Annotated in this window: 47 protein-coding genes, 1 tRNA gene and 1 pseudogene (1 of these 49 running past the window's edge); 37 read left to right on the top strand and 12 right to left on the bottom strand. The window is 73.2% G+C overall.

Annotated features, from left to right (window positions below; translation table 11 throughout):
* From AB0M39_RS23585 to AB0M39_RS23530, 12 genes are all read left to right on the top strand, one after another.
* Positions 1-982: the 3' portion of a Gfo/Idh/MocA family oxidoreductase gene (locus AB0M39_RS23585; protein ID WP_365367449.1), read on the top strand. It extends 230 nt beyond the left edge of the window; only the last 982 of its 1212 coding nucleotides appear in the window; the start codon falls outside the window, past its left edge; its stop codon occupies positions 980-982.
* Complete coding sequence (locus tag AB0M39_RS23580) at positions 982-1986, top strand: sugar phosphate isomerase/epimerase family protein (RefSeq protein ID WP_365367447.1); 1005 nt, start codon at positions 982-984, stop codon at positions 1984-1986. Before AB0M39_RS23585 ends, AB0M39_RS23580 begins: the two co-directional genes overlap by 1 nt.
* 309 nt (positions 1987-2295) lie before the next feature.
* A complete protein-coding gene (locus tag AB0M39_RS23575; RefSeq protein WP_365367445.1) occupies positions 2296-5985 on the top strand; it encodes a ThuA domain-containing protein in 3690 nt (1229 codons plus the stop codon).
* A 197-nt stretch (positions 5986-6182) separates the two neighbouring features.
* The gene (locus tag AB0M39_RS23570) at positions 6183-7265 is read left to right on the top strand and encodes an inositol-3-phosphate synthase (protein WP_365367469.1); all 1083 of its coding nucleotides are present in this window, start codon (positions 6183-6185) and stop codon (positions 7263-7265) included.
* Complete coding sequence (locus tag AB0M39_RS23565) at positions 7262-8428, top strand: SCO3242 family prenyltransferase (RefSeq protein ID WP_365367443.1); 1167 nt, start codon at positions 7262-7264, stop codon at positions 8426-8428. Before AB0M39_RS23570 ends, AB0M39_RS23565 begins: the two co-directional genes overlap by 4 nt.
* Complete coding sequence (locus AB0M39_RS23560; RefSeq protein ID WP_365367441.1) at positions 8425-9285, top strand: sugar phosphate isomerase/epimerase family protein; 861 nt, start codon at positions 8425-8427, stop codon at positions 9283-9285. The genes AB0M39_RS23565 and AB0M39_RS23560 overlap by 4 nt, the downstream gene beginning before the upstream one ends.
* Positions 9279-9899, top strand: coding sequence for an EboA domain-containing protein (locus tag AB0M39_RS23555; protein WP_365367439.1), 621 nt, complete (start codon positions 9279-9281; stop codon positions 9897-9899). The genes AB0M39_RS23560 and AB0M39_RS23555 overlap by 7 nt, the downstream gene beginning before the upstream one ends.
* A complete protein-coding gene (locus AB0M39_RS23550) occupies positions 9899-10747 on the top strand; it encodes a TatD family hydrolase (RefSeq protein WP_365367437.1) in 849 nt (282 codons plus the stop codon). The genes AB0M39_RS23555 and AB0M39_RS23550 overlap by 1 nt, the downstream gene beginning before the upstream one ends.
* A 12-nt stretch (positions 10748-10759) precedes the next feature.
* Positions 10760-11935, top strand: coding sequence for a metabolite traffic protein EboE (gene eboE, locus AB0M39_RS23545; protein ID WP_365367435.1), 1176 nt, complete (start codon positions 10760-10762; stop codon positions 11933-11935).
* Positions 11932-13356, top strand: a complete 1425-nt coding sequence (locus AB0M39_RS23540; RefSeq protein WP_365367433.1) for a nucleotide pyrophosphatase/phosphodiesterase family protein — start codon at positions 11932-11934, stop codon at positions 13354-13356. Before eboE ends, AB0M39_RS23540 begins: the two co-directional genes overlap by 4 nt.
* A 34-nt stretch (positions 13357-13390) precedes the next feature.
* Positions 13391-14446 carry a sugar phosphate isomerase/epimerase gene (locus tag AB0M39_RS23535; RefSeq protein ID WP_365367431.1) on the top strand — a complete coding sequence of 352 codons (1056 nt, stop codon included), beginning with the start codon at positions 13391-13393 and terminating at the stop codon, positions 14444-14446.
* A gap of 317 nt (positions 14447-14763) precedes the next feature.
* Positions 14764-15390 (top strand): HAD family acid phosphatase, encoded by a 627-nt coding sequence (locus AB0M39_RS23530; RefSeq protein ID WP_365367429.1) that lies wholly within the window; start codon positions 14764-14766, stop codon positions 15388-15390.
* 582 nt (positions 15391-15972) lie between these two features.
* Here AB0M39_RS23530 and AB0M39_RS23525 read toward each other — a convergent pair.
* The gene (locus AB0M39_RS23525) at positions 15973-17283 is read right to left on the bottom strand and encodes a DUF2254 domain-containing protein (RefSeq protein ID WP_365367427.1); all 1311 of its coding nucleotides are present in this window, start codon (positions 17281-17283) and stop codon (positions 15973-15975) included.
* 189 nt (positions 17284-17472) lie between these two features.
* On the opposite strand from AB0M39_RS23525, the gene AB0M39_RS23520 reads away from it, so the two are divergent.
* The 10 genes from AB0M39_RS23520 to AB0M39_RS23475 all read left to right on the top strand — a co-directional run bounded on the left by AB0M39_RS23520 (position 17473) and on the right by AB0M39_RS23475 (position 28028).
* A tRNA-Leu gene (locus AB0M39_RS23520) sits at positions 17473-17560 on the top strand.
* Between the two features lie 391 nt (positions 17561-17951).
* Positions 17952-18293: a helix-turn-helix transcriptional regulator gene (locus AB0M39_RS23515; RefSeq protein ID WP_365367425.1), complete on the top strand. Its 342-nt coding sequence runs from the start codon at positions 17952-17954 to the stop codon at positions 18291-18293.
* Positions 18290-19297: a hypothetical protein gene (locus AB0M39_RS23510; protein ID WP_365367423.1), complete on the top strand. Its 1008-nt coding sequence runs from the start codon at positions 18290-18292 to the stop codon at positions 19295-19297. Before AB0M39_RS23515 ends, AB0M39_RS23510 begins: the two co-directional genes overlap by 4 nt.
* A gap of 390 nt (positions 19298-19687) precedes the next feature.
* Positions 19688-20929, top strand: coding sequence for a cytochrome P450, cyclodipeptide synthase-associated (locus tag AB0M39_RS23505; protein ID WP_365367421.1), 1242 nt, complete (start codon positions 19688-19690; stop codon positions 20927-20929).
* A gap of 49 nt (positions 20930-20978) precedes the next feature.
* Positions 20979-21371 carry a nuclear transport factor 2 family protein gene (locus AB0M39_RS23500; RefSeq protein WP_365367419.1) on the top strand — a complete coding sequence of 131 codons (393 nt, stop codon included), beginning with the start codon at positions 20979-20981 and terminating at the stop codon, positions 21369-21371.
* Between the two features lie 118 nt (positions 21372-21489).
* A complete protein-coding gene (locus AB0M39_RS23495) occupies positions 21490-23547 on the top strand; it encodes an ATP-binding protein (RefSeq protein ID WP_365367417.1) in 2058 nt (685 codons plus the stop codon).
* Positions 23548-23668: 121 nt separating this feature from the next.
* Complete coding sequence (locus AB0M39_RS23490; RefSeq protein WP_365367415.1) at positions 23669-25171, top strand: MFS transporter; 1503 nt, start codon at positions 23669-23671, stop codon at positions 25169-25171.
* Positions 25172-25284: 113 nt separating this feature from the next.
* The gene (locus AB0M39_RS23485; RefSeq protein WP_365367413.1) at positions 25285-25725 is read left to right on the top strand and encodes an SRPBCC family protein; all 441 of its coding nucleotides are present in this window, start codon (positions 25285-25287) and stop codon (positions 25723-25725) included.
* Positions 25726-25818: 93 nt separating this feature from the next.
* A complete protein-coding gene (locus AB0M39_RS23480) occupies positions 25819-27180 on the top strand; it encodes a carotenoid oxygenase family protein (protein WP_365367411.1) in 1362 nt (453 codons plus the stop codon).
* Between the two features lie 224 nt (positions 27181-27404).
* Positions 27405-28028 carry an ABC transporter permease gene (locus AB0M39_RS23475; protein WP_365367409.1) on the top strand — a complete coding sequence of 208 codons (624 nt, stop codon included), beginning with the start codon at positions 27405-27407 and terminating at the stop codon, positions 28026-28028.
* 166 nt (positions 28029-28194) lie between these two features.
* On the opposite strand, the gene AB0M39_RS23470 is transcribed toward AB0M39_RS23475, so the two are convergent.
* Positions 28195-28707, bottom strand: coding sequence for a tetratricopeptide repeat protein (locus AB0M39_RS23470; protein ID WP_365367407.1), 513 nt, complete (start codon positions 28705-28707; stop codon positions 28195-28197).
* 67 nt (positions 28708-28774) lie between these two features.
* Here AB0M39_RS23470 and AB0M39_RS23465 point away from each other — a divergent pair, with 67 nt between their 5' ends.
* Together AB0M39_RS23465 and AB0M39_RS23460 are read left to right on the top strand one after the other, a co-directional pair.
* Positions 28775-30049: a VWA domain-containing protein gene (locus AB0M39_RS23465; RefSeq protein WP_365367405.1), complete on the top strand. Its 1275-nt coding sequence runs from the start codon at positions 28775-28777 to the stop codon at positions 30047-30049.
* Positions 30049-30858 carry a hypothetical protein gene (locus AB0M39_RS23460; RefSeq protein ID WP_365367403.1) on the top strand — a complete coding sequence of 270 codons (810 nt, stop codon included), beginning with the start codon at positions 30049-30051 and terminating at the stop codon, positions 30856-30858. Before AB0M39_RS23465 ends, AB0M39_RS23460 begins: the two co-directional genes overlap by 1 nt.
* A gap of 79 nt (positions 30859-30937) precedes the next feature.
* On the opposite strand, the gene AB0M39_RS23455 is transcribed toward AB0M39_RS23460, so the two are convergent.
* Both AB0M39_RS23455 and AB0M39_RS23450 read right to left on the bottom strand, forming a co-directional pair.
* Positions 30938-31957, bottom strand: coding sequence for an alpha/beta hydrolase (locus tag AB0M39_RS23455; RefSeq protein ID WP_365367401.1), 1020 nt, complete (start codon positions 31955-31957; stop codon positions 30938-30940).
* A 424-nt stretch (positions 31958-32381) separates the two neighbouring features.
* Positions 32382-32942: a TetR/AcrR family transcriptional regulator gene (locus AB0M39_RS23450; protein WP_365367399.1), complete on the bottom strand. Its 561-nt coding sequence runs from the start codon at positions 32940-32942 to the stop codon at positions 32382-32384.
* A 95-nt stretch (positions 32943-33037) separates the two neighbouring features.
* On the opposite strand from AB0M39_RS23450, the gene AB0M39_RS23445 reads away from it, so the two are divergent.
* Positions 33038-33460, top strand: a complete 423-nt coding sequence (locus AB0M39_RS23445; protein ID WP_365367397.1) for a nuclear transport factor 2 family protein — start codon at positions 33038-33040, stop codon at positions 33458-33460.
* Positions 33461-33655: 195 nt separating this feature from the next.
* Entirely contained in the window at positions 33656-34534 is an 879-nt protein-coding gene (locus AB0M39_RS23440) for a LysR family transcriptional regulator (protein ID WP_365367395.1), read from the top strand.
* On the opposite strand, the gene AB0M39_RS23435 is transcribed toward AB0M39_RS23440, so the two are convergent.
* The 3 genes and pseudogenes from AB0M39_RS23435 to AB0M39_RS23425 form a co-directional block, all read right to left on the bottom strand.
* Positions 34525-36360 (bottom strand): amidohydrolase, encoded by a 1836-nt coding sequence (locus AB0M39_RS23435; protein WP_365367393.1) that lies wholly within the window; start codon positions 36358-36360, stop codon positions 34525-34527. The genes AB0M39_RS23440 and AB0M39_RS23435 overlap by 10 nt on opposite strands.
* Positions 36361-36726: 366 nt before the next feature.
* Positions 36727-37002 (bottom strand): annotated as a pseudogene (locus AB0M39_RS23430) (cation:proton antiporter); the annotation flags it as partial.
* Positions 37003-37037: 35 nt separating this feature from the next.
* Positions 37038-38366 carry an SGNH/GDSL hydrolase family protein gene (locus tag AB0M39_RS23425; RefSeq protein ID WP_365367391.1) on the bottom strand — a complete coding sequence of 443 codons (1329 nt, stop codon included), beginning with the start codon at positions 38364-38366 and terminating at the stop codon, positions 37038-37040.
* A gap of 880 nt (positions 38367-39246) precedes the next feature.
* Here AB0M39_RS23425 and AB0M39_RS23420 point away from each other — a divergent pair.
* From AB0M39_RS23420 to AB0M39_RS23390, 7 genes are all read left to right on the top strand, one after another.
* Positions 39247-40059, top strand: coding sequence for an SAM-dependent methyltransferase (locus AB0M39_RS23420; protein WP_365367389.1), 813 nt, complete (start codon positions 39247-39249; stop codon positions 40057-40059).
* A gap of 30 nt (positions 40060-40089) precedes the next feature.
* Entirely contained in the window at positions 40090-40995 is a 906-nt protein-coding gene (locus AB0M39_RS23415; RefSeq protein ID WP_365367387.1) for a LysR family transcriptional regulator, read from the top strand.
* Between the two features lie 178 nt (positions 40996-41173).
* Complete coding sequence (locus tag AB0M39_RS23410) at positions 41174-41752, top strand: cysteine dioxygenase family protein (RefSeq protein WP_365367385.1); 579 nt, start codon at positions 41174-41176, stop codon at positions 41750-41752.
* Entirely contained in the window at positions 41752-42807 is a 1056-nt protein-coding gene (locus AB0M39_RS23405; RefSeq protein ID WP_365367383.1) for a putative sulfate exporter family transporter, read from the top strand. Before AB0M39_RS23410 ends, AB0M39_RS23405 begins: the two co-directional genes overlap by 1 nt.
* A gap of 476 nt (positions 42808-43283) precedes the next feature.
* Complete coding sequence (locus AB0M39_RS23400) at positions 43284-43919, top strand: ABC transporter ATP-binding protein (protein ID WP_365367380.1); 636 nt, start codon at positions 43284-43286, stop codon at positions 43917-43919.
* Between the two features lie 8 nt (positions 43920-43927).
* Positions 43928-44806, top strand: a complete 879-nt coding sequence (locus tag AB0M39_RS23395; RefSeq protein WP_365367467.1) for a metal ABC transporter permease — start codon at positions 43928-43930, stop codon at positions 44804-44806.
* Positions 44764-45573, top strand: a complete 810-nt coding sequence (locus AB0M39_RS23390) for a zinc ABC transporter substrate-binding protein (protein ID WP_365367378.1) — start codon at positions 44764-44766, stop codon at positions 45571-45573. The genes AB0M39_RS23395 and AB0M39_RS23390 overlap by 43 nt, the downstream gene beginning before the upstream one ends.
* A gap of 95 nt (positions 45574-45668) precedes the next feature.
* Here the strand turns inward: AB0M39_RS23390 and AB0M39_RS23385 are convergent, their stop codons facing one another.
* Together AB0M39_RS23385 and AB0M39_RS23380 are read right to left on the bottom strand one after the other, a co-directional pair.
* Positions 45669-47312, bottom strand: a complete 1644-nt coding sequence (locus AB0M39_RS23385; protein ID WP_365367376.1) for a class I adenylate-forming enzyme family protein — start codon at positions 47310-47312, stop codon at positions 45669-45671.
* Positions 47309-49162 carry a CoA transferase gene (locus AB0M39_RS23380; RefSeq protein ID WP_365367374.1) on the bottom strand — a complete coding sequence of 618 codons (1854 nt, stop codon included), beginning with the start codon at positions 49160-49162 and terminating at the stop codon, positions 47309-47311. Before AB0M39_RS23380 ends, AB0M39_RS23385 begins: the two co-directional genes overlap by 4 nt.
* A gap of 135 nt (positions 49163-49297) precedes the next feature.
* Between AB0M39_RS23380 and AB0M39_RS23375 the strand changes: the two genes are divergently transcribed.
* The gene (locus tag AB0M39_RS23375) at positions 49298-50470 is read left to right on the top strand and encodes an acyl-CoA dehydrogenase family protein (protein ID WP_365367465.1); all 1173 of its coding nucleotides are present in this window, start codon (positions 49298-49300) and stop codon (positions 50468-50470) included.
* 75 nt (positions 50471-50545) lie between these two features.
* On the opposite strand, the gene AB0M39_RS23370 is transcribed toward AB0M39_RS23375, so the two are convergent.
* Entirely contained in the window at positions 50546-51532 is a 987-nt protein-coding gene (locus tag AB0M39_RS23370) for a sugar ABC transporter permease (RefSeq protein WP_365367372.1), read from the bottom strand.
* Entirely contained in the window at positions 51529-52650 is a 1122-nt protein-coding gene (locus tag AB0M39_RS23365) for an MFS transporter (protein WP_365367463.1), read from the bottom strand. The genes AB0M39_RS23370 and AB0M39_RS23365 overlap by 4 nt, the downstream gene beginning before the upstream one ends.
* A 280-nt stretch (positions 52651-52930) precedes the next feature.
* On the opposite strand from AB0M39_RS23365, the gene AB0M39_RS23360 reads away from it, so the two are divergent.
* Both AB0M39_RS23360 and AB0M39_RS23355 read left to right on the top strand, forming a co-directional pair.
* A complete protein-coding gene (locus AB0M39_RS23360) occupies positions 52931-53629 on the top strand; it encodes a hypothetical protein (protein ID WP_365367370.1) in 699 nt (232 codons plus the stop codon).
* A gap of 144 nt (positions 53630-53773) precedes the next feature.
* Complete coding sequence (locus tag AB0M39_RS23355) at positions 53774-54544, top strand: sigma-70 family RNA polymerase sigma factor (RefSeq protein ID WP_365367368.1); 771 nt, start codon at positions 53774-53776, stop codon at positions 54542-54544.
* Between the two features lie 69 nt (positions 54545-54613).
* On the opposite strand, the gene xylB is transcribed toward AB0M39_RS23355, so the two are convergent.
* Entirely contained in the window at positions 54614-56089 is a 1476-nt protein-coding gene (gene xylB, locus AB0M39_RS23350; RefSeq protein WP_365367461.1) for a xylulokinase, read from the bottom strand.
* 157 nt (positions 56090-56246) lie between these two features.
* Here xylB and xylA point away from each other — a divergent pair, with 157 nt between their 5' ends.
* Positions 56247-57416 (top strand): xylose isomerase, encoded by a 1170-nt coding sequence (xylA, locus tag AB0M39_RS23345; protein WP_365367366.1) that lies wholly within the window; start codon positions 56247-56249, stop codon positions 57414-57416.
* The last annotated feature ends 255 nt before the right edge of the window (positions 57417-57671 follow it).

Raw genomic sequence — 57671 nt, 5'->3', positions numbered from 1 at the left:
CGCCCGCGACGACGTGCAGCTCGTCGACGTCTGCACCCCGGGGGACAGCCATGCGGAGATCTCCATCGCGGCCCTGGAGGCGGGCAAGCACGTGCTGTGCGAGAAGCCGCTCGCCAACACGGTCGCCGAGGCAGAGGCCATGGCCGCGGCGGCCGAACGGGCCAGGGCCCGGGGCCAGCTGGCGATGGTCGGCTTCAACTACCGGCGCGTCCCCGCCATCGCCTACGCCCGACGGCTGATCGCCGAGGGCCGGCTCGGCACACTGCGGCACGTGCGCCTGACCTACCTCCAGGACTGGCTGGTGGACCCCTCGTTCCCGCTCACCTGGCGGCTGAAGCGCGAGCACGCCGGCTCGGGCGCGCTCGGGGACCTCGGCGCGCACATCGTCGACCTCGCGCAGCACCTGGCGGGCGAGCCGCTGGTGGGGGTCTCGGCGCTGGCGGAGACGTTCGTGCGCGAGCGGCCCGTCCTCCAGGGCGCGTCCGCAGGACTCACCGCCGCCGGGGGAGCACGCAGGGAGGCGGTCACCGTCGACGACGCCGCGCTGTTCACCGGCCGGCTCGCGTCGGGGGCGCTCGCCTCCTTCGAGGCGACCCGTATGGCGGCCGGCCGCAAGAACGCCTTGCGGCTGGAGGTCAACGGGGAGCTCGGTTCGCTCGCCTTCGACCTGGAGCGGCTCAACGAGCTGTCCTTCCACGACCACACCGAGCCCGCCGCCTCCGCCGGCTTCAAGCGGATCCTGGTCACCGAGCCCGAGCATCCCTACCTCAAGGCGTGGTGGCCGCCCGGCCACGCCCTGGGCTACGAGCACACCTTCGTCCACCAGGCCCGCGACCTGGTGGAGGCGATCGCCGCCGGAGCGGACCCCGCACCCTCGTTCGCGGACGGGCTCCAGGTGCAGCGGGTCCTCGCGGCGGTCGAGGAGAGCGCGGAGAAGAACGCCGTCTACACGCCCGTACCGCAGCTTCAGGAGGCACCCTGATGCCCCGACCCTTCACCCTGTTCACCGGCCAGTGGGCCGACCTCCCCCTCGAGGAGGTCTGCCGCCTCGCCCGCGACTTCGGCTACGACGGCCTCGAACTCGCCTGCTGGGGCGACCACTTCGAGGTCGACAAGGCCCTCGCCGACCCCGCCTACCTCCCGGGGCGCCACGCGCTGCTGGAGAAGTACCAGCTCGCCTGCTTCGCCGTCTCCAACCACCTCGTCGGACAGGCCGTCTGCGACGCCATCATCGACGAGCGCCACCAGGCGATCCTGCCCGCCCGGATCTGGGGCGACGGAGAGGCCGAGGGCGTACGGCGGCGGGCGGCCGCCGAGATCGAGGACACCGCCCGGGCGGCCGCCGCCTTCGGAGTGCAGACCGTCGTCGGCTTCACCGGGTCCGCCATCTGGCATCTGGTGGCCATGTTCCCGCCGGCGCCCGAGCGGATGATCGAGCGCGGATACGAGGACTTCGCCGAGCGCTGGAACCCGATCCTCGACGTCTTCGACGCCCAGGGCGTGCGCTTCGCCCACGAAGTGCACCCCAGCGAGATCGCCTACGACTACTGGACCACCCAGCGGGCCCTGGAAGCCGTGGACCGCAGGCCCGCCTTCGGGCTCAACTTCGACCCCAGCCACTTCGTATGGCAGGACCTCGACCCCGTCGGCTTCCTCTACGACTTCCGCGACCGGATCTACCACGTCGACTGCAAGGAGGCACGCACCCGCCTGGACGGACGCAACGGCCGGCTCGGCTCCCATCTGCCGTGGGGCGACCCGCGGCGCGGCTGGGACTTCGTCTCCGCCGGCCATGGCGATGTCCCCTGGGAGGACGTCTTTCGGATGCTGCGCTCGATCGGCTACGACGGACCCGTCTCGGTGGAGTGGGAGGACGCCGGAATGGACCGCCTGGCCGGCGCGCCGGAAGCGCTTGCCAGCCTGAAGCGTTTCGACTTCGACCCGCCCACCGCCTCCTTCGACGCGGCCTTCTCGGGCGGCGACTAGGGCATCGTGCCAGGTCCGAGCCCGACGGCAGAGCTGTCGCCGGGCCGGTCCGGGCTGCCCGGGCCCGCCTTTGTCCTGTGCCGGGAAGAAGTCGAACTTCCCTACCCCACAAGGCCTTTCCGTCCCGGACGAACCCCGCTACCGTCCCTGATGTGTACAGGACATAGGTGGTCCCCGGTGTGACGGCGCACTCCGGATCCCACGGTGAACAGCCCGGCGCACGGTGCGGGACGAGCACCGCCAAAGGAGCGCGACCCCCGCGCCCCACGGCAAACCGCCCGTTCGACCGGCCACTCCCGGAGGACATTCGTGCACAGAAGAAGGCACCCAGCCCGCACAGCACTCGCCCTGATCACCGGCAGCCTCCTCGCCGCGACATCCCTCGCCCTCACCGCGCCCCACACCGCGGCCGCCGCCGACCCCGACCCCGCGCCCGCAGCCGAGGACTTCCAGCAAGTCACCCTCGCCAAAGGCGCCGCCGAGACCGGCGAGCCCATGTCGCTCGCCGTCCTCCCCGACCGCAGCGTGCTGCACACCTCCCGCAACGGCGAACTGCGCATGACCGACGCCGCCGGCAACACCCGCGTCGTCGGCACGATCCCCGTCTACACCCACGACGAGGAAGGCCTCCAAGGCATCGCCCTGGACCCGAAGTTCGCACAGAACCGCGCCCTCTACCTCTACTACGCGCCCCCGCTGAACACCCCCGCGGGCGACGCCCCGAGCGAGGGAACCCCCGCGGACTTCGCGAAGTACGACGGCGTCAACCGCCTCTCCCGCTTCGTCCTCAAAGCCGACGGCACCCTCGACAACGCCAGCGAGAAGAAGATCCTCGACATCCCCGCCACCCGCGGCATCTGCTGCCACGTCGGCGGCGACATCGACTTCGACGCCCAGGGCAATCTGTACCTGTCGACCGGCGACGACTCCAACCCCTTCGCCTCCGACGGCTACACCCCCATCGACGAACGCCCCGGCCGCAACCCCGCCTACGACGCCCGCCGCACCTCAGGCAACACCAACGACCTCCGCGGCAAGATCCTGCGGATCAAAGTCGACGACGACGCGACGTACACCATCCCCCAAGGCAACCTCTTCGCCCCCGGCACCGCCAAGACCCGCCCCGAGATCTACGCCATGGGCTTCCGCAACCCCTTCCGCTTCAGCGTCGACAAGAAGACCGGCATCGTCTACGTAGGCGACTACGGCCCCGACGCCGCAGCCGCCGACCCGCAACGCGGCCCGGCGGGACAAGTCGAGTTCGCCCGCGTCACCGGCCCCGGCAACTACGGCTGGCCCTACTGCGCCGGCGACAACGACGCCTACATCGACTACGACTTCGCCACCAAGACCTCCGGCGCCGCCTTCGACTGCGCCGCCCCCAAGAACGACTCCCCGTACAACACCGGACTCGCCGACCTGCCGCCCGCCCAGAAGGCATGGCTCCCCTACAACGGCAACTCCGTCCCCGAACTCGGCGACGGCTCCGAATCGCCCATGGGCGGACCCGTCTACCGCTACGACGCCTCCAACCCCTCCCCGGTGAAATTCCCCGAGGCCTACGACGGAGACTTCTTCGCCGGCGAATTCGGCCGACGCTGGATCAAGCGCATCGAACAACGCGAAGACGGCGCCGTCCAGAGCATCAACCCCGTCCCCTGGACCGGCACCCAGGTCATGGACATGGCCTTCGGCCCCGACGGCGCCCTGTACGTACTCGACTACGGCACCGCCTGGTTCGGCGGCGACGAGAACTCCGGCCTCTACCGCATCGAGAACGCCACCGGCGGACGCTCCCCCGTCGCCGAAGCCGCAGCTGACAAGACCTCCGGCACCGCACCCCTGCGCGTCGCCTTCTCCTCCGCCGGCACCAGCGACGCCGACGGCGACGCCCTCTCCTACGCCTGGGACTTCGGCGACGGCACTGCCTCCACCCAGGCCAACCCCACCCACACCTACAAGAAGAACGGCACATACACCGCCACCGTCACCGCCAAGGACCCCACCGGCCGCACCGGCTCCGCCGGCGTCCACGTCGTCGTCGGCAACACCGCCCCCAAAGTGACCCTCGAACTCCCCGCCGAAGGAGCGCTGTTCAGCTTCGGCGACGACATACCCTTCAAGGTCAAGGTCACCGACCCCGAAGACGGAACCATCGACTGCGCCAAGGTCAAAGTCACCTACATCCTCGGCCACGACAGCCACGGCCACCCCGTCACCTCCGCCAACGGCTGCACCGGCGCCATCAAGACCTCCTCCGACGGCGGCCACGACCCCAACGCCAACATCTTCGGAGTCTTCGACGCCGAGTACACCGACGGCGGAGGCGGCGGCCAAGCCGCACTGACCAGCCACGACCAGGCCCAGCTCCAGCCCCGCCACCGACAGGCCGAGCACTACACCGGCTCCGCCGGCGTCAAGACCTACAACAAGCCCACAGCCAACGGCGGCAAGACCGTCGGCGACATCCACAACGGCGACTGGATCTCCTTCAAGCCCTACAACCTCACCGGAACCACCAAGCTCACCGCCCGCATATCCTCCGGCGGCGCCGGCGGCTTCCTCGAAGTACGCACCGGCTCCGCCGCCGGCCCCCTCCTCGGCTCCGCGCCCGTCCCCGTCACCGGCGGCTGGGAGACCTTCCAGGACATCGACGTACCCCTGCGAGCCGTGCCCAAGAAGACCACCGAACTCTTCCTCGTCTTCAAGGGAGGCGCCGGCGCCCTCTACGACGTCGACGACTTCGAACTCTCCAACACCCCCGTCGACCGCACCGCCAAACGCGTCCTCGTCTTCTCCAAGACCGCAGGCTTCCGCCACGACTCCATCCCCGCCGGCGTCGCCGCCCTCAAGGAACTCGGCAAGGACAGCGACATCACCGTCGACGCCACCGAGACCGCGGCCCAGTTCACCACCGGCAACCTCGCCCGCTACGACGCCGTCGTCTTCCTCTCCACCACCGGCGACGTGCTCAACGCCGACCAGCAGAAGGCATTCGAGAACTACGTCGCCACCGGCGGCGGCTACCTCGGCGTCCACGCCGCAGCAGACACCGAGTACGACTGGCCCTTCTACGGCGGGCTCGTCGGCGCCTACTTCCAGTCCCACCCGCACATCCAGCCCGCCACCGTACGCGTCGAAGACCCCGCCCACCCCGCCACCGCCCACCTCGACACGGCATGGCAGCGCACCGACGAGTGGTACAACTACCGCACCAACCCACGTGCCCAGGCCCGCGTCCTCGCCACCCTCGACGAGACCACCTACGAGGGCGGCGCCATGAAGGGCGACCACCCCATCGCCTGGTGCCAGACCTACCAAGGCGGCCGCGCCTTCTACACCGGCGGCGGCCACACCAAGGAGTCCTACGCCGAGCCCGCCTTCCGCGCACACCTCCTCGGCGGACTGCGCTACGCCTCCGGACAGGTCACAGCCGACTGCAGGCCCAAGACCGGCTACCGCGACCTGTTCAACGGACACACCCTCGAAGGCTGGAAGCAGGCCGGACCCGGCGGCTTCGACGTCGTCGACGGCGAGCTGCGCTCCCAAGGCGGCATGGGCATGCTCTGGTACCAGGCCAAGGAGCTCAACGCCTACTCCCTCAAGCTCGACTGGAAGATGCAGGGCGACGACAACTCCGGCGTCTTCGTCGGATTCCCCGCCTCCGACGACCCCTGGTCCGCCGTGAACAAGGGCTACGAGATCCAGATCGACGCCACCGACGCACCCGACCGCACCACCGGCGCCGTCTACGGCTTCAAATCAGCCGACCTGAAAGCCCGCGACCGCGTCCTGCGGCCGCCCGGCCAGTGGAACAGCTACGAGATCAAGGTCCAGGGCGAACGCCTCCAGATCTTCCTCAACGGTGCCAAGATCAACGACTTCACCAACGCCGACCCCGCACGCAGCCTGAAGGACGGCTACATCGGCATCCAGAACCACGGCGCCGACGACCATGTGTCCTTCCGCAACATCCAGCTCAAGGAGCTCCCCTCCTAGGGCCCGCAAGCCGGCGGCGGGCGGGGCGGCGCCGTACCCCCCGCCCGCCGTCTCCACCCCACCCCACGGCAGGGAGGCAGCCCGTGTCCGCCGACAGAACGACCACCCGCACCGGACCCAGCGAAGACACCGAACGGACCGAACGGACCGAACGGACCGAACGGACCGAACGGACCGAACGGACCGGAGTCTGGCTCATCGGAGCACGCGGCTCCGTAGCCACCACCGCCGTCGCCGGCTGCGCGGCCGTCACCGCCGGACTCCACCCGCCCACCGGCATGGTCACCGAGACCCAGCCCTTCGCCCGCACCCCGCTGCCCGCCCTGCCCTCACTCGTCTTCGGCGGCCACGACACCGACTGCTGCCCCCTGCCCAAACGCGCCGAAGAGCTCACCGCCCAAGGCGTCCTCCCGCACACCCTCGCAGCCGCCGTACGCGGCGAACTCACCGCCGCCGACCACGACATACGCCCCGGCGGACCCCAGTCCGGCGACACCCGCACCGACGAAGAGCTCATCGCCGCCTTCGCCCACGACATCGACGACTTCCGCAGGCGCCGCCGACTCGCCCGCGTCGTCGTCCTCAACGTCGCCTCCACCGAGGCCCCGCCCGCACCCGACGCCGAACGACTCGCCCCCAGCTCCCTGTACGCCGCCGCGGCCCTGCGCACCCACAGCCCCTACATCAACTTCACCCCCTCCACCGGGCTGCACACCCCAGCCCTCGCCGACGCCGCCGCGGCCAGCGGACTTCCCCACGCGGGCCGGGACGGCAAGACAGGCCAGACGCTGCTCCGCTCCGTGCTCGCCCCGATGTTCGTGCACCGCGCCCTGTCCGTACGGGCCTGGTCCGGCGCCAACCTCCTGGGCGGCGGAGACGGAGCAGCGCTGGCCGACCCGGCGGCAGCCGCCGCCAAGAACGCAGGCAAAGAACGCGTCCTCGCCGATGTGCTGGGCGCCGTGCCCGAAGGCCGGGTCCACATCGACGACGTCCCCGCGCTCGGCGACTGGAAGACCGCCTGGGACCACATCGCCTTCGACGGCTTCCTCGGCTCCCGCATGATCCTCCAGACCATCTGGCAGGGCTGCGACTCCGCGCTCGCCGCGCCCCTCGTCCTCGACCTCGCCCGGCTCGTCGCCCGCGCCCACCAAGCCGGCCTCTCCGGGCCGCTGCCCGAGCTCGGCTTCTACTTCAAGGACCCCGACGGGGGACCGGCAGGGCTGTCCGAGCAGTACGCACGGCTGCTCGCCTTCGCCGACCGGCTGCGGGAGGCGGCATGACCCGCGTGAACCGGACGACTCGTACGACCCTGCGGGCCTGGGCGGAACTGCTGCGGGTGTCCGCCCTCCTCACCGTCCCCGGCGACGCGCTCGCGGGCGCGGCGACCACCGGCCGCACCGCCAACCGAGGCACCGCCTACGCGCTGGGCGCCTCCCTCTGCCTCTACGAAGCGGGCATGGCCCTCAACGACTGGGCCGACCGCGACGAAGACGCCGCGGAACGCCCCCACCGCCCCATCCCCTCCGGCCGCATCGCTCCGCCCGCCGCCCTCGCGGCGTCCGCAGCCCTGACGGCGGCCGGCCTGACCCTGGCGGCCCGCGCGGGCCGCGCACCCCTCGCGGTCGCCACGACCCTGGCCGCCACCGTCTGGTCCTACGACCTGCGCCTGAAGCACACAAAGGCCGCCGCGGCCACGATGGCCGCCGCCCGAGCCCTGGACCTCCTGCTGGGCGCGACGGCGACGACCGCCACGGCGACCGCGAGTGCGGGGGCGGGGGCCGGGGCGGCCGCGAGGGTGGCCGCGACGGCGGGTGCGGGTGCGGGTGCGGGGGCGGGCGTGGCGGCGCGTGGAGCGCTCGGTGCTCCGAGGCGCGGGGGATCCCTGCGCACAGCGCTCCCCTCGGCCGCGCTCCTCGGCGCTCACACCTACGCGGTGACATCGGTGTCACGCCACGAGACCCAGGGCGGATCGACCCTGACGCCCCTGGCGGCGCTCGCATCGACGGCACTCCTCGGGGCGATGGCCTCGCGGGCCGGAGGGCGCCTCGGGTCGCAGGCTGGAGGGGACCTCGGGTCGCGGGCTGGAGGGGACCTCGGGTCGCGGGCTGGAGGGGACCTCGGGGGGACGGGATCGAGGAGGGGTCGGGGTCTTGGGGGACCTGGGGGGCCTCCCCCCTCCCCCCGCCCCGCCCCCACCCCCGCCCGCCTCCTCGCCCCCCTCCTGGCCGCCGCCTACGTCCGCACCGCGGGCACGCCCTTCCTCCACGCGGCCCTCAACCCGTCGCCGCCCCTCACCCAGCGCGCCGTCGGCGGCGGCATCCGCGCCATGATCCCGCTCCAGGCGGCCCTCGCCGCCCGGACCGGCGCGGGCGTCACCGGCCTCGCGGTGGTGGGCCTCGTCCCGATCGCCCGCCGCCTCGCACGGAAGGTGAGCCCCACATGAGCCCCCACGGCAGCCTGAACCTCGGCTACGGCACCAACGGCCTCACCGACCTCCGGCTCGACGACGCCCTCGCCCTGCTCGCCGACCTCGGCTACGACGGCGTGGGGCTCACCCTCGACCACATGCACCTCGACCCCCTCGCCCCCGGCCTCGCCGCACGCACCCGCCAGGTCGCCGCACGGCTGGGCGAGTTGGGCCTCCAGGTCACCGTGGAGACCGGCGCCCGCTATGTGCTCGACCCGCGCCGCAAGCACGGCCCCTCCCTCCTCGACCTCGACGCGGCAGGCCGCGCCGCCCGCACCGGTCTGCTGATCCAAGCCGTCAAGGTCGCCGCCGACCTCGGCGCCCACGCGGTGCACTGCTTCAGCGGAGTCACCCCCGCCGGCGCCCCGTCCGACACCGCCTGGAAACTCCTCGAAGAGTCGCTCACCCCCGTACTCGCCGCGGCCGCCGACGTCGGCATCCCGCTCGCCGTCGAACCCGAACCCGGTCACCTCCTCGCCACCCTCGCCGACTTCCACCTCCTACGCGGCCGGCTCGGCGACCCCGAGCCCCTCGGACTCACCCTCGACATCGGCCACTGCCAGTGCCTGGAGCCCGCGCCGCCCGCCGACTGCGTCCGCGACGCCGCGCCCTGGCTACGGCACGTCCAGATCGAGGACATGCGCCGCGGCGTCCATGAACACCTCCCCTTCGGGGACGGGGAGATCGACTTCCCGCCCGTGCTCCAAGCCCTCGCCGCCACCGGCTACCAGGGCCTCACCGTCGTCGAACTGCCCCGCCACTCCCACGCGGGCCCCGAACTCGCCCGCGCCTCCCTAGAGTTCCTGCGCGCGAAGGGAGCGCCCGCATGCTGACCTCCCGCACCGAGCTCGCGGCCCAGCTCGACGCGGCAGCCCGCGACTGGCTCGACCAAGCCCTCGCCGAAGCCGCCCGCGCCGCCCAGACGACCGCCGCACCGTCGCCGAACGCCGTCCCGGCCTGGGAGCTGCGATTCGCAGCCGCCGGCCGCGCCTGCGGACAGGAGCACGCCGACTCCGTACGCGTCCTGCTCCTCATCGGCGCCCGACCCGGCCCCGCCGACCTCGCCCGCATCTACCACCAGGGCGCCGCCGCCGAACGCCGTGCCGTGCTCCTCGCCCTGCACCCCCTCTCCGACGGCCCCGCCGCGCTGCCCCTCGTCGAGGACGCGCTGCGCACCCACGACACCCGTCTCCTCGCCGCGGCCGTCGGCCCCTACGCCGCCGCCCACCTCGACCCGCACGCCTGGCGGCACGCCGTCCTCAAATGCCTGTTCACCGGGGTCCCCGTCGACGCGGTGGCCGACCTGAGCCGACGTGCCCGGGGCGATGGAGAGCTGGCCAGAATGCTCGCCGACTACGCCGCCGAGCGCACCGCCGCCGGCCGCGACGTGCCCCCTGACCTCCACCGCGTGCTGACCCTGACCGGCGAGCAGTCCGAGGAGTCCTGATGCGCATCTTCGACCCGCACATCCATATGAGCTCCCGCACCACCGACGACTATCAGGCGATGTACGCGGCGGGCGTCCGCGCCCTCGTCGAACCGTCCTTCTGGCTCGGCCAGCCCCGCACCTCCCCGCACAGCTTCTTCGACTACTTCGACTCCCTGCTCGGCTGGGAGCCCTTCCGTGCCGCCCAGTACGGCATCGCCCACCACTGCACGATCGCCCTCAACCCCAAGGAGGCGAACGACCCCCGCTGCACCCCCGTCCTGGACGCCCTGCCCCGCTATCTCGTCAAGGACGCCGTCGTCGCTGTCGGGGAGATCGGCTACGACTCCATGACCCCCGCGGAGGACACGGCGCTGGCCGCCCAGCTCCAGCTCGCCGCCGACCACGGCCTGCCCGCGCTCGTCCACACCCCGCACCGCGACAAGCTCGCGGGCCTGCACCGCACCGTCGACGTCATCCGCGAGTCCGCGCTGCCGGCGGACCGCGTGCTGCTCGACCACCTCAACGAGACGACCGTCGAGCACGCGGCCGACAGCGGCTGCTGGCTGGGCTTCTCGATCTATCCCGACACCAAGATGGACGAAGAGCGCATGGTCGCCGTCCTCAAGAACCACGGAACCGACAGGGTCCTGGTCAACTCGGCCGCGGACTGGGGGAAGAGCGATCCGCTCAAGACCCGCAAGGTCGCCGACGCGATGCTCGCCGCCGGCTTCGGCGACGACGACGTGGACCAGGTGCTGTGGCGCAACCCCGTCGCCTTCTACGGCCTCAGCGGCCGCCTCCAGCTCGACGTCCCCGAGCCGGAGTCCCTGCACGAGGGCAACTCCCTCCTCCGCGGCGGGGAATAGGGAGGCGGCCCCATGCGCTTCCGCCACCCCGACGGGACGACGGTCCACCTGTCGTACTGCACCAACGTCCACCCCGCCGAGACCCTCGACGGCGTGCTCGCGCAACTGCGCGACCACTGCGAGCCGGTCCGCCGGCGCCTGGGCAGGGACCGCCTCGGCATCGGTCTCTGGCTCGCCAAGGACGCCGCGCACGCCCTGGTCAACGACCCGGCGGCGCTGCGCGGACTGCGCGCCGAACTCGACCGCCGCGGCCTCGAGGTCGTCACCCTCAACGGCTTCCCCTATGAGGGATTCGGCGCCGAAGAGGTCAAGTACCGCGTGTACAGGCCGGACTGGACCGATCCTGAGCGCCTCGCCCACACCTGCGACCTGGCCCGGCTCCTCGCCGCCCTGCTGCCCGACGACGTCGCCGATGGCTCCGTCTCCACCCTCCCGCTCGCCTGGCGCACCCCCTTCGACACCGACCCGCAGGCCGCCGCGACCGCCCGGTCCTCTCTCGTCGCGCTCGCCGAACGGCTCGACGCCCTCGAAGAGCTCACCGGGAAGTCCATCCGGATCGCCCTGGAGCCCGAGCCGGGCTGCACCGTCGAGACCACCGCCGACGCGATCGGCCCGCTCGCCGACATCGGTCACAGCCGCATCGGCGTCTGCATCGACACCTGCCATCTCGCCACCTCCTTCGAAGATCCTCAGACTGCTCTGACCGCACTCGCCGACGCCCGCATCACCATCCCCAAAGTCCAGCTGTCCGCCGCCCTGCACGCCGAACACCCCCACCTCCCTGAGGTCCGCGCCGCCCTGTCCGCCTTCGCCGAGCCCCGCTTCCTCCACCAGACGCGGACCCGTACCGCGGACGGCCTGCTCGGTACCGACGACCTCGACGAAGCCCTCGGCGGGGGCACGCTGCCCGACAGCGCTCCCTGGCGCTCCCACTTCCACGTCCCCCTGCACGCACCGCCCGCCCCGCCGCTCGCCTCCACCCTCCCGGTGCTCCAGGACGCCCTGACCCAGCTCGTCGGCGGACCCGCCCCGCGCACCCGCCATCTCGAGGTCGAGACCTACACCTGGCAGGCCCTCCCGCCCGAGCTGCGCCCGCGCAACCGCACCCAGCTCGCCGACGGGATCGCCGCCGAACTCACCCTCGCCCGCGACCTGCTGGTCGACATCGGCCTCAAGGAGCTCCCATGACCGCACCCTCCGGGCCCGCTCCCGCCACGCCTCCCACTCCTGCCACCCCTCCCACCCCTCTCCTCGTACTGGACGTCGTCGGCCTCACCCCCCGCCTCCTCGCGCACATGCCGCACCTCGCATCCCTCGCCCGCGCCGGCTCGCAGGCCCCCCTGTCGACGGTGCTGCCCGCCGTCACCTGCGCGGCCCAGTCCACCTTCCTCACCGGCACGCTGCCCGCCGAGCACGGCATCGTCGCCAACGGCTGGTACTTCCGCGAGCTCGGCGACGTGCTCCTATGGCGTCAGCACAACGGTCTCGTCGCCGGAGACAAGATCTGGGACGCCGCCCGCCGCGCCCACCCCGGCTACACCGTCGCCAACGTCTGCTGGTGGTACGCCATGGGCGCCGACACCGACTTCACCGTCACCCCCCGTCCGGTCTACTACGCCGACGGCCGCAAGGAGCCCGACTGCTACACACGCCCGCCCGCGCTCCACGACGAACTCACCGCCAAGCTCGGCACGTTCCCCCTGTTCCACTTCTGGGGCCCGGGCGCGGACATCGTCTCCAGCCAGTGGATCGCCGACGCGACCCGCCACATCATGCGCACCCGCAGCCCCGATCTGACGCTGTGCTACCTCCCTCACCTCGACTACGACCTCCAGCGCTACGGCCCCGACGACCCGCGCTCCCACCGCGCGGCCGCCGACCTGGACGCCGTGATCGCCCCGCTCCTCAACGACGCCCAGCGGCAGGGCCGCACCGTCGTCGCCCTGTCCGAGTACGGCATCACCCCGGTCAGCCGCCCCGTCGACGTCAACCGGGCACTGCGCCGCGCCGGTCTGCTGGAGGTGCACACCCAGGACGGCATGGAGTACCTCGACCCGATGGCCTCCCGTGCCTTCGCCGTGGCCGACCACCAGCTCGCCCACGTCTATGTGCGCAGAGCCGAGGACCTCGAAGCCGCCCGGGAGGCCCTAGAGGACCTGCCGGGCGTCGAGCAGCTGCTCGACGACGAGGGCAAGAAGAGCCACGGCCTGGACCATCCGCGCTCCGGCGAGCTCGTCGCCGTCGCGGCCCCGGACGCGTGGTTCACCTACTACTACTGGCTCGACGACGCACGCGCCCCCGACTTCGCCCAGCTCGTGGAGATCCATCGCAAGCCCGGCTACGACCCCGCCGAGCTCTTCATGGATCCCCTCGATCCGTACGTACGGGTCAAGGCGGCCAAGGCGATCGCCCGCAAGAAGCTCGGCATGCGCTACCGGCTCGCGGTCGTGCCCCTGGATCCGTCGGCTATTCGCGGCAGCCATGGCCGCCTCCCCACGAGCGACGACGAAGGTCCGCTCATTCTGTGCTCCACCCCCCGCGCTGTAAGCGGCCGCGTCGCGGCCACCGATGTGAAGTCCCTGCTGCTTCAACTCGCTGGTCTCCACTGAACCAGACGCCACTGACAACGAGGAGTTATCCACAATGAGCCGCATCAGCCGTACGAGCCGCATGCCCGGATCGAGCAAGGGCGGCGACCCCGAGCTGGCCCGCAAGCTCAGCAGACGCACCATGCTCTCGGTGGCCTCCGGCGCCGCGGCGGCGGCTCTCGTCGGCGCCGCCGCACCGTCGGCAGCAACCCGGAGCACCGGCCGCGGCCGCCCGGTCCTGCCTCCCGGCCGCCTCGGCGTCCAGCTGTACTCGCTGCGCGACAAGGTCTCCACCCTCGGCTTCGCGCCCGTCTTCGCGGAGCTGGAGAGGCACGGCTACGACGAGGTCGAGTTCGCCGGCTATACCCAGGGGTCCGCTGGGCCCATCACCCTCGCCCAGCTGGCGCGGCTCGCGCGGGACCACGGGCTGAACCCGATCGGCAGCCATGTCGGCTACTACTCGTCCGACCCCGCCGCCTACACCTTCGCCCAGAACCTCGACAAGGTCCTCGACGACGCCCAGGCGCTCGGCCTCCAGCACATAGGCACCGCCTCGGGCCCCTGGCGCTACGGCGCGACCGTCGACGGCTGGAAGCGCTGCGCGGAGGAGTTCAACGAGTACGGCGCGGCGGCCAGGCGGCGCGGGATGAAGTTCTACCAGCACAACCACGCCGAGGAGTTCTCCTTCGCGACCGACCGGCCGGAGGTCCGCCTGTACGACGTGCTGCTCGCGGAGACCGACCCGGACCTGGTCTATCTGGAGATGGACGTCTACTGGGCGTACGCGGGCCAGTTCCGCTTCGGCAAGCGGGCCGACGGCACGCCCGCCCCCTTCGACCCGCTGCGCTATGTGCTGGAGCAGCCCGACCGGTATCCGCTGTTCCATGTGAAGGACGGCGAGCGCGACGAAGCGGCCAGGGACGGCTACCGCATGGTCGACGTCGGCGACGGGGACATCGACTACAAGCGGTTCATCTCGGCGGTCAACCGCACCCATGGCGGCCGGCGCGACCACCACTGGCAGGCGGAGCACGACAACCCCGTCGAGTCGTTCGCCTTCGCCCGCAAGTCCAGCGCCCACCTCCACTCGCTGCGCGAGAAGGGCTGCTAGCGGATCGTCCGGTGACGTAGCCGCCGGCCGTCAGCCCGGCGATCCGGTCCTCCCGCACGGCCTCGGGACCGCTCCCGCCCGTCGGCGAACAGCGCCGACGGGCGGTTCGCGTGCGTTCGCGTGCGGTTCGCGTCGTTTTCGGCCATGCCCGAAGAAAAATCGCTACCGGGCAGTAGAAGGAACGCTTCCTTCCGTACACCAAGACACGCGAACATGCCGTGGTCGTCGGCCAATCCCCTGGCCGACGGCGTGATGTGAGCTGTTACCAGAAACGGGAGAACCCCCACATGCAGCAACGCAGTTGGAGAATCCGGTCGGTGGCCACCGTCGCCGTTCTGTCCTTCGCGATGGCGACGCCGGTGGCGTCGGCGGCCTCGCATCAGCAGGCGGGGACGGCTGCCGTCGCCACGCAGCAGGCGAGCGCGAGCACGGCCCTGCTCGGCGCGGACGTCGACTACGGAACCTGGCAGCGCGATGTGGCGGCCGTCGCCGCGGTCGCCCGCCCGTACATCGAGCAGCGGACCGCGAACGCCGGCGGGCAGAAGCAGGCGATCGTCCTCGACATCGACAACACGTCGATCGAGACGGACTTCCACGGCTTCTGGAAGTACCCGACTCCCGCGGTCAAGCCGGTCCTCGACCTCGCCCGCTACGCCGACTCCCGCGGCGTCGACGTCTTCTTCGTCACCGCCCGCCCGGGCATCATCTACTCGCTCACCGAGTACAACTTGAAGAAGGTCGGCTACCCGGTCTCCGGCCTGTATGTGCGGGACCTTCCCGACCTGTTCCACGAGACCAGCGTCTACAAGACCGGCAAGCGGGCCGAGATAGAGGCGAAGGGCTACACGATCATCGCCAACATCGGCAACAGGCCCAGCGACCTGGTGGGCGGCCACGCCGAGCGCACGTTCAAGCTGCCGGACTACGACGGCAAGCTGTCCTGACGCCTCGGGACAGGCCGGAGTCGGGACACCCCGTGCCGGGCTGCTGACGGCGCGGCGGCCGCTGTGACCGTTCCCGGCCACGGCGACCGCCCGCCCGTCGGCGCGGCGAGAGCCCGCCCGGCACGGCTCAGCCCGCGTCCCGGCTGACCGGCCTCGGGTCCGGCGAGATGCGCCGGACCCCAGGCCGGCGAGATGCGCCGGACCCCAGGCCTGCCCGGCGGGTGCGGGACCCCTAGCCCCAGACACCGGCGCGCTGGGCGCGACCCTGGCCACCGACTGCCCCAGACATACGAGCGGCTCGGCCCCGCAGATCCGCGCCCCCATAGCGTCGGCCACGGCGCGCCCGCGCTCGCGCGGCGATCGCGAGGAGCCCTTCGGCGGATCGACGGATGCGGCGGTTCCTGGCGCCGCGCGTACGGCGGCGGCGAACTCCTCGCGCGGGCCGTGACCGAGGGCCCGGCGGGGGAACGGCACGCCGGACGACTTCCCCGACTGCCGCCTGACGGCCTGACCGCGGCTGCCCGCCGCCGTCCGGAACGATCGCCGCCGTCCGGATCGACCGCCGCCGTCCGGAACGCCCGCTCAGCCGATCCCCTGCCGGTCGGGCTCCAGCTCGAAGGCCCGATCGGCGGCCAGCGGAACCGTGCGCTCCACCGCCTGGACCATGAGGGTGCGGTGCCTGATCAGCGGCTCCCTCCGCTCGGCCGGGGCGAGCAGCAGCAGATCGTCGATGCCGGCCAGCAGCCGCCGCGTCACCTGCGGAACGCCCGCCGAGATCATGCGCACCTCGGCCAGCGCCAGATCCACCAGATCCGTCCACTCCGGAGCGGTCTGCACCAGGCGCACCACGTCGTCGCCGTCGCGATGGTGCACCGCCCCCAGCGGCCGCGCCGCCAGGGCCCCGAGAATCTGCACCATCCGGTCCAGGCACTGCACCGCGGTCGTCGGATCGTTCACCGACGTGGACAGAGCGCGCAGCGCGATGTCCGACAGCTGCCGCAGACCGAGCCCGACGTCCTGGTGGAAGGTCCGCTCCACTCCCACCGACACCGACGACCGCAGCGCCCGCCGCGACAGCTCGCCCCGGACCGGGCCGTGCACCGCCAGCATTGGCGTCCCCGGCGCCACGAAGTCCCCGATCCGCGGAATCAGCCGCAGCACCACCCCCTGCCGGCGGGCCGTCCGCATCAGCCGCGCGATGTTCACATCGCGCAGCACCCCGGCCCGCCCCTGGTAGGCGATCCGCCGGGTCTCCTCGGCCAGAGGCTGTCGATCGGGTGGCCCGGCCGGCAGCTGGGCCAGCACGCCGAACGACTCCCGTGTGATCCGGTCGACCACCGGCCCCACCTGCATCAGCCGTAGCGTGGCGCTCACATAGGCGATGAACAGCACCAGGCTCAGGCAGACCAAGCACATGGTCAGCAGGCTCTGCACGAACGGCACCGAGGAGGCGAGCCGGGGATCGTCCTCGCTCTCGTACGAGGCCAGCACCAGCAGCGAGAACAGGAAGGTCGCCAGGAACACGGCCAGCGTCGCCTTGCTGATCCTGCTCCGTACGAAGATCCGTACGACCCGGGGGGTGAGCTGGCCGCTGGCCATCTGGACGGCGACCAGCGAGATGCTGAAGACCACACCGATGAAGGTCATCATCGCCGCGCTGACCGTGGTGACGATCACCTCGGCGTCCTGGGTGAGCGCGATCAGCTGGCCGAGCTCGTCGTACAGCTGCTCGTCCTGGAGGGACGTCACGATCAAGGTGTCCACGGAGTCCGCTGCCACCCAGAGCACGAATACGCACACCAGGCCCAGGGCCGGCGCGAACCAGAAGGTGTCCCGCAGATGCTCGCGCAGCGGCGAGAACGCGCGGGGCCGTCTATAGGTGCGTTCACTCACGCAGCTGACCGTAGCGTCACTGTGCGCGAGCGTGCGGATACACGCGGTACGGGGCGTGGGGCGATGCGGCCGCCTCTCCTCGAACAGCCCCGCGGGACCCTGCTGACCACGGGATATGTGGGTGAGAGGCACCTCGAACCCCTGGTATTGTTGTCCATGTCGCCGCGGGAGACCGGGGCGGATCACCTAGTCCGGGTGGCGGAATGGCAGACGCGCTAGCTTGAGGTGCTAGTGCCCTTTATCGGGCGTGGGGGTTCAAGTCCCCCCTCGGACACCAGCACGGAAGATTACGGATTCGAGGGCCTCGACCTTTATGGTCGCGGCCCTCTTCTCGTGTTTGTAGGGCTAGCTCCCCTTGTGTCGACACCAACCGCTCGGATGCGTTGTGCGATGCCTGCCAGGCCCTCCGCGATCTGTCGCCGGCGATCAGCTGGTCCGCACTGACGGAGTCGATCGCACACCACGGCCAGTCCCGCTGCTTCAGGAGCGTCGAGGCGCGTCGAGCTCGTGGTCGAAGGAGCTCAGGCTGCTGCCCTCAGCTATCGGGCCCGGGGCCGGTCGGCAATGTCGTTGCCCCAGAAGGCTGTTGGCCTGGCACCGACGTATGGTTCACTAGTCTGAGAACGAACTAGTCGAACTCACGGAGTAGAAAGCAGAGTTGACTATTGATGGCCTCGGGGGAGACCGGCTGGTTGCGCGGGGTGCTGCCGCTGGCGCTCGCCGCCGTGCTTGCCGACGGTGACCGGCACGGGTATGCGCTGGTGCAGGAGCTGACTGCTCGTGGATTCGGCACGGTCCGCGGCGGCGCCTTGTATCCGGTGCTCGGCCGGCTCGAGACCGAAGGGGTGGTGGAGGCGCGGTGGGAGCCCGGGGACGGCGGGCCGGGACGGAAGGTCTACCGGCTCACCGACGCGGGGCGGGCGCGGCTGCGGGAAGAGGCCGCCAGCTGGAAGCAGTTCTCCGACGCGATGGATCAACTCCTCGCCCACGGTATGGAGGAGTTGCCATGACAGACGAGGCCACCCGGTGGAACGCGCGGGTCCGGCTGGCGCTGGCCGCGCAGTCGGTGGACAGCGCCCTCGCGGACACGGTGCTGGAAGAGGTCGCACAGCACTGCGCGGACAGCGGCGAGAGTCCCGAGGACGCCTTCGGCAGGCCGGAGGCGTACGCCGCCACCGTGGTCAGCGAGCGCTTCGGGCCCGAGGAGCGTCTTCGACTGCGGGACCGTCAGACGCCTGCCGCGACAGTCCGCGCTGTACTCGTCCCGATCGGCACGGCCGCTCTGGTGGCCGGCGCCTGTCTGTGGGTCATGGACGGATTCACGCTGGCGCTGACCCCCGGCGGGCTGGTCGGCTCATCGTTCGTCGCCATAGCCCTGACGGGCGGCTGCTTCGCCGTCACCGCCTCGCGATCCAGGCGGCGCGCCGCCGGCTGGGTGCTCGCGGCCGTCGCGACAGTGCTGGGCGCGACGGCCTTCACCGCCCTCTCTCACCAGGCCTTCGGCCACCTACCCGCCCCTGTCCTGTGCCTGCTGGGCCTCGCGCTGCTCGGGTGGGCCGCACGGGACAGACCAACCGCAGATTCTGAAGGAGACACCATGCACAGTCGTACGGACACGCAGAGCACGGTCGGGCACGAGCTATGGCTGCGTCGGCTGACCCAGCTGCTCGAAGAGCGCCACGCCGTGCCCCGCGCACGCGCCGCGGAGCTCGCCAGGGAAGCCGCCGACCACCTCGCCGCCGCCGAACGCGCGCCGGAAGAGGAGTTCGGGCCCGTAGAGCTGTACGCGCTGCGACTGGCCGAACAGGAGTCCGGCCGCCCGCGGTGGTATCTGCGCAGCGACGTCCAGAACGCGATACTCGCCGTGATCCTCACCGGCTACCTGGTGGCCAACCTCGCCTCCGGCGGCCCCGTCTGGCAGACCGCGCTCGCCGCCGGCGCGCTCGCCGTCAGCCTGGCGCTGCTTGCCGTACCGCTGGTGCGCAGGCAGCGCGCAGGCTCACCCCGGCGATAGCCGAGCCCCCGGCTTCGTACGATCGCCGTCGACGGCGCCCCCTGACCAGGAGCCCTGTCGACCAGCCCGCGACAGGCACCGGTGACGACTTCCGGGCGACGGTGCCCGGTGCTCAGCACGGGCTGGGAATCGTCAAGGCGACCGAGGGGAAGGACCGAGCGCGCGTGAGTGCTGCCCTCGACCGCCGGGGCGATGAGCTCGCGGGCGCCCCTGCGCGGCGCCGAAGCCGCCGGTGACGCGACGCAGCTCCCGGCATGGGCCCCGGCGTCCGCCCGACCAGTCGTCACTCCTGCCGGCCCTCGCGGCCTACGCAGCCCCCACCCCCCACCCTGAGAACTCGGCAAGCGGATGCCGCCACATCCTTGCCTCCTCCCTTGAGAGACTCCTGCCATGCTCAGAGCCGAGTCCGGCTTCAGCGTCCTGTCCGACGACTTCGCCGCCGACCCCTACCCGTACTTCGCCGGGCTGAGAGAACACGCACCGGTGCACTACGAGCCGGCGATCGACAGCTACTTCCTCTCCCGCTACCAGGACGTGAAGCGGGTGCTGAGCGACCATCAGGCGTTCAGCACCGAGACACTGCAGGTACGCGCCGAGCCGGTGATGCGCGGACCGGTGCTCGCCCAGATGACCGGGGCCGAGCACACCGCCAAACGAAAGATCGTCGTCCGGGGCTTCACCGGGCAGGCCCTGCACGACCAGATACGCGCCGTCCACGCCAACGCCGCCGAGCTCATCGCGCCCTTCCTGCCCCGCGGACACGTGGATCTCGTCAACGACTTCGGCAAGCCCCTCGCCGTCCACGTGACGCTGGACGTCCTCGGCCTGGACAGGAAGGACTGGCGGCAGATCGCCGCCTGGCACAGCGGGGTCGCCGAGTTCATCACCAGCATCGTCCTCACCCCGGAACGCCGCCGGCACTGCCTGGACTGCGCCGAGCAGCTGGAGGCCTACCTCGTACCCCTCATCGAACAGCGCCGCCGCCACCCCGGCGAAGACCTGATATCGAAGCTGTGCACCGCCGAGTTCGACGGCTTCGCCATGAGCAATCGCGAGGTCACCGCGCTGGTCCTCAACGTTCTCATCGCCGCCACCGAGCCCGCCGACAAGACCCTCGCGCTGCTCGTCAAGCACCTGATCGACCACCCCGAGCAGATGGCCCAGGTCCGCCAGGACCCGGACCTGCTGCCCGCCGCGATCGCCGAGACCCTGCGCTACACCCCGCCGGTGCAGCTCATTCCCCGCCAAGCGGAGAGGGACGCCGTGTTCGCCGGCGCCACCGTCCCCGCGGGCGCCACCGTCTTCTGCATGATCGGCGCGGCCAACCGCGACCCCGACGCCTTCACCGCCCCGGACGCCTTCGACATCCACCGCCCGGACCTGGGCGCCGCCCGCTCGTTCACCGCCGCCGCACAGCATCTGGCCTTCGGCGCCGGACTCCACCAGTGCGTCGGCGCGGCCTTCGCCCGCGCCGAGATCGAGACGGTCGCCGCGATGGTCCTTCCGCTGCTCGACCAGGTCCGTTTCAGCCCCGGCTTCCGCTATCGGGAGACCGGCCTGTACACCCGGGGCCCCGCTGCCCTGTCCCTGGACTTCACCCCCGTCCACGGAGGGGTTCCGGCCCGCCAGTGACACGTGCCATCCCCGCCCCGACCTCCCACCCCTCCTGGAGGAGACCCCAGTGACGCCGACCGACATCACCCGAGCCATCAACGACCTGCTGTTCACCCCGGGCCTGGACCTCGCCGAAGCCGTCGACCGGCATTTCGCCCCCGACTACCGTCAGCGCACCGACGGCGTATGGAGCGACCGTGCCGCCTTCGTCCAGCACATGACACGCCTGAGAGCCCTGGTCCGCAGCGGCCACATCGAGGTCCACGACGAGTTCCGCGACGGACTGCGCTACGCCGACCGCCACACCGTCACCCTCACTCAGCACAACGGCCGTACCTCCCGCACCGAGGTGTACCTCTTCGGCGAGTACGCCCCCGACGGGCGCTTCCAACGCGTCGAGGAGACGACCCTCCTGCTCACCGGCCACCCCGACGACCAGGACCTGGGACGAGTCAACTGACGCTGCGCAACCGAAACCGCAACCGCAACCGCAACCGAAACCGCAACCGCAACCGCAGTAAGCGCTGTATACGTCGGATCGACCGTCCGGCGTCGGATAGTTGGGGAGAGGAGCCGTCATGGGGTCGGTGGGGGAGAGACTGAGCAGCGCGCGAGGGCGCGCTTTCATCGGCCGGGAAGAGGAACTCGGCTGCTTCGCACAGGCGTTGAGCGGCGATCCGCAGGCGCCCCTCGTGTTCTACGCGTCCGGGCCGGGCGGTATCGGCAAGTCGACTCTGCTACGGCGTCTGGCGGACCAGGCCCGTACGGCAAGCCGGTCGACCGTCGAACTCGACGGCCGCTTCGTCAGCCGCGACCCCGCCGACTTCGAGCGCGCGGCCGCCCCCTTTCTGGACGTTCCCGGCACGGTCTTGTTCGTCGACTCCTTCGAGCAGTGCCAGTGGCTGGAGAGCTGGCTGTGGCATCACTTCCTCCCGCGCGCCGCGGACGGCGCCCTGGCTGTTCTGGCCGGCCGCCTCGCTCCGCAGGCGCAGTGGAGAGCTGATCCCGCGTGGGCCGGCGTCCTGCACGTCACCGAGCTGAAGCCGTTCGCCGACGAACAGGCCCGCAGCCTGCTGGCCGCGGCGCGGCTGCGGCCCGAGCTGCGCGACCGGGTGCTCCGCTTCGCCGGAGGCAACCCGCTGGCCCTGTCCCTCGCGGCCGCCGCGGGAGCGGGCCCGGCGGGCTGGAGCAAGGAGGAGATCTGGGCGCCCTCGGCCGACGTCCTGCGCACCCTGCTGGCAGGGCTGATCGGCGAGGTGCCCACGGCGGCCCACCGCCGGGCCCTGGAAGTGGCGGCACAGGCACTGTCCACGTCCGAGGAACTGCTGTCCTCCGTACTGCCCGACGAAGACGCCCATCTGCTCTTCTCCTGGCTCAGGGACCTGCCCTTCATGGAGTCCACGCACCGAGGGCTCCACCCGCACGACGCCGCACGCGAGACGCTCGCCGCCGACCTGCGCTGGCGAGCGCCCCACGCCTTTGTGACGATGCGCCAGCGCTTGGCGGAGGAATACCTGCGCATCCTGCGCGAGGCGGCCGAGGAGCGGGTGTGGACCGTCACCGACGAGCTCTTCTACCTCTTCAAAGAGGTGGAGACCCTGGCGCGGCTGCGCACGTGGTCTCGGGCCGACGAGGTGCACGACCGCCCCCTGCAGGCGGCTGACATCGATGTCGTACTCCGTATGGCCGAGGAGACCGAGGGGCCCGCCTCCGCGGATCTCGTCCGCTACTGGGCGCAGCGCCAACCGCAGGCGTTCAGCGTCTACCGTCTGGTGAGCACGGGCCGGATCGTCGCGTTCACGGCTCGGCTCGTCCTGCCGGCCCCGCCCAGCCCCCAAGACCTGGCCACCGATCCCGTCGTCGCGGCAGCCTGGGCGCACACCGAGGCCACCGCGCCCGTCAGCCCCGGCGAGCACATCGGCATCAGCCGCTTCTCGATCTACCCCGAGCGGTACCAGGTCCCCTCGCGCGTCATCGACCTGAGCAGTTCCCGGGCCCAGGCGGAAGCGGCCCGTGCCCGCAGACGCGCATTCGGCTTCGCCGTCTTCCAGGACGCCGACGCCTGGGCGGTGCGCGTCAAGGGCAGCCTCGCCGACACCGGCGCACGGCCGCGGGTCGGCGAGCACACCTACGGACTGTTCTACGTCGACTGGCGCGAGGAGCCCGTCGAGATCTGGCTCCGCCGCTTCATAACCGCCACCGAGGCGCCCGCCCAGTCCGGACCCGCGGGCATCTCACGCACCGCGTTCGACCAGGCCGTACGCGAAGCACTGGCGCACTGGCGCGATGCGGGCGCCTTCGCCGCCTGTGCCCTGATGCGCGCTCGCCTCGCCGCCGACTTCGCAGAGCCCGTCGAAGAGCTGCGCGCCCTGCTGCGCCAAGCCGTCGACGAACTCGGCCGCGACCCGCGTGGAGTGCGCGCCCGCGACGCCCTGACCGCGGGGTACTTCTCCGGCGCACCCACCCAGGAAGCCGCCGCCCGCCGCCTCGGCCTGCCCTACGGCACCTACCGTCGCCACCTCCGCCAGGGCCTGGACCTGCTCGGCGAGGCCCTGTGGCAGTGGGAACGGCACGGCCCCGCTGGGAACGAGGGGACCGACGGGAACGACGGACGCACAGGGTCGACGTACGCCTGAGGCCTGCGCCGGCGTATCTCCGTGGGCCGGGCTCCGCGTGGACAGGTGCGGACAGGACTGGACAGTCAACGCCCCTGCCGGGCATGGAAAGTGGACACCGCCCGACACGAGGCTGTGCGCCATGAACCTTGGACGCACGAAGGACCGGGCATCGCCCCCTCACCGGCCGGGGGGCGTGCTCGCGGCGCTCGCCGCCGCGCAGTTCACCGTCATGCTCGCCACCTCGATCGTGAACGTGGCGCTGCCGCAGATCCACGCCGGTGTGAGCCTGTCGGCCGACGGCGTCACCTGGGTGATCAACGCCTACGGCCTGGCGTTCGGGGCGCTGCTCCTGGCCGGGGGGCGGGCGGCCGACCTCCTCGGCCGCCGCCGGGTGCTGATCGCCGGCCTCGCGCTGTTCGCGGGGGCATCCCTGGCAGCGGGACTGGCCACGTCCGCGGGCGTCCTGATCGCCGCCCGCGCCGTTCAGGGACTCGGCGCCGCCGCCATCGCCCCGGCCGCACTCGCCCTGGCGATGGGCCTGTACACGTCCGGCGCCGGACGCGGCAGGGCCCTGGGCGTATGGGGCGCGGTCTCCGGCGCGGGAGGAGCGGGAGGCGTCCTTCTGGGCGGCGTGCTCACCCAGGCATGGGGCTGGCCCTGGATCTTCCACTCCGTCGCGCTCGGGGCGGTGCTGGTCCTCATCGCCGTGGCGGCCCTCGTGCCGAAGGACGCTGCACGGGAGAACGCGCGATTCGACCTCCTGGGCACGGTCACCGTCACCGTCGCCCTGACCTGCCTGGTCTGGGGCCTGACCACCGCACGCGGCGCCGGCTGGACGGACGCCCGGGTGCTGGGCGCCCTCGCCGTCGCCGGCGCGCTGCTCGCGGCCTTCGTCGTGATCGAGATCCGCCGGCCGCACGCGCTGATACCCCCGCGGCTGCTCGGCGCCGGCCGTGTCGCCGCGGGCAACCTGCTGATGGCCCTGCTGGGGTCCGTGTGGATCGCCCTGTTCTTCTTCCTGCCGCTCTACCAGCAGCAGGTCCTCGCCATGGACCCCTTGGCCACCGGAGCGGGCCAACTCCCGCTCGCCGTGGCCAATATGCTCGGCGCCGCCGTCGCACCCCGCGTCGCCCGGCGCATCGGCGGCACCGCGACGGTGACCGCGGCCCTGCTCACCGAGGCCGCCGGACTGCTGTGGCTGTCACGGCTCAGCGCCGACGGAAGCTACGTCGCCGACGTCCTCGGCCCGAGCATCCTCGTCGGCCTCGGCCTGAGCATCGCCTTCGTCCAGCTCACCGCGCTCGCCGTGGACGGTGTCCCGCCTCAGGACGCGGGTCTGGCCGGCGGGCTGGTGAACACCACCCGCCAGGTCGGCGGCGCGATCGGTCTCGCCGCCCTGGCCACCCTGGCCGGCTCCGTCACCGCCCACGCCTCCGCCCACCAGCCCCGCCTGGAGGCGCTCACCGCCGGTTACCGAGCCGCCTTCATGGTCTCGGCCGCGGTGCTGGCCGCCGCCGCACTCCTCGCCGTTCCGCTTACCCGCCGCGGCCGCACCACCCCCGGCTCGCTCCCGCCGGCCGCGACTGCCTCCAGGGCGAAGCTCCCGCAGGACCGGACGGCCGATCACGCATCGGTCGCCTGAGCCGGTACTCCGGCAGGGTCGCCTGAGCCGGCGCCCCGGCCGACCACCCGAGCCGGCCTCACCCGATCCACCTCACTCACCACCACCATCACCATCACCGAAGAGGAAGAACCATGCACACCATCGACTCCACCGCCCCCGTCGTCGTCAGCCTGACCGCGACCATCGACGCCCCGCTCGCCACGGTCTGGGCCCTGCACACCGACATCGACAACTGGCCGGTCTGGAACGCCGACATCGACCAGGCCAAGCTCAACGGCCCGGTGGCGGTCGGCGCCGAATTCACCTGGCTCACCCACGGGATGGACATCACCTCCACCGTCCACGAACTCGTCCACGAGCGGCGGATCGTCTGGGGCGGGACCGTCCAGGGCATCGTCGGCATCCACGCCTGGACCTTCGAGCAGACAGGCGATCAGGTCGTCGTCCGCACCGAGGAGTCCTGGAGCGGCGATCCCGTCGACGCCGCGGTCGACGAACTCGGCGCGGCCCTGAAGGCCTCCCTGGAGAGCTGGCTCGACTGCCTCAAGGCCCGCGCCGAGCAGACGAGCTGAGACTCCCTCACCCCACCCCACAACACGTACCGCACCCGCACCCGCACCACGCACCCCCGCGCCACAACGACGCCGAGACCCAAGGACGCGAGCATGAGCAGCAAGCCCTATCTGACCGGCCACTACACCCCCGTCGCCGACGAGATCACCGCCACCGGCCTCACCGTCGAGGGCGCCCTGCCCCCCGAACTGACCGGCCGCCTGATCCGCAACGGCCACAACCCCAAGCCCGGCGTCACCCCGACCCACTGGTTCAAGGGCAGCGGCATGGTCCACGGGATCCGGCTCCGCGACGGCCGCGCCGAGTGGTACCGCAACCGCTGGGTGCACACCCCCGCCCTGGACGGCGCCCCCTACATGACCGAGCGCGGCCCCGACCTGACCGCGAGCACCGCGGGGACCCACGTCATCGAGCACGCCGGACGACTGCTCGCCCTGTGCGAGGCGAACTTCCCCTTCGAGCTCACCCCGGACCTGGAGACGGTCGGCCCCCATGACTTCGACGGCCGGCTGCGCACGGCCATGACCGCGCATCCCAAGGAGGACCCGGTGACGGGGGAGCTCCACTTCTTCGGCTCCTCGCCCTTCCCGCCTCATCTCGTGTACTACGTCTGCGACGCCAAGGGGGAGATCGTCCACACGGCCGAGATCCCGGGCGCGAGCGCCTCGCTCAAGCACGACTTCGCCATCACCCGTCGCCACGTCGTCTTCATCGAGGGCAACGTCACCTTCGACCCCGCCGAGCACTCCGGCATCCCCTACGGCTGGAGCGACCAGCAGCCCTCCCGTATCGGCGTCATGCCCCGCACCGGCGACGGCGCCCAGCACATCCGCTGGTTCTCCATAGAGCCCGGCAACATGCTGCACGTCGCCAACGCCTACGAGGACGGCCAGGGCCGCATCCTCCTGGAAGGCCCCACCGTGGACCGCGAAGGGTTCCAGCTCTCCTGGAACTGGTGGGTCGGCGCACCCGAGCGCGGAACCGAGCCCAACACCCGCTCCTACACCCGCCGCTGGGTGATCGACACCACCGCCGACACCGTGGACGAGCAGATCATCGACGACCTCGCCGTGGAGTTCCCGACCCTCAACGAGGACTTCCTGGGCGCCGAGCACCGCTACCAGTACGCGGTGTCCTTCCCCGACCAGGAAGGCTTCGGCGGCTACGGCGTCGTCAAGTACGACCGAACCACCGGCGCCCGCCGCATCCACCAGGTCGGCGACGCCCGACTGCCCAGCGAAGCGGTGTTCGTCCCCGCGGCCGGCGCTGCCAACGAGGACGACGGCTACCTGCTCACCGTGGTCTCCGACCTCAAGCAGGACGCCTCGCAACTGCTGGTCCTGGACGCCTCCGGGCTGGACCGGATCGCTGCCGTCCACCTTCCCCGCCGTGTGACCGCCGGAATCCACGGCTCCTGGATCCCCGACAGCGTCCTGGACGGCGGCGAGGACTGACCTTCGCCGTCCCCGGATCGCGGCGCCGCCGCCCGGGGACGACCGTCTCGGCGGGCGGCGGCTTGGGCTGACCTCCCATGAGTCGCCTGCCCGCTGCGGGGCGGTGACCGTCGGTCAGGTCGCCGCCCCCCGCGTGGCCCCGGCCGCCGTACACCGCCCCGCGCCGCCCGTGCAGCTCCCGTACCCCTCGCCCGTACCCCTCAGCACCACCCTGGAGGACCCCCATGTCCGTCACAGCCCTCGACGCTCCGGCCATCGCCGGCGCCGCCCCGAGTCGTCTCGTGAACGAGGTCGACAACCGCGCGGCCTACGTCAGCTTCGGCCTCGCCTATCTGCTCGGTCACGGCGCCGCGGCAGTCTCCCAGGGCGACAGCCCCTTGAGCGGGCTGCCCGGCTGGCTGCCCACCGCACTCCTCGGCATCGGGCTGGCAGCCGGCATCGCCCAGGCCACCGTCGCCGCCCTGCGAGCCCAGCGCGGGGCGGCCGAGCCGGACGTACTCTCCGGGAAACTGCTCGGCGCCTCCTGGATCGTGGCCTTCACCGCTCTGTTCCTCGCCATCACCGGCCTGACGTCCGCCGTCGACAGGCCGGAGCTGCAGACCGTCCTGTGGCCCGCCGGCTCCGGCCTCGTCGTCGGTCTGCTCTACCTCGCCGAAGGCGCCGCACGCCGCAACCTGCTGCACTACGGCCTCGGCGTCTGGCTGGCTGTGATCTCCTCCGCGGCGCTCTTCCTCAGCACTCCCGGCCTCTACTGGGTCCTCGCCCTCGCAGGCGGCGGCGCCTACGCCCTCGCCGCGGCCCTCGAACGCCGCCGCCTCGCACCGCACGCGAGGCGCCCGCGGCGCTGACGCCCCCCAATAGTCCGCGCGACGTCCAGACGGCCAACCGCCGTCGCCGGCCCCGCCTCAGCCCGCCGGGCGGGGCGGGGCCCGCCGACTCCTCGCTCTGGGTCTCCACCGACGGCCTCGGCTGGCTCGTCGAACGGCACCCCCCGCCGTACGCCCCGGCCAGGTCCTAGACCGTCTCGTTCAAGTCCCCGGCGTAGTGCTCGATCGCCCGCCGGTACCGCTGGACGCCGGGGTCCTCGCTGGAAGAGGCGAGCAGCGTCAACAGCAGCCGCATCGCCTCGTGGTGCTGCTCGGTGTTGAAGAGGGCCATGGCCAGAAAGGTCTGCAGGCCCCCGTCGCCCGGGAACTCCTCGAGGCCGCCGCGGAAGGTGTCGACGGCCTCGGCGTACCGGCCGAGCACGCGGTATGTGCTCCCCAGGCCGAGCAGCGCCCCGAGCCGGTCCTGCGGCGACAGCCCGCCCTCGCTCAACGCCCGCTCGTAGAACGGGACAGCCTCCGCCTCCAGGCCCAGCACGTCGTGCGCCCACGCGGTCTGACAGGCCACCTCGGCGTCCATGGGGAACGCTTCGGCCAGGGCCAGCAGCCGCTGTCTGGCCTGTTCGTGCTGTCCCTGCTCGCGCAGCCGCACCGCCGAGGCCAGCGCAGTGTCCCTGTCGCAACCGCTGTTCTGTTCCGTCATACGGACATCGTCGCAGAGCGCCCACAGCCGTTTTGGATCAGTGGGCGAACTTCCATACGATCCTGCGATGATCATAAGAAAACGGCTGGCCGCGGCGGCATGCGGCCTGCTCGCCGTCCTCGCCTCGGGGCTCCTCCCGTCGGCGGCAGCCGCCGACGAACCGGCGGCGAAGCCTTCCCCCAAGGTCGAGTTGGTCCTCGACGTCAGCGGATCCATGCGGGCCCGCGACATCGACGGCCAGACCCGCATGGCCGCGGCCAAGCAGGCGTTCAACGAGGTCCTGGACGCCGTCCCGGACGAGGTGCAGCTCGGCATCCGCACCCTCGGCGCGAACTACGCGGGCGACGACCGCAAGGTCGGCTGCAAGGACACCCGCCAGCTCTACCCGGTCGGCCCGCTCGACCGGACGGAGGCGAAGACCGCCGTCGCGACCCTCGCCCCCACCGGCTGGACGCCGATCGGACCGGCGCTGCTCGGCGCGGCCGACGATCTGGAGGGCGGCGAGGCCACCCGGCGGATCGTGCTCATCACGGACGGCGAGGACACCTGCGCCCCGCTCGACCCGTGCGAGGTCGCGCGGGACATCGCCGCCAAGGGCATCCACCTCGTCGTGGACACCCTCGGCCTGGTGCCGGACGCCAAGACGCGCGACCAGCTGCGCTGCATCGCCGAGGCCACCGGCGGCACCTACACCTCGGTGCAGCACACCGACGAACTCTCCGACCGGGTGAGCCAGTTGGTGGACCGCGCCGCCGACCCCGTCGTCACGCCCGTGGCGACCGAGGGCGCGCGGGAGTGCGCGAAGGCCCCGGTCCTCAAGGCGGGCCTGTACACCGACCGCGAGAAGTTCGGCGAGCACCGCTGGTACCGGGTGGACGTGCTGCCCGGCCAGGAGCTGCGCGCCTCGGTGAGCGTCGCCGCCGACCGGGCGGTGAACAACGACTACGGCGTCATGCTCCGGGCCGTGACCGTCCGCGGCCGCGAGATCGTCCGCGGCTCGGAGGCGGGCGACGGGCGCACCGATGTGATCTCCACCGGTCTGCGCTACCCGAAGGCGCCGGCCGAGGACGCCGACGACGACGCCAAGCCCGCGCCGGAGACCGTCTGCCTTCAGGTCAGCAACTCCTACTCCGCGCCCCCGCAGGTCAAGACCGACCCGGGGCTGCCCATCGAGCTGACCGTCGACGTCGTCGACGCGCCCGAGGAGGCGTCCGACGTCGCCTCCTTCGGCCTCGGCCGCGGCTGGTGGCTGCTGGGCGTCCTGGCGCTCACCGGCCTGCTGGCCGGGCTGCTGTGGGGCTGGGTCTCTCGCTGGCGCATCTCCGTCTGGAGGACCAACTGATGCGTATCTCACGCGCTTCGACCGCGGCGCTGCTCGCCGCCGCCGCACTCCTGACGACGGCCGGCGCCGCCGCGGCCGACGACTCCTCGCCGCGCCCTGCTAAATCGCGCGGCGAGAGCGGCTCCGGGCCCACCGAGGCCGGCACCTCCTTCCGTACCGCGACCGCCGTCGAGCAGGGCCAGCGGGCCACGGCGAGCGCCTCCGCGGGCGACTACCTCTACTGGGTCTTCCCCGCCGACGCGGGACAGCGCGCCACGGTCAAGGCCACGGTCACGCTGCCCGAGCCGGCCGTCCGCCACGGGGCGGCGACCTGGCGGCTCGACGTGTACGACGGGCTGCGGCGGCGTCAGCCCTGCATGTACGGCATGCAGACCCGGACGGCGGCGAAGGACGCGCCGAAGGCCGAGCTGTCCTGCACGCTGCGTCCGGTCCGCTCATGGGCGGAGCCCTGGGCGAACGACCCGCTGCCCGGCAGCTACTACGTGCGTCTGACGGTCCTCGACGCGCACGAGCAGGATCTCGGTCAGCCGGTGAAGGCGGAGCTGGAGCCCGAACTGATCGATGTGGGCGGCGCGTACGCGGGCGACGGATCGCTCGCCGCGCCGCTGACGGCGGGCGGCCCGAGCGGCGACGGGGCGAAGGGCGCGGCAGCCGTCGCCGAGCCGGACGGCGGCTGGTCTTCCGGCCGTTGGTCCGACCGCTGGATCTGGACCGCGGCCGGAGGGCTCCTCGGGGCGCTGGCGGCGATCGGCGGCTACCGCCTCACCCGGGGCTCCGGCCGCCCGGCGCATGTGCCGCCCGGCGCCTGAGCCGGCGGCGTCGCCCAGCGGGGGAGTGAGCGACTGAGGGACCGAGCGGCCACGGCGAGGCAGCGGTGGCCGCTCGCCCTCAGGCGAGCGCGGCGCCGAAGAGCTCGGGCTCGGTGGCGTAGGGCAGCCCTTCGAGCGGGCGGTCCGCGCAGAAGCGCGCGATCAGGTCGGCGAAGTCGGCGATGCGCTCCACCGGCGCGAGATGGTCGGTCTCGCGGATCGTCATAAAGCGGGCCGCGGGGAGCGAGGCGGCCACCTCGCGCCCCATGGCGGGCGTGGTGAGCGTGTCGTGCTCGCCGGTGACGACCAGCGCGGGGACGCCGGGGACCGGCTCGGGCCGGTACCACTCATGGCGCATCAGCCGTGTGTTGTGCTCGGCGGAGCTGCGCAGCTGCTCGGGGTTCTGCGTCGCGATCTGCTGGTAGACCAGCCGGGACACGGCGGCGTGCTTGCGGACGTACCCGGTGCCGGGAGGCGACATGAAACGGTCGGCCAGCTCCCTGGCGATCGGCTCCGTTTCGCCGCGCCGGATCATGCCGTCCCAGCGCGCCATAGCGGCCTCGTACTCCTCCGTGATGGCCGTGGTCATGCCGACGAACATCATCCGCTTGACCAGATGGGGGTAGTGCTGGGCGAAGCGCAGGCCGACCGCGCCGCCATAGCAGGCGGCGACCAGGTTGACCTGCGAGATTTGTAGCTGGTCGACGAGGTGGCGCACGACGGCCGCCAGGAAGTCGACGCCGTACTTCGCGGGCAGGAAGTCGGCCGAGCCGTAGCCGGGCAGGTCGACGGTGACGACGGAGCCGTGCGGAGTGAGCCACTTCTCGTGCCGCAGCCAGGAGTTGCGGTCCTGCGAGGACCCGCCCAGGACGAGGAAGGGCTCGGCGTCGCTGCGCTCGCCCCAGGAGATCCGGCAGGTGTAGCGGAAGCCGTCGTACGTCAGATCGCGCTCCTCGATCCGCGGCTCGCCCGCGGCGGGCGCACGCCGGCCGGCCGGGGCGGGCACGGCGCCGGGGGCGGGCTCGGCGGCCGGCGCTGGGAGCGCACGACCGGAGCCGCTCGCGGTCTCGTACGAGGCGGTGATGGCATCGGCAGACACAGGTGGACTCCATGAACCGTGGCTTGAGAGAGCAGGGCCATCTGCTTAACCCGCTCACCGCCCAGAGGTGTTGCCCATGCGCTCGGACGGGTTTGTCCACGTGCGCCTGAGCGAAGGGCGCCGCGCCGCCGCCGCGCCGGGCGAGTCGCTGCCCGGGCTGGGCGAGGCAGGAGTCCGACCGTCCCCCGGCCGCCGGCGGCTCGCTCTCCTGCCCGAGTGCCCGAGTGCCCGAGGGCCCGGGTGCCCGAGTGCTTGAGTGCGCGAGTGTGCGCGGGAGTCGGCGGCCGGGCGCCGGCTCAGCAGCTCTCGTCGTCGTACCGCGTCGAGTCGTACGCGCGGCTGTCCTGCGTACGACTCGACGAACGGCTGAGCTGCGGCCGGGTCCTCCTCGCGCACCCGATGTGCGCTCGGCCCGCCGCCGAGGTCAGCGAGGCGCCGCGACCTCCAGAAGGCGGCGGGCCGACTCGCGCGCCTGGGCCGCCGGGGCGCTGGAGCCGGTGATCGCGGCCGTGGTGATCGCGCCCTCCGCGAGCAGCAGCAGGGAGTCGGCGAGCCAGTCGGGCAGGCCGGACGCGCTCGTCAGCTGGGCGAGGTAGTCCCGCAGGGACTCGACGTGGTCGCGGGCGGTGCTCGCCACGCTCGGGGAGGTCGCGCCCAGCTCGCCGAAGGAGTTCACGAAGGCGCAGCCGCGGAAGTCGGGCTCCTCGAACCAGTTCTCGAGCCAGTCGAAGACCGCGAGCATCCGGTCCTCCTCGGCCGGCCGGCTCTCCACGTACGTCGCGAGCGAGGCGCGCCAGCGCTGGTCGCGCCTGCGGAGGTAGGCCTCCATCAGGCGCTCCTTGGAGGGGTAGAGCTGGTAGAGGCGCTTGAGGGAGACCCCGGACCCGTTGCGGATCTCGTCCATGCCGACCGTCTGCAGACCGCGCCCGTAGAACAGCGTCTCGGCCGCGTCCAGGACGCGGGCCTCTTGTGCTGCGGCTTCCATGCTGCCCATCCCGCCTTGCGTGAGAATCCCTGTTCTCCTAGGCTACTGCACACCGGGGAGAACGACCGTTCTCCCCACTTCGAGAGGGGACACCCATGACCGTGGGGCAGAGGCCGCCGCTTCCTCCGTTCACCGCCGAGACCGCCCAGCGGAAGGTCCGCGCGGCCGAGGACGCCTGGAACAGCAGGGATCCCGAGCGGGTCGCGCTCGGCTACACCGAGGACTCCGAGTGGCGCAATCGCGACGTCTTCGTCACCGGGCGCGCCGAGATCGTGGAGTTCTTGACCGAGAAGTGGAAGCGCGAGCTGGACTACCGGCTGCGCAAGGAGCTGTGGGCCTTCACCGACAACCGCATCGCGGTCCGCTTCGAGTACGAGTGGCGCGACGAGGAGGACCGCTGGTTCCGCAGCTACGGGAACGAGAACTGGGAGTTCGACGAGAACGGTCTGATGCGGCGGCGATACGCCAGCATCAACGACCTCCCGATCTCGGCGGAGGAGCGGCGGATCTCCCTGTGAGCGGGCGCGGCCCCGCGTGACCCCCCGCTGCCCAGTCCCGTCCCGGGCGTCGTGGGGAACGCCTGGGCGGGCGCGGGGGGTTCGGTGTGCGCGACGGCGTACGGAGGCCGGGAACCGTCGTTGGGAAACGGGCGTTCTCTGGGTGTCCTAAGGTGTGAGAACGATAATTCTCTCGACATCGTGGAGTCGCCGAACATGTCCAGACCCGAACTGGTCACGCTGCGCACGTTTCTGAGCGTGTACAGAACGGGCGGTGTGGCCAAGGCCGCCGACTCGCTGGGGATTTCGCAGCCCGCCGTCTCCCAGCATCTGCGGGCCCTCGAAGAGTCCGTGGGGCGGCCGCTGTTCGCCCGCGCCGGGCGCGGCATCGCGCCCACCGAGGCCGGCCATGTGCTGGCCGCCCAGGTCTGCGGCCCCATCGACGCCCTCGAAGGGGCCGTCGGCGTGCTGCGCCCCGACGGCCCCGGCCACGACGGGCGCCCCGTCTTCTTCGGCGCGCCCGCCGATCTGCTGGCCGGCTACGCGCTCAAGCGGCTCGCCCCGCTGCTGGCACAGGGCACGGTGGTGCGCTGCCGCACCGGCCTCTCCCCGGATCTGACCGCCGCGCTGCTGAGGGACGAGCTGGACGCGGCGCTGGTGACCAAGATCGAGGGCGCTCCCGTCAAACAGCTCTATCTGGTCCACTCGCACGACGAGGAGTTCGTCCTGGTGGGACGCCGGGGAGAGGCGGAGTTCGAGCCGGGCGCCCACGCGGCCGTCCGGGGCTTCGTCGGGTACTCGCAGGACATGCCGATGGCCCGCCGCTACTTCCGTACCTGCTGGGGCATCGCGCCCCCCGCTCCGGTGCTGACCGTCGCCGACATGCGGGCGGTCGTGTCCGCCGTCGCCGCCGGCGCCGGTCTGGCCGTCGTGCCCCGCTACCTCGCCCAGGAGGCGATCGACGCGGGGGCGCTGAGCCTGCTGCACCGCTCACGCGAGCCCGTGACCAACCCCATCTACCTCGGCGCCCGGCGCGGCAGAGAGCACGCGCCGGGCGTGCGAGCGCTGTTCTCGCGGCTCACCGGTCACAGCTGAGGCACCGGCGCCCAAGGGGAGCGCCCCACCGGCGAGTACGAGGGCAGTACCGGCGGCAGCGGCGGGGCGAGGGCGAGATGCTCGCGCGCCGCGTGCACCACCCGCCCGCCGACCATCGTGAGCACCGACGTCAGCCCCGTGATCCGCTCGGCCGGAACCGTCAGGAAGTCCTCGGAGAGCACCGCGAGATCCGCCAGACGCCCGGGCGCCAGGGTCCCCTTGTCGTGCTCCTCGCCCGTCAGCCACGCGCCGCCCGACGTCATGAGCCGCAGCGCCTCGACGCGCGAGAGCGTGTTCGCCCCCGAGTACAGCCGACGGCCGCCGACCGTGCGGCCGGTGGTGATCCAGTGCAGACAGGTCCAGGGGTTGTCCCCGGCCACCCGCGTCGCGTCCGTGCCCAGGGCGACCGGCAGGCCCGCGCGGAGCATGCCCCGCACCGGAGGGGTCCGCGCGGCGGCCCGCTCGCCATAGCGGGCCTGGAACATCTCGCCCTGGAACGCCATCCGGTGCTGCACGGCGACGGCGCCGCCGAGACGGGCGACCCGGTCGATGTTCGCCTCGCTGATCGTCTCCGCGTGGTCGAGGACGAACCGGACGCCCGGCCCGCCGGGCCCGTGCACGTCCTCGATCACCTTGAGGAAGCGGGTGATCGACTCGTCGTAGGTGGCGTGCAGCCGGAACGGCCAGTCCTTCGCGGCGAGCAGCGCCACGACCTCGCGGAGCCGGCCCTCCATGGCGGAGGGGAGATCGGGCCGCGGCTGCTCGAAGTCCTCGAAGTCGGCTGCGGAGAAGGCGAGCATCTCGCCCGCGCCGACCATCCGCAGCATCGCGTCGCCGTCGCCCGGGGAGACCAGCTCCGAGATCCGCTGGAAGTCGGCGACCTCCTTGCCGGGCTCCTGGGTGAAGACGTGGTAGCCGATGCGGACGGTCAGCTGGCCCGCCCTGTGCAGCTGCCCGACGACGTCGTAGTCGTCGGGGAACCGCTGGCCGCCGCCGCCGGCGTCGATCACGCTGGTGACGCCGCGCGCGTTGAGATGGCGCAGATAGTGCCGGGTCGACACGAGCCGGCTCGCGGGGTCGAGCGTGGGCAGCTTGGCCAGCGTGGAGTAGAGCAGCGTGGCGTTGGGCTTGGCGATCAGCAGGCCGGTCGGGTTGCCCGCCGCGTCCCGCTCGATCTGCGAGCCCGGCATGTCGGGGGTGTCGCGGTCGAAGCCGAGCAGCCGCAGGGCCGTGCGGTTGAGCAGCGCGCGGTCGTAGAGGTGGAGGAGGAAGACGGGCTTGTCGGGGACTGCGGCGTTCAGCTCCCGCAGCGTCGGCAGCCGCTTCTCCGCGAACTGGTGCCGGGTGAAGCCGCCCACCACGCGCACCCACTGCGGCGCGGGGGTGCGCTCGGCCTGGTGCTTGATGAGCCGCAGCGCCGCCGAGACCGAGCGCACTCCGGCCAGGGACAGCTCGTTGGTGTAGCTCAGGCCCTGCCGGACGAGGTGGGTGTGGGAGTCGTTCAGCCCGGGGACCACCCGGCGGCCGCGCAGTTCGACCACCCGGGTGCCCCCGCCGATCCAGCGGCGAATCTCCTGGTCCGTGCCGGCGGCCACGATCCTGTCGCCGCGTACGGCCAGGGCCGCGGCCTCGGGGCGGCGCGGGTCCAGGGTGGTGATCCGGCCGCCGAGCAGCACGGTGTCCGCGTCGCCCCGGGGAGCAGGCGCGGCGGACGCGGCGGACGCGGGGGAGGGAGCGGCGGCGGCGCCGGCCGCGCCGAGTGCGCCGGTGGCCGCCGTGCCCGCCAGTCCGGCCAGGACGGCGCGTCGGGACGCCGGCGCGCTCATCGGCGCGGGTCCGAGGTCGTGGGGGCGGCCGTGCTCGCCGACACGGCGGGACGGCGGACGCGGGAGGGCGATGGAGGTGACGACGGCATGGGGAGTCCTTGGTTCACAGGCGGTGCGGCGGTCGCCGTACGGGCGGCGAGGCCGTGCCCATGCGGCGCCTTCAGCCAATCCGCTCCGCGCGGACCGAGCCATGAACACATCGGCCCTGATCCATAAGGGTTCTTGTGTGCTTCCCGCCTGCCTGCCCGTCGCGGAGGCGACGGTTCAGCCGCCGGCGGACGGGGACGGCGATGCAGCGATCTCCTCGTGACCGACCGGCGCGGGCTGCGCGCCGGGGAGCGGCGCCCGGGGACGGCTGCGGACCCGGGAGAGGACCGGATCCGTCCAGCGCGCCGCCGGCGGACCGAGGATCACCATGATCAGTACGTACGCCGTGGCGATCGGGCCGATCCGGGGCTCCGTCGCGACCGCGAGGCCGGCGATCACAAGGGAGAACTCGCCCCCGGCGACCAGCGCTCCGCCCGCCCGCAGCCGTCCGCGCGGTCCGACGCCCGCCCGCCGGGCCGCGTATCAGCCGGTGAGGACTTTGGCGGCCGTCGTGACCGCCGCGAGCAGCAGCACCGGCGGGATGCCGGCCTGCGGACCTCCTCGCAGGCCGGGCCGGGCGTGCTCCGCCGTCACCGCCTGGAGCAGCGCAGCTTCGCGGGATCGACGACGGCTGCCATGCGCTCCATTCCGGCGTCCCCGGGGTGCAGATGGTCGCCGCTGTCGTAGACGGGACGCAGGCGCGCGGGCGCGGCGGGGTCCCGCAGGGCCGCGTCCAGGTCCACGACGGCGTCGAAAGCGCCGCCGTCGCGGACGAAGGCGTTGACCCGCTGGCGGAGCGCCTCGCCGCCCGGGGTCCAGTCGCGCCATCCCTGGTACGGCAGGACGGTCGCACCGACGACGCAGACGCCCGCCGCATGGGACCTCTCGACGATCTTCCGATAGCCGGCGATCAGCTGGGCGGCGGTGGGCGCGGCGGGCGACTTGATGTCGTTGACGCCCTCCAGCAGGAAGACCGTGCGCAGACCGCGCTGCGACAGGACGTCCCGGTCGAGCCGCTTCAGCGCGCTCTGGCCGGCGCCGTCCGCGAGGACCTTGTTGCCGGAGATGCCCTCGTTGGCGACGCCCTTGACCGGGGAGCGGGGGTCGCCCTGCAGCCGGCGCGCGAGGAAGTCGGGCCAGCGGCGGTTGGCGCCGGCGGTGGAGGAGGAGCCGTCGGTGATCGAGTCGCCGAGCGCGGCGACCGCGCCGACGCCTCGCGGCGCGTCCACCACCACGGCGTCGAGATAGAACCAGGACGTCGTCCGCTGGGTGTACGCGGCGGCCGTCTCGTCGGCGGAGTGGTCGCCGCCGGGGGCTGTGAACGACGTCTGGAGCGCCATCCGGTGGCCGCTCGGCGAGGTGCCCGCGCTGCGCACATACACACTGACGGCCAGGTCGGACTGCGGTCGCAGCGCGCCGGGCAGCGGGTCGCTGTAGACCGACCCGCCGGGCGGGACGGTGACGGAGGGCGCGCCGCGGAAGGTCAGCGCCCTGTTGGAGCCGGGTATCAGGGCCGCGCCGGAGCCGCGCAGCCCGGCGTGCGCCCGGCCGAAGTCCGCGGGCCGGTCGCCGAAGGCGTTGGTCAGGCGGATGCGCAGCCCGGTGCCGCCGACGCTGGTACGGACGACGAGACGGTACGTCAGCTGCTGCGCCGCCGTGCCGCTCAGCCGGTCGGCGCTCGCGGCCCAGGTGACGACGGGCACGGTGGCGGCGGGCGAGGCGGCGAGCGCCGGGGCGAGTGCGGGCGGGCGAACGGGGGGCGGGGCCGTCACGGGCCAGGCGCGCGAGTGGTCGGCCGGGGCGGCGCCTGGGACGGCGTGGGCGGCGCCTGCCGTCGCCGGCATGCCGGTCGCGAGGGCGAGCGCGGTCAGGACGCGGGTCGCGTGGGTGCGTAACTTCGGTCTCCGTGAGCTCTTCATCGTGTCGGGATTCCTCCCTGTACGCCTCGGGGCTCGTCCGGCCCCGGAAGAAGCGGCCATGGACATGCCAGTCAAGGCCGTGGCGGGCCCCGCTGTCCATGGGGCCTCGGCGGCGCACTCCTGGCGGAGTTCGGCGGCGGCCGGCAGACGCGGTTGGGCCTTGCCTGCCCATGCCTCGGCCGGCGCCGCTCCGTTCGGCCGGAGTGCTTCGAGTGTGCCGACGACGTCGCGTACCGGCGCGGCGGCACGACCTAGACGGGGGAGGGCCAGCCGGTCCGTCGCCGTCTCCAGCCGGGCCCTGGCCGGGTGCGGCAGACGGCCCAACCTCGGACGCGCGGCTTCGGCCAGTGCGGTGACGTCCTCGTTCGGGGGAGGGCGGGGGGATCGGCTGGGGTGCCGGAGTCTCCCCGGCCTCCTGCGCGCCCGGCACCGGGGCGTCGGGCGCCTCGGGGACCGCCGCGGCCGGCGGGGCGAGGTCGGGGAAGGTCGCAGCGGCGTCCGACAGCACCGCGATCGGGGAGCGTGAAAGCGTCCTCGTCGGGGAGCGCGAGGGGGCGTGCGGGGCCTCCGGGGAGGACTGCGGGCTCCCTGAAGCGGTCTGCGAGGTCTGCGGGGTCTGCGCGTCGGCCGTCGGCGCCGCGACGTCCGCGACCCCGGGCCGTAGCCCTTGGGCTCCTTCTCGGCCGCCGCCTCGGCTGCAGAGACGCTCGCCGCCTCGGCTGACGCGTACTCCTTCACCCCCGTACGCTCCGCCGCGCGCTTGCGAGGCCCGCTGACCCGAACTCCACTTCCCCGCACGCCAGTTACTTGCCGCCGCCCGGTCCGGCTGCGAGGATCGCATGATCGACTGACCTGAAGCCCGACCCTCTAGGAGCCTCGTATGACCGGGATCGAGCCGGCCGCCCCGCGGATCGACACCAGCAAGCCGCATCCGGCCCGGGTGTACGACTGGTTCCTGGGCGGCAAGGACAACTACCCGGTGGACGAGGAGCTCGGCCGCCACATCATGAGCATCGACGCGCGCGCCAAGCACGTCGCCCAGACCAACCGCTGGTTCATGCAGCGCGTGACCCGGTGGCTGGCGGGCGAGGCGGGCCTGCGCCAGTACCTCGACGTCGGCACCGGCATCCCCACCGAGCCCAATCTGCACCAGATAGCCCAGGCCGCCGCCCCCGAGTCCCGGATCGTCTACACCGACAACGACCCGATCGTGCTGACGCACGCCGAGGCGCTGCTGCGCAGCAGCCCCGAGGGCGTCACCGACTACATCCAGGCGGATGTGCGCGACCCCGACCGCATCCTCGGCCAGGCCCGCAAGATCCTCGACTTCGAGCAGCCGATCGCGCTCTCGCTGGTGGCCCTGCTGCACTTCGTGGGCGACGAGGACGAGCCGTACGCGCTGGTGCGCCGCCTCGTGGACGCGCTGCCGTCCGGCAGCTACCTCGTCGTCTCCCAGCTCACCGCCGACTTCGACCCGTTGGCCGTCCAGCGCGGCGTCGACATGTACGCGGCGGGCGGGGTGACCCTCGCCCCGCGTGCGTACGCGGAGATGGAGCGGTTCTTCGAGGGGCTGGAGCTGACCGCGCCCGGCATCGTGCAGTTGACGCAGTGGCACCCCGAGCTGCGCGTCGGCGAGGTCTCCGACGGGGACGAGGCGGTGTCGCTGTACGCGGGTGTGGCACGCAAGCCATAGCGGTCCCCAAAATCTGCTTATGATTTGAGCGTGTTCGACTCCCGGCACATCAAGACCTTCCATGAAGTCGTCCGCACCGGCTCGTACTCCGCCGCTGCTCGGGCGCTCGGCTATACACAGCCGGCGATCACCCAGCAGATGAAGGCCCTCGAACGGGACGTCGGCACCCCGCTGTTCATCCGCGTCGGCCGCGGCATGCGGCTGACGGAGGCCGGGGAGGCGCTGTCGCGGCACGCCGCCGTCATCCTCGACAGCATGTCCGCGGCCCATCAGCAGATGGGCGCGCTGACCCGGCTGCGGGCGGGACGGGTGCGCGTCTGCGCGTTCCCCAGCGCCAACGCCTCGCTCATTCCGGAGACGCTGGCGCGGCTCGCCCACGGCCACCCCGGGGTGCGCGTCGAGCTGCTGGAGAACGAGCCGCCCGAGTCGCTCCAGCGGCTGGTGCGCGGCGAGTGCGACATCACGCTCGCCTTCACCTACCCGGGCCTGCACGAGCATGTGCCGGACGAGCTGGTGGAGATACCGCTGCTCGAGGACCAGCTGACCGTGCTGTTGCCCAGCGGCCACCCGCTGGCGCGGCGGCGGGCCGTGCAGCTGACCGATCTGGCCGAGGAGCGCTGGATCGCCGGCTGCCTGCGCTGCCGCGCCAACCTCCTGCACGAGTGCGCCGAGCAGGGCTTCGCCCCCGACATCTCCTTCATCACCGACGACAACCTCGTCGTGCAGAGCCTGGTCGCGGAGGGCCTCGGCGTCGCCATGATCCCCGCGCTCGTGCTGAACTTCCTGTGCCACCGCAAGGTGACCGGCCGGCCGCTGCAGCCCGCCTCCCGGCGGCAGATCTCGGCGTACGTCCTCAAGGAGCATCTGCGGATCCCGGCGACGGCGCTGGTGCTCGACGAGCTGAAGACGGTCGCGGCCAACAAGGTGGGCTGCTGAGGCGGTCAGCCGGGGCGATCTGCCGAGGAGGGCCCGAGCCGAGGGCGGTGTACGGGCGTGGTACGGGCTCGGTACGGGCGCGTGCCTCGCTGCGAGCCGTGAACCCATAAGCAGGGCTTGGGAAGTGCGAAGAAACCCTCCTTGGACGTGATGGGTCGGGCCGCAGGACTCTGCCCGTATGACCACTTCGACCGCGTCCACCGCATTCAGGGCAGCACGCCGTACCGACCGCCTCGACGCGCTGATCGCCGAGGTGCGCGAGGCCGTCGGGCGGGGGCTGCCGCCGGACCTGACGGCCTATCTGGTCGGGGAGCGGCTGGCGCCGCACCTCGGCGCGGACGACCTCCTGACCCCGGAGCAGTGCGAGAGCGATCCCTCCCGCTACCGCCAGCACCTGCTGCACGCCGAGCACGACGGCAGCTTCTCCGTCGTCGCGCTGGTCTGGCTGCCCGGGCAGGGCACGTCCGTGCACGACCACGTCTCCTGGTGTACGACCGGCGTCCACGAGGGCGAGGAGCACGAGCGGCGCTACCGGCTCGTCCCCGCCACCGCCCCCGGCGCCTCCGCGCGCCTCATCGCCACCGGCGACGTCGTCAACGGCCAGGGCGCGGTCTGCGGGTTCGCCCCTCCCGGCGACATCCACCGGGTCTGGAACGCGGGCGCGGGCCAGGCGATATCCCTGCATGTGTACGGCGCGGACATCTCGCGTCTGAAGTCCAGCGTCCGCCGCGTCTACGAGCTGCCGGCCGACCGCTGATGGCGCTGCTGAGGGAACGTCCCGCCACGGCGCGCCCTTCGACAGCACCGCCGCGCCGACTGCCCGGACTCGCCCTCGCCGCCCTCGGCGTGGCCGTCGCCTGGGCCGTGCACCGGCTGCTGCCGGACGTGCCGATGCTGACGGCCGCCGTGGTGCTCGGCATCGTGGCGGCCCATCTGCCCAGAGCGCGCACGCTCGTCCGGGGCGCCGCCCGCCCGGGGCTGTCGTACGCCGGCAAGCGGCTGATGCGGATCGGGATCGTCCTGCTGGGGCTGAAGCTGAGCCTGGACGACGTGCTCGGCCTGGGCTGGGCGACGGTCGCCATGGTGCTCGGCGTGGTCGCGGCCACGTTCCTGGGGACCTGGTGGCTGGGCCGCCGGATGGGGCTGCCGGGCGACCAGCCGCTGCTCATCGCCTCCGGGTACGCCATCTGCGGGGCGTCGGCCATAGGCGCCGTGAGCGAGGCCGCGGACAGCGACGAGCGCGACGCGGCGACCTCGGTGGCGCTGGTGACGCTGTGCGGAACGCTCGCCATAGCCGTGCTGCCGCTGCTGCAGGGCCCGTTGGGGCTGAGCGACGCGGAGTTCGGACGGTGGGTCGGCGCGAGCGTGCACGACGTGGGACAGGTGGTGGCCACCGCGCAGACGGCCGGGCCGAACGCGCTCGGCGAAGCCGTCCTGGTCAAGCTGATGCGCGTGGCGATGCTCGCGCCGCTGGTCGCGGCCGTGGCGCTGTCCGTGCGCGGGAGGCGGCGGGCGCGCGCCGCAGGCGGACCGCAGGGCGGCCGGCAGCGGCTGCCGATCGTCCCGCTGTTCGTCGTCGGCTTCCTGGCCATGGTGGTCCTGCGCAGCACCGGTCTGCTCCCGGCGGCGGCCATAGACGGCGCGCAGCACGCGCAGGAACTCCTCCTCGCCGCCGCGCTGTTCGGGCTCGGCAGCGCGGTCGACCTGCCGTCGCTGACCCGCACCGGCGGCCGGGTGGCGGCGCTGGGCCTGTGCGCGTGGGGCGTGGTGGCGGGGGTCTCGTACGCGGGAGTGCTGTTGGTCGCGGGCTGACGGTCCCGCGGCGCCTATAGGCGCCCGGCAGCCGGGCGGCGCGCACGGGTCGGCGGCGCATGGGTCGTCGGCGCATGGGTCGGCGGCGGTCCCCGTTCGAGGGCGCGGGGACCGCCGTCTGTCTGCTCAGCCCGTCCGGCTCACTTGACGGTGATCACCGTGTGCGTGCCCTTGGCCGCCAGCTTGTGCCCGTCCCGTGCGTCCACGACCCAGGTGACCAGCGCGTACTCGCCCGGTGTGAACGGCACCTGGACGACGACCGACCGGCCGCTGGAGAGCGGCGGCGTCCCGACGCTCCCGAGCGGGAACGGCGCCGGGTGCGTCGGCTCTCCGTCGTGCCCGAGTCAAGCCGCCGACGCCCCCGGAACCGAGCCGTCCGGCACGTGCGGGCGCCCGCCGTCCAACGGCCGGGAACTGAGCGTGCGGTCCGTCCGACTTCTTGCGCGCGGGGAGTGCCCGCGAGCGAAGGAGGTGCGATGGGCGGGCTCGATGTGCGGATGCGCCAAGTCGTCTGCCGCCATGGCCGGGTCGAGGCCGTCAGCGAAACGGACTTGGAGGTCGCGGCCGGCGAGCGGGTGGCCCTGACCGGCACGAACGGATCCGGCAAGACCACGCTGCTGCGGGCCGTGCTCGGCCTGCACCACCGGGCCGGCGGCGAGATCCTCGTCGGAGGCCGGCAGGCGCGCACGGCGGCGGACTGGGTCCGGCGCCGGCGCGAGTGCGCGTGGATCCCGCAGAAGCCGGCGACAGGCCGCTTCCCGCTGCCCGCACGGGAGTTGCTGGCCAGCAGCGGCAGCCCGGCGGAGGCCGGCGACGCGGCGCGCAGGCTCGGCGTCGGCGAACTGGTCCGACGGCCGCTGCACACGCTCTCCGGCGGCCAGCTCCAGCGGATGCACCTGGCCCGCGCGGTCGGCTGCGTCGCCGCCGGCGCGGGGGTGCTGCTGGCCGACGAGCCCACCGCGGCGCTCGACTTCGCGGGCCAGGAGGAGGCCGCCGACGTACTGCTCGCGCTGCCGGTGACCCTGCTCGTGGTCACGCACGACCGCACGCTCGCGGAGCGCTGCGACCGGGTCCTGGAGATGGCCGCGGGCCGACTGCGGGAGGTCCGGTGAGCGCTTCGATGAGCGGGCAGGCGACGCTGGCGCTGGCGGACGTCGGGGAGCTGCTCCAGCTCCTTCCCGTGCAGCGCGCCGGTCTCGCCCTGCTGCTGGCGGCCGTCGGGCTGCCCGTGATCGGGGTGGTGATCGTCGGCCTCGACATCATGCCGGTCCGCTTCGCGATGATGCACGTGGCCCTGCTCGGCATCGCCGTCGGCATGCTGACCGGGCTCGACCCCATGCTCTGCGCCCTGGTGGCGTGCGCACTCGCGGGGGCGGGAGTCGCGCCGCTGGCCCGGACGCCCGACGGCCTCTCCGGCGCGATGGGCCTGCTGATGAGTCTCGCCATAGCGGCCGCGCTGCTGCTGCTCGCGGTCTCCGGAGTCAACGCCTCCGGCGCGTTCGCGCTGCTCTGGGGGTCGATCCTGTCGGTCGGCACAGCAGACCTCGTCGTGCTCGGGGCGCTGGCCGTGCTCGTGCCGGCCCTCTTCTGGTACCGACGGCGCGATGTGGCGCTCCTGCTGTACGACCGGGAGCTCGCCCTGTCCTCCGGGGTGGCCGTCTCCCGGCTGACGCTGATCCTGCTGGTCCTCGTCGCCGTGTCGGTCGCCGGAGCGATCAAGCTGACGGGCGCGCTGCTGGTCGACGCGCTCACCCTGCTGCCCGCGCTCGCCGCACGGCGCCTGGGCGCCTCCCTCGTCTCCATCACCGCCTGGGCGGTCGGCATCGGCGTCACCGTCAATCTGACCGGGTTCCTCCTGGCCCTCTGGCTGGACCTGCCGCCCGGCCCAGTCCTTGTTCTGACGGCGGGGGCGGTAGTCCTCGGCGTGCACTTCATCCCCGAACGGAGAATCAGCTCATGGCGCGCAACCGCGTCCGCATCGCTTCCGCCCTCGCACTGAGCGCGGGCCTGCTCCTGACCGCCGGCTGCGGCGACGACAAGGCCGACAAAGAGTCCGGCGGCAAGCGCCCGGGCGACGGGTCGCCGAAAGTGGTCGCCACCACGACCTGGGAGGGCGCCTTCGCGAAGGCGGCCGGGGCGAAGGACGTGAAGGTCATCGTCCCCCAGTCGGTGCACCACGCCCCCGACTACGACCCCAAGCCCTCCGACCTCGCGGCCGTCGCCGAGGCCGACTTCGTGCTGTACGCGCCGTTCGAGCCGTACGCCGAGAAGATCAAGGAAGCGGCCGGGTCCGACGCCGAGCTGGTCGAGGTCAAGCTCGACAACGACGCGGACAAGGCGAGCGCGGAAGTCCTGCGGCTGGGGAAGATGTTCGGCACGGACGCCGCCGCGGCGAAGTGGAAGCAGTCCTTCACCGCCGAGTACGGCAAGCTCCAGCAGGAGTTGAAGGCGGCCTGGCCGGGCGGCAAGGCGCCGTCCGTGGCCACGCAGGTCTTCACCGCCTGGTCGGCGAAGATGGCGGGCGCGTCGGTGGTCGGGACGTACGGCCCGGAGGCGGTGACGCCCCAGCAGCTCTCGGAGCTGTCGGGCAAGAAGCCGGCGCTGGTCCTGGACAACGCCCATATGTCGACCGGCACGGTCCTGCCGGACACCGGCGCCAAGCAGGTCAAGATCGTCAACTACCCGGGCAACGACCTCGAGCTGCTGCCCGTGTACCGGGGCGCCGCGGACGCGGTGAAGAAGGCGATGGCGGGCACGGGCTCCTGAACCGCTGAACCGCTGAACAAGCCGTAGGGCCGGCCACGGAGACTCCGTGGCCGGCCCGCTGTGCTGCTCCTGACGGCGACGAGCGCGCCGAAGGCCTACGGCGCGGCGAGCAGCTCCCGCATCGCCGCCCGGTCCGGCTTGCCCGCCGGGGTCAGCGGCAGGGCCTCCAGCACCGCCAGGCGCTCCGGGTGCTTGCGGCGCTCCAGACCGCGTTCGTCCAGGCGGGCGCAGACCTCCTCCAGGGTCAGGCCGCCCTCCCCGTCGCGCGGCACCACACAGGCCGCCAGACGCTCGCCCATCAGCTCGTCGGGCACGCCCACGCACACCACGTCCCTGATCCGGGGGTCCATGGCGAGCTGGATCTCCACCTCGGCGGGGCTGATGTTGGCGCCGCCGCGGATCACCACGTCCTTGAGCCGGCCGACGACTCTGAGCGTCCCGTCCTCGTCCAGCATGCCCAGGTCCCCGGTGCGGACCCAGCCGTCCGCGGTGCGGTAGCGGGCGTCGAGCTCCGGGGCGCCGACGTAGCACAGCGGGGTCATCGGGCCGCGGGAGACGATCTCGCCGACCGCGCCCGCAGGCGCGTCCTCCAGCTCCGCCGTGCCCGGGACGGCGACGCGTATCTCCGCCACGCTCGGATCCGGGCGGCCCGCGACCACGCCCGGGCCGTCGGCGTACGCGTCCGGGTCGCCCAGCCCCGTATGGCAGTTGACGCCGTCCGCCGAGCCGTACAGATTGACCACCGGACAGCCGAACGCGCTCCGGGCCTCCTTCGCGGTGGCCGGGTCCAGCGCCGAGCCGCCGAGGACCAGGGCGGTCAGGGACGGGGCGTGGAGCGGCTCGCCGCCCAGCCGGTCCAGCATCATCCGCACCATCGTCGGCACCCCGAGCACATGGGTCGGCTCGTGCTCGGCGATCGCGGCGAGGGCCGCCTCGGGCGTGAAGTGGTCGAGCAGGACGAGGGTTCCGCCATGGCGGGCGAGCGCGACGGCCGTTCCATTGCTGCCATAGGCCGATCCGAGCGGGACGAGGAACAGACATCGGGGCGGCTCGCCCTCGCGCATCAGGGACGCCAGGAAGTTGCCGCGACCCCCGGCGAGCGCGTTGTGCGAGTACGCGATCATCTTCGGCTCGGCCTCGGAGCCGGAGGAGACCAGGATCCGCGCCGCCGCGTCCGGGTCGGGACGGGCCGCCCGGAACGAGCCGGTGTCCGAGCGCAGCAGCTGCGCCATGGGCGTCGCGCCGTCCGGCGCCGTGCCCTTGCCCGCGGCGATCACCGTGCGCAGCGCGGGCAGTTCGTCGGCCAGCGCCAGCAGATCCGCCGCGTGCCGGTAGCCGCGGTGCTCGGTGGCGGCGATGACCGCGACCGCCCCGGAGCGGCCCAGCAGCGAGGCCGCCTCCAGGCCGCCGCGCCCGACGGGGAAGGGCAGCGCTACGGCGCCGACGGCGGCGATGGCCAGATCGGCGATGACGGCGTTGCGGCTGTTCGGCAGCTGGACGCCGACGACGTCGCCCTCCTGGACGCCCAGGCCGACGAGTCCGACCGCCAGCGCGCGCACCTTGCGGTCGAGCGCGGTGTAACAGAGCTTGCCCTTGGCGTCGATGAGCGCCGTGCGGTGGAGATCGGCGATCTGGCGGGCGCGGTAGAGGCTATAGACGTCCAGATCGGGGACGGTGCCGTCGACCGCCCAGGAACGGCGCAGCTCGGCGGGGAGGAGGTCGTGCATCTCAAGGGTCATGCGAAGCTCCAGGGGGCGAAGAGGGCGGGAGCGCCATAGGCGTCACGGGTGATCGACCCGGCGAAGCGCGGGTCGTGCAGCAGGTCGGCGACGTCGGCGGTGACGGCGGTCGCCGTCAGGCCGTGGGCGTGCAGCAGCGCCAGCGCCTCCTGGGTGGGCAGCGCGCTCAGGTCGTACGCCCCGGCGGCGCCGGCGCAGTCGTCGGTCGGCGCGAGCCAGCCGTCGGCGGTGGGCAGCGGGCGGCGGAACCCGGCGGGGCTGCGCGGATCGAGGCCCTGGGCGAGGCGGCGCAGGGCGGGCGCGGTCAGCACGTCGGACGCACCGAGCAGCGAGGAGTCCACGCGCACGCCGCGGCCGGTGCGTTCGCGCAGCAGCAGCCCGGCGAGGACGGCCTGCGCGCCCAGCAGCCCGCCCATCACGTCGAGCAGCGTCATCAGCGAAGGGGCGGGCGTCTCGTCGGCGGGCCGTACGGCCTCCGCGATTCCCGTGCGCGCCTGGACCATGAAGTCGGTGCCCATAGGGGCGTCGGACAGCCGGTCGGCCCAGCCGCTGGTGTACGCGTAGACGAGCGAGGGGTTGACGGCGGCCAGGTCGGCGGAGTCGAGGCCGAGCTGAGCGGCCTTGCCCGGGGCCCAGTTGTGCAGGAAGACGTCGGCCTCGGCGGCGAGCTCCCGCAGCCTGCGCCGGTCGGCGTCGGCCTTGATGTCGATCTCCACGGCGTCCTTGCCGCGGTTGAGGGCCAGCCAGCGCGCCGAGACGCCCGAGCAGGCGGGCGGCATGCCGCGCAGCGGGTCGCCGCCCGGCGGCTCGACGCGGACGATCCGCGCCCCGAGAAGTCCCAGCAGATGGGCGGCGAGCGGGGCCTGGATCCGGCGGCCGGCCTCCAGGACGGTCAGCCCGGCCAGCGGCAGATCGGCCGGCGGCGGCCCGGACAGCAGCGGCCCGGACAGCGGCGGCGCCGGCGCGGCGCCCGCGGCCGAGGGCGTACGGGGATCCTCGCCGAGCGTCAGCGTCCAGGGCGCCGCGCCGTCGTGCTCGGCGGCCCGGTCGGCGAGCGAGCGCAGGGCGCACACATCCGCGCCCGCGCCGACCGCCGCCGCGAGGATCCGCGGCCAGGAGCTCGCCCGCGTCGTCGTGTGCAGGGCGTCGGGGAAGGGCGCGCAGGCGGTGGCATAGCGGAACTGGAACGGCCGCCACCCCGCCCGTATCGCCTCCTCCGGGGCCCCGAGCGCACGCCAGAACGCGGCCCACGCCCCCGGGTCGAGGGTCTCCAGCTCGAAGACCGTCCCCTCGGCGGAGGAGAACGGCGGCCCGCCCGGCGCGAGTTCGGCTGCCTCGCCCTCCTCGGCCCCCGCCGCGGCCAGATACTGCGAGACCGCCAGCAGCCCCGCCTGCTCGGCCGAGGTCTCGACCCGCTCCACCCGGCCGCCGCGCGCACTGGCCAGCAGGCCGGCCAGCAGCCCCTGCACGGCGAGCACACCGGCGGCCGAGGCCGCGTAGTCGAAGGCCAGACCGCGCGGAGCGCCGTCGCGGCGGCCGTGGACGGCCATGACGCCGGTGGCCGCCTGCACGGTGGCCTCGTCGGCGACGCCCCGCGCCCCGCCCCATGACACCCGGGCCGCGAGCTCGTCGAAGCCCGCGCCCGACAGAGTCAGCTCGCCGCCCAGGCCGTTGGACCCCGAGCCCGACGGAGCCGGCTCGCCGCCGAGGTCGCCGGACGGCTGTGCCCCGAGCAGCCGCAGATGCTCCGCGACGAGCCCGCCCCCGGGCGCGGGCGGCCCCGAGGCCGTCAGACGCAGTCCGTCGAGCGGCCGTCCGACCGTCCGGGGCGTGGTGGCTGGTGTCGCCATGACTCTCCTCTCCGGGCCGCGGCGGCGCACATGGGAACTGGGAGGCCGCCGCGCCCGACCTGTTCGACGGAGAGGCAGTCGGACTGCTGTTCCCCTAGGTTCCCGGAGGGCAGAGGCGAAGTGGTCGAGAAATGGATGGGGCCCGTCGGCGGCGGGCCCGAATGCCCGCCGCAGGCACGGGCGTTGCGCGACCGGGTCGGCGCGTTCGTACGAGAACGGGTGGCGCCCCGCGAGCCCGTCCTCGACGCCGGCGGCGCCCCCGCCCGGGACGCCCTGCGCGAACTCCAGCAGGAGGCCAGGGAGCAGGGGCTGTGGGCGCTCCCGGCGCCGGCCGAGCTGGGCGGGCAGGGCCTGCCCCTCCTGTCGTACGCGCATATCGCCGAGGCCGAGGGCGCCAGCGACCACGGGCCCGCCGCGCTCGGCTCGGCGCCCCTCCTGGACGTGCTGATGCTTCAGCGCCACGGCAGCGCCCGGGTGCGCGAGCGCTGGCTGCGCCCGCTGGTAGCGGGCCGGATCCGCACCTGCTACGCGATGACCGAGCCGGACACCCCGGGCACCGACCCCTTCCTCACGGCCACCCGCGCTGAGTCGGCGCCCGACGGCGCCTGGCGGATCAGCGGCCGCAAATGGTTCACCAGCGGCGCGGCCGACGCGGATCTGGTCACCGTCCTCGCCCGCACGGACGGCGCGCCGGGCGACCGCGAAGGGCTGTCGCTGCTGCTGGTCCCCACCGACCTGCCCGGATTCCGGGTGGTGCGGGAGCTGCCGGTGCTCGGCGCCGGCGGACAGTGGGAGATCGAGCTGGACGACGTCCAGGTGGACGGCGACCAGCTGATCGGCGAGCGCGGCAAGGCGCTCTCCGTGGCAGGGGAGCGGCTGCAGCTGGGCCGCACCCTGCGCGCTCTGCGCTGGCTCGGCCAGGCGCAGCGCGCCTACGACCTGATGCGCGAGCGAGCGGTCGCCCGTACCCGCTCGCGCGGCGCGCTCGGCGACCTCCAGCTCGTCCAGCGCCATGTCTTCGAGTCGCTGCTCGCGCTGCGCACCGCGCGCCCGCTGGTGTACGAGGCGGCGGCGCTGCTCGAACAGGGGCTGGACGCGCATGTGGAGGTGGGCCTGGCGAAGGTCGCGGCCTCCCGCACGCTCCAGGACGTCGCGGACGCGGCGATCCAGGTGTTCGGCGCGGCGGGGCTCGGCCCGGACACACCGCTGCCCGCGCTCTTCAGGACGGGCCGCGCCGCCAGGATCCTCGACGGCCCGGACGAGCTGCACATCACCTCGGTGGCGCGCAGGGTGCTGCGCACCGACTGAGCGGGGCCGGACGGAGAGTACCGGGGCGGACCCGGGCCCTCTCCGTCCGGCAGTCCCGGCGGGAAAGAGCCCTGGCTACGCGTCCCAGAGGTCGACGAGCCCGGTGAGCACGGCGAGTCCGTACGCCAGGAAGTAGGTCCCCCACACCAGCTCGTGCCGGACCGCCGTGCCGCTATGGAGGTCGTAACAGCCCTCCAGCAGCCGTCCGTCGGCGGTCAGATACGAGCGCACCAGCTCCTCCAGGACCGCCAGCGCACGGTCCTGCTCGGAGAGCTTGAGCAGGGCGACGGCCGCTATAGCCGCCGCGGAGGTGTCGCGCGGCCCGTCGGGGAGCGCCGCGTCGGCCGCCGGGACAGCGGGCCCGACGGTCAGCCGCCGTGCCGTGTCCGCCAGATCGTGCAGGCCCAGCCAGTGGACGGCGTCGGCCGCGGCGAGCTGGAGCCAGGCGTCCCCGCGGGCCCAGCCGGGCGCCGGCTCCGGGACGGGGAGCCAGCCGCCCTCCGGATCGAAGCGGAACGCTCCGCCGGACCCGCACAGTTCGAGGTGGGTACGGAGATGGGCGCGGGCGACGGAGGCGGCGGCGGGCCCGGCCGAGGCCAGCAGGGGCACCAGTCCGGGGACCGCGTCGGCTCGGGCGACCAGGCGGGGCCCGCCGAACGCCGATCCCCAGGGCACCAGGCGCAGTTCGGGGTCGTACGCGTCCACGCAGGCGTCCGCGGCCCGGGTGCGCAGCTCCCGCGCCGGGGCCTCGTCGGACAGGGCCGTCCCGTACCAGAAAACGAGCCCCCGGGCGGCGGTGTCGGCCTCGGTCCAGGGGGCCAGGCGCCGGGTGCAGTCGGCGGCGGCGGCCCGGTCGGCGGCCGCGCCCGTGCGCCGGGCGCGCAGCCAGAGCAGCCCCGCCCAGAACCCGCCGGTCCACGAGCCGCGCGAGGTCGTCCTCCAGCGATCGGCGCCCGGCTCGGCGAACAGCGGGAAACGGTCGCCGACTTCGCCGTGCACCCGGCCGACCCGGTCGAGCACGGAGTCCAGCGCGGGCGCGGCCCAGTCGGCCGGGCCGCTCACGCGGCGCTCCGGCGGCGGTCCCGTACCGCCCAGAGCAGCGCGACCGCGCACGCCCCGGCGAACTCCGCAGCCACCAGCAGCCAGCCCGCTCCATAGCGGCCCGCCTCCGCCAGCAGACCGAACAGCGGCGGCCCGAGGGCGAATCCGGCGAAGAAGCCCGCCGAGACCAGCGCGGAGTCCTGACCGGCGCGGCCGGGAGCGGCGCGCTGCATCACGAGCACCATGGAGACCGCGTTGCCCGAGACCGCGAACACGCCGACGGCCACGGCCGCCGCCCACACCAGCGGATGCGCCCCCGAAGCGGCGGCCAGCAGCAGCGCCGCGCCGACCGCGCCCGCGGCCAGGGCGCCCGGCAGCCACTCCGCCCGCCCGGGACGGCCGGCGACCTTCGACCAGCCCACCCGGCCGACGATCCCGGCGACGCCGAGCACCGCCACCAACGCGCCCGCGGCGGTGGGCCCGAGGCCGAGCCGCTCCGTGCCGAACAGCGCGAGATAGGTGTTGACCGAGGCGATCCCGCAGCCCAGCAGCAGAGAGAAGGCGGCCAGCCAGGCGATCGTTCCCCTGGGGACCATGGAGGAGCGGGGGCCGGGAGCCGAGGGCGGCGGATCGGCGGGCAGCGCGCGCGCGGCCCAGGCTGCCGCCGCCACCGCGGTGCCGGCCGCCGTCCACACCGCCCCCCGCCAGCCGACACCGCCGGCCAGCGCGGTGAGCGGCAGCCCCGCGGCGAACGCGCCGAGCTGCACGCCCGCCTGCTTCATGCCCGTCACCGAGCCGCGGTCGGACGGCGGGACGGCCGCCAGGATCGCCTTGTTGGTGGCGGGGTTGGCGAGCGCCTGGGGGAGCCCGCCCAGCGCGACGGCGGCGAGCAGGAGTCCCGCGCCGGGCGCCGCGCCGATCAGCGCGAGCGCGACGGCGGAGGCCAGCAGCAACGCCACCAGGCAGCGCCGGGGCCCCAGCCGGTCCACGACCCGGCCGCCCAGCGGCGACAGCACGGCCGCCGTGCCGAAGCCGATCGTCGTCGTCAGACCGAGGACCGCGGGCGAGATGCCGAGCTCCCCGACGAGCCGCGGGCCCAGCGCGCCCAGCAGGAACAGCTGCATCATCGAATAGGCCATCGCGCAGGTGAGCAAGGCGGTCAGCGAGCGGGACGACCGCTTGACCGCTGCCTCGCCCGGGCCGGACTCCACGGCTTGTCGCTCTGACCCCACTATGGCGCTCCCGTTCCACGTCGGCTCGAATCTGCCCTTCGGACCTCGTGAGGAGTCGTTGCTCCGCAGCACCAAGTTCCCTGACATCGCTGTGAGGTGAGTCACTGCCAGAAAGGAGAGACGGCTGCGCGAACTTTCCGTACTCGGCCTTTGACGGGGGACGGACGGATGCGAGGATGAGCCCGCCATGACTCCAGGGCGATGTTGTCGCGCAGTACGGGCCGCGGTGTTCGCGGCCGTCTGCGTGCTGCTCGGATCCCTGGGCCATGTGCTGATGTCGGGGGCCCCGGTCCCCTGGTGGGTCGTCGCCCCCGCGTGCGCCGCGACGGGCGCGGTGGCGTGGATGCTGGCCGGACGGGAGCGCGGACTGCTCCCGGTCACCGCTGTGGCGGTGATCACGCAGGGCGCGCTGCACTCCGCCTTCTCGCTGGCGCAGGACCTCGCGCCCGCCGCGTCCGCGGCGCCGTCCGCGACCGGGGGGCATGCCCACCACGCGGGCACGTCGGCGTTCGCGCCCCTGGGCGCGGACCCGCACGGCATGGCCGCGATGCCGGGCCTGACCGGCGTGCAGGGCACGGCCGCCGATGTGCACATGGACATGGCCGGCATGGCGCAGATGTCGTCGACGGGCATGCTCGCGGCCCACCTGCTGGCCGCGCTGGTGTGCGGCCTCTGGCTCGCCCACGGCGAGCGGGCCGCCTTCCGGATTCTGCGCTCCGTCTCCGGCTGGCTCGTCGCTCCGCTGCGGGGGCTGCTGCTCGCCGCGCCCCCGCACCGCCCCCGCCTCCGCGTCCGCCGCGTCCGGCGCGTCCGTGCGCCGCGGCGGCTGCTGCTCGTTCACGCCATCACCTCACGGGGTCCGCCGTCCGGGATCGCTGTCGTCTGACAGCCAGCTCCCCGACGCGGCGAGGGCGTTCGTCCTCGCGCCTCGGGCATCGGCCCCGCCGTCCGGCGGCGCCGTACCCGCTCACCGGCACCGCTCGATCGGCGGTCTGCCGGATCCCGGATTTCTCGAAAGGGACCACAGGCGATGAACTCTGCCCTGCCCTCCTGTACGCCCAGCCCTGTCAGCCCCGTCAGCTTGGTCCGTCAGGCCAGCCCTGTCAGCCCTGTCAGCCCGGCCAAGCCTGTTGCGAGCGCCCCGGACGCGCGCCGGCCGCGGCGCCCCGAGGCCCATGACGACGCGGTGACCGCGCTGGCGCTCGCCGCACGCGGCGGCGACCCCGTCGCCGTCGAGCGGTTCGTACGAGCCCTGCACCGCGACGTCTGGCGCTATGTCGCCTACCTGAGCGCGGACCCGCAGGCCGCCGACGACCTGACCCAGGACACCTTTCTGCGCGCGCTGGGCAGCCTGCACCGCTTCGAGGGCCGCTCGTCGGCACGCACCTGGCTGCTCTCCATAGCCAGGCGGGCCGTCGTCGACAGCCTCCGCCACACCGCTGCCCGCCCCCGGCTCTCGGACACCGACGACTGGCAGTCCGCCGCCGAGCGGACCCAGCCGCGCAACCTCCCCGGCTTCGAGGACGGGGTCGCGCTCGCCGAGCTGCTGGCCACGATCCCGGGCGAGCGGCGCGAGGCGTTCGTCCTCACCCAGCTCCTCGGACTGCCGTACGCCGACGCGGCATTGGCGATCGGCTGCCCGATCGGCACGGTGCGCTCCCGGGTCGCGCGAGCGCGCACCGCTCTGGTGGAGCTGCTGCGGGACGCCGAGCGCCCGGCCGCACAGCAGGAGGCGCCGGCGCCCGAGGACGTGGCCGAGTCGAGCCCGGACGAGCGGGTGCTGGCGACGACCGGCCGCTGACGTCGGCGCGGCGTCGCGGGGAGCCGGGGCGCGGGCGCGCGGGGATGCCCGCGCTTACGGCGGCGCGGGTCAGGCCAGCAGCGTCGGCGCCGCCCGGTCGAGCACCCCGGAGACCCGCTCCCAGGTCTCCATGTCCCGCTGTACGGCATCGAGCTCCCGGCCCCGCCCGCACTGCCAGCCGCCCGCCAGGGCCACCGGGTCCTCGCCGGTCGCCGCCCCGGCCGCCAGCGCCGCCGCCCCGAGGGCGACCAGTTCGCCGCTCTCGGGGATCAGGACGGGCCGGCCGGAGAGGCGGCGTACGGTCTCCACCCAGTGGCGGCCCCGCGCGCCGCCGCCCACCAGCCGCAGCGGGCGGGCCGCGGCCTCCTGGCCGGCGGGGTCGAGTCCGCAGGCGCGCAGTACCTCGTCCAGCGCGCGCAGCACGGTGACGACCGCGCCTTCGTAGGCCGCGCCGAGGAGTTGCTGCCGGCTGGTGGTGTGCCGCAGGCCGGTCAGCAGCCCGGAGGCGGCCGGCAGATCGGGGGTGCGCTCGCCGTCGAGGTACGGCAGGAGCACCGCCTCCCCGCCGGGCGCCGCGTCCTCGCGGTCCAGGCCGAGCAGTTCGGCGACCTTGTCGACGGCGAGCGTGCAGTTCAGGGTGCAGGCGAGCGGGAGGTAGGCGCCGTCGGCGGCGGCGAAGCCGGCCAGGGCGGTGGAGGCGGGGCGGGTGCGGCTGGCGGCGAAGACGGTTCCCGAGGTCCCCAGGCTCAGGACCGGGTGGTCCAGCAGCCCTCTGCCGCCGAGCCCGAGACCGACGGCAGCCGCCATGTTGTCGCCGGTGCCCGCGGCGACGGCGATGCCCTCGGGCAGGCCGAGCTCGGCCGCGGCCGCCTTGGTCAGCGAGCCGATACGGGTCGCGCCGGTGGCGGCCACCGGGGGCAGCAGCGCGGGGTCGAGGCCGATGAGCCCGAGGAGTTCGGGGTCGTACGCGCCGGTGGCGGTGGAGTACCAGCAGGTGCCCGACGCGTCGCCGGGGTCGGTGGCCGCCGTGCCCGCGAGCCGCTCGGTCAGGAAGTCGTGGGGGAGGCGCACGGCGGCGGCGCCCTCGGCCGCTCGCGGCTCGTGCTCGCGCAGCCACTGCCACTTCGCGGCCGTCATCGAGGCGACCGGCGCCGATCCGGTGCGGGCCGTCCAGGCGTCCGGGCCGCCGAGCGCCTCGGTGAGGGCGGCGGCCTGCGGAGCGGAGCGGGTGTCGTTCCACAGCAGCGCGGGGCGCAGGGGAGCGCCCGCGCGGTCGAGCACGACCAGGCCGTGCTGCTGCCCGGCGACCGCGATGCCGGTGACGGCCACGGCGGGCGCCCCGCACTCCTTCAGCCCGGCGGCGACGGCCTCGCGCAGCGCCTGCCACCACACCTCCGGGTCGCTCTCGCGCGCCCCGTGCTCGCCGCCGACCTGGTGCGCGGCCCGGCCGACCGCCAGCAGCCGGCCGGTGCCGGCGTCGACGAACGCCGCCTTGGCGGACTGGGTCGAGCTGTCCACTCCGATGACGACCGCGTTCGTCGGCACTGTGCTCACCTCTCGCTCCCCTTTGTTTTGTCGTGACTGAAACAAATTACGTCACCCGGTTGGCCGGGGACAGGGTTGAGGTTCTTCTGTGATCTCGCCGGGTCGTGGTTTATTAGTAAAGCTAGAATACAAACCAGGCTGGAAGGCGACTGCGGCGATGACGGAACGCTTCACTCCGACCCCCGACGACAAGTTCAGCTTCGGCCTGTGGACGGTCGGCTGGCAGGGCAGAGACCCGTTCGGCGACGCGACCAGGCCCGCTCTCGACCCGGCCGAGACCGTGCGGCGGCTCGCGGAGCTCGGCGCGTACGGCGTCACCTTCCACGACGACGACCTGATCCCCTTCGGCGCGTCCGAGGCCGAGCGCGAGGCGCACGTCAAGCGGTTCAGGCAGGCCCTGGACGCCACGGGGCTGATCGTGCCGATGGCCACGACGAACCTCTTCACGCACCCAGTCTTCAAGGACGGCGGCTTCACCGCCAACGACCGGGACGTACGCCGGTACGCGCTGCGCAAGACCATCCGCAACATCGACCTCGCCGCCGAGCTCGGCGCGCGCGTCTACGTCGCCTGGGGCGGGCGCGAGGGCGCGGAGTCCGGGGCGGCGAAGGACGTGCGCGCGGCGCTGGACCGGATGAAGGAGGCCTTCGACCTGCTCGGGGAGTACGTCGTCGAGCAGGGCTACGACCTCCGGTTCGCGATCGAGCCCAAGCCCAACGAGCCGCGCGGCGACATCCTGCTGCCCACGGTCGGCCACGCGCTGGCGTTCATCGAGCGGCTCGAGCGGCCGGAGCTCTACGGGGTCAACCCGGAGGTCGGCCACGAGCAGATGGCCGGGCTGAACTTCCCGCACTCCATCGCCCAGGCGCTGTGGGCGGGCAAGCTCTTCCACATCGACCTCAACGGCCAGAGCGGCGTCAAGTACGACCAGGACCTGCGGTTCGGCGCGGGCGATCTGCGGTCCGCCTTCTGGCTGGTCGACCTGCTGGAGACGGCCGGGTACGCGGGACCGCGCCACTTCGACTTCAAGCCGCCGCGGACGGAGGACTCGGCGGGGGTGTGGGCGTCGGCCGCGGGGTGCATGCGCAACTACCTGATCCTGAAGGAGCGTGCCGCCCGATTCCGCGCGGATCCGCGGGTGGGGGAGGCGCTGCGGGCGTCGCGCCTGGACGAGTTGGCGCTGCCGACGGCGGCGGACGGGCTCGGGGGGCTGCTGGGGGACCGAACGGCCTTCGAGGAGTTCGACGCGGAGGCGGCGGCGGAGCGGGGGATGGCCTTCGAGGAACTCGACCAGCTGGCGATGGAGCATCTGCTGGGGGTCCGCTGAGGGGAGGCGACCTGCGGGGCGCTGTCCCGGGCCCCGCGCCTCAATGGCCGGGGAAACCCAGCCCGTTGGGGGTCCCCCCGGACGAAGTCTGGGGGAGCTTGAGGACACGGCCGAAGGCCGTACCGGGGCGAGGGTGACATGCCCTGTGCGGGCGGCCCGCGGGGCTCCGCCCCGGACCCCGCGCCTCAAACGCCGGCGGGGCTGGGATCGCCTCAAGCGCCGGCGGGGCTGGGATCGCCTCAAGCGCCGGCGGGG

The organism is Streptomyces sp. NPDC051907 (assembly GCF_040681075.1).
Lineage (GTDB): Bacteria > Actinomycetota > Actinomycetes > Streptomycetales > Streptomycetaceae > Streptomyces.
Note: the sequence above shows the minus strand (reverse complement) of the source record. Positions and strands in the feature narration are given on the sequence as shown.

What these genes read in the sequence shown, in the direction of transcription:
- AB0M39_RS23490 (WP_365367415.1), top strand. Translation starts at nt 23,669, where the DNA reads ATGAACCTTGGACGCACGAAGGACCGGGCATCGCCCCCTCACCGGCCG.
- eboE (WP_365367435.1), top strand. Translation starts at nt 10,760, where the DNA reads ATGCGCTTCCGCCACCCCGACGGGACGACGGTCCACCTGTCGTACTGC.
- AB0M39_RS23420 (WP_365367389.1), top strand. Translation starts at nt 39,247, where the DNA reads ATGACCGGGATCGAGCCGGCCGCCCCGCGGATCGACACCAGCAAGCCG.
- AB0M39_RS23380 (WP_365367374.1), bottom strand. Translation starts at nt 49,162, where the DNA reads ATGGCGACACCAGCCACCACGCCCCGGACGGTCGGACGGCCGCTCGAC.
- AB0M39_RS23535 (WP_365367431.1), top strand. Translation starts at nt 13,391, where the DNA reads ATGAGCCGCATCAGCCGTACGAGCCGCATGCCCGGATCGAGCAAGGGC.
- AB0M39_RS23550 (WP_365367437.1), top strand. Translation starts at nt 9,899, where the DNA reads ATGCGCATCTTCGACCCGCACATCCATATGAGCTCCCGCACCACCGAC.
- AB0M39_RS23495 (WP_365367417.1), top strand. Translation starts at nt 21,490, where the DNA reads ATGGGGTCGGTGGGGGAGAGACTGAGCAGCGCGCGAGGGCGCGCTTTC.
- xylA (WP_365367366.1), top strand. Translation starts at nt 56,247, where the DNA reads ATGACGGAACGCTTCACTCCGACCCCCGACGACAAGTTCAGCTTCGGC.
- AB0M39_RS23485 (WP_365367413.1), top strand. Translation starts at nt 25,285, where the DNA reads ATGCACACCATCGACTCCACCGCCCCCGTCGTCGTCAGCCTGACCGCG.
- AB0M39_RS23425 (WP_365367391.1), bottom strand. Translation starts at nt 38,366, where the DNA reads ATGAAGAGCTCACGGAGACCGAAGTTACGCACCCACGCGACCCGCGTC.
- AB0M39_RS23540 (WP_365367433.1), top strand. Translation starts at nt 11,932, where the DNA reads ATGACCGCACCCTCCGGGCCCGCTCCCGCCACGCCTCCCACTCCTGCC.
- AB0M39_RS23450 (WP_365367399.1), bottom strand. Translation starts at nt 32,942, where the DNA reads ATGGAAGCCGCAGCACAAGAGGCCCGCGTCCTGGACGCGGCCGAGACG.
- AB0M39_RS23505 (WP_365367421.1), top strand. Translation starts at nt 19,688, where the DNA reads ATGCTCAGAGCCGAGTCCGGCTTCAGCGTCCTGTCCGACGACTTCGCC.
- AB0M39_RS23360 (WP_365367370.1), top strand. Translation starts at nt 52,931, where the DNA reads ATGACTCCAGGGCGATGTTGTCGCGCAGTACGGGCCGCGGTGTTCGCG.
- AB0M39_RS23375 (WP_365367465.1), top strand. Translation starts at nt 49,298, where the DNA reads ATGGGGCCCGTCGGCGGCGGGCCCGAATGCCCGCCGCAGGCACGGGCG.
- AB0M39_RS23460 (WP_365367403.1), top strand. Translation starts at nt 30,049, where the DNA reads ATGCGTATCTCACGCGCTTCGACCGCGGCGCTGCTCGCCGCCGCCGCA.
- AB0M39_RS23395 (WP_365367467.1), top strand. Translation starts at nt 43,928, where the DNA reads ATGAGCGGGCAGGCGACGCTGGCGCTGGCGGACGTCGGGGAGCTGCTC.
- AB0M39_RS23580 (WP_365367447.1), top strand. Translation starts at nt 982, where the DNA reads ATGCCCCGACCCTTCACCCTGTTCACCGGCCAGTGGGCCGACCTCCCC.
- AB0M39_RS23355 (WP_365367368.1), top strand. Translation starts at nt 53,774, where the DNA reads ATGAACTCTGCCCTGCCCTCCTGTACGCCCAGCCCTGTCAGCCCCGTC.
- AB0M39_RS23405 (WP_365367383.1), top strand. Translation starts at nt 41,752, where the DNA reads ATGGCGCTGCTGAGGGAACGTCCCGCCACGGCGCGCCCTTCGACAGCA.
- AB0M39_RS23410 (WP_365367385.1), top strand. Translation starts at nt 41,174, where the DNA reads ATGACCACTTCGACCGCGTCCACCGCATTCAGGGCAGCACGCCGTACC.
- AB0M39_RS23560 (WP_365367441.1), top strand. Translation starts at nt 8,425, where the DNA reads ATGAGCCCCCACGGCAGCCTGAACCTCGGCTACGGCACCAACGGCCTC.
- AB0M39_RS23365 (WP_365367463.1), bottom strand. Translation starts at nt 52,650, where the DNA reads ATGGCCTATTCGATGATGCAGCTGTTCCTGCTGGGCGCGCTGGGCCCG.
- AB0M39_RS23470 (WP_365367407.1), bottom strand. Translation starts at nt 28,707, where the DNA reads ATGACGGAACAGAACAGCGGTTGCGACAGGGACACTGCGCTGGCCTCG.
- AB0M39_RS23565 (WP_365367443.1), top strand. Translation starts at nt 7,262, where the DNA reads ATGACCCGCGTGAACCGGACGACTCGTACGACCCTGCGGGCCTGGGCG.
- AB0M39_RS23435 (WP_365367393.1), bottom strand. Translation starts at nt 36,360, where the DNA reads ATGAGCGCGCCGGCGTCCCGACGCGCCGTCCTGGCCGGACTGGCGGGC.
- AB0M39_RS23510 (WP_365367423.1), top strand. Translation starts at nt 18,290, where the DNA reads ATGACAGACGAGGCCACCCGGTGGAACGCGCGGGTCCGGCTGGCGCTG.
- AB0M39_RS23400 (WP_365367380.1), top strand. Translation starts at nt 43,284, where the DNA reads ATGGGCGGGCTCGATGTGCGGATGCGCCAAGTCGTCTGCCGCCATGGC.
- AB0M39_RS23515 (WP_365367425.1), top strand. Translation starts at nt 17,952, where the DNA reads ATGGCCTCGGGGGAGACCGGCTGGTTGCGCGGGGTGCTGCCGCTGGCG.
- AB0M39_RS23465 (WP_365367405.1), top strand. Translation starts at nt 28,775, where the DNA reads ATGATCATAAGAAAACGGCTGGCCGCGGCGGCATGCGGCCTGCTCGCC.
- AB0M39_RS23555 (WP_365367439.1), top strand. Translation starts at nt 9,279, where the DNA reads ATGCTGACCTCCCGCACCGAGCTCGCGGCCCAGCTCGACGCGGCAGCC.
- AB0M39_RS23445 (WP_365367397.1), top strand. Translation starts at nt 33,038, where the DNA reads ATGACCGTGGGGCAGAGGCCGCCGCTTCCTCCGTTCACCGCCGAGACC.
- AB0M39_RS23475 (WP_365367409.1), top strand. Translation starts at nt 27,405, where the DNA reads ATGTCCGTCACAGCCCTCGACGCTCCGGCCATCGCCGGCGCCGCCCCG.
- AB0M39_RS23480 (WP_365367411.1), top strand. Translation starts at nt 25,819, where the DNA reads ATGAGCAGCAAGCCCTATCTGACCGGCCACTACACCCCCGTCGCCGAC.
- AB0M39_RS23385 (WP_365367376.1), bottom strand. Translation starts at nt 47,312, where the DNA reads ATGACCCTTGAGATGCACGACCTCCTCCCCGCCGAGCTGCGCCGTTCC.
- AB0M39_RS23440 (WP_365367395.1), top strand. Translation starts at nt 33,656, where the DNA reads ATGTCCAGACCCGAACTGGTCACGCTGCGCACGTTTCTGAGCGTGTAC.
- AB0M39_RS23390 (WP_365367378.1), top strand. Translation starts at nt 44,764, where the DNA reads ATGGCGCGCAACCGCGTCCGCATCGCTTCCGCCCTCGCACTGAGCGCG.